Annotated in this window: 53 protein-coding genes, 1 tRNA gene and 1 pseudogene (1 of these 55 cut by a window edge); 41 read left to right on the top strand and 14 right to left on the bottom strand. The window is 44.8% G+C overall.

Annotated elements, in window-relative coordinates; genetic code table 11:
- Positions 1–218: 218 nt before the first annotated feature.
- Positions 219–713, bottom strand: coding sequence for a hypothetical protein (locus G9G54_RS02685; RefSeq protein WP_165175910.1), 495 nt, complete (start codon positions 711–713; stop codon positions 219–221).
- A 288-nt stretch (positions 714–1,001) separates the two neighbouring features.
- Between G9G54_RS02685 and G9G54_RS02680 the strand changes: the two genes are divergently transcribed.
- Both G9G54_RS02680 and G9G54_RS02675 read left to right on the top strand, forming a co-directional pair.
- Entirely contained in the window at positions 1,002–1,517 is a 516-nt protein-coding gene (locus tag G9G54_RS02680; RefSeq protein WP_165175908.1) for a hypothetical protein, read from the top strand.
- A gap of 74 nt (positions 1,518–1,591) precedes the next feature.
- Complete coding sequence (locus tag G9G54_RS02675; protein WP_165175906.1) at positions 1,592–2,101, top strand: GNAT family N-acetyltransferase; 510 nt, start codon at positions 1,592–1,594, stop codon at positions 2,099–2,101.
- Between the two features lie 96 nt (positions 2,102–2,197).
- Here G9G54_RS02675 and G9G54_RS02670 read toward each other — a convergent pair whose 3' ends face one another.
- Positions 2,198–2,638, bottom strand: coding sequence for an N-acetyltransferase (locus tag G9G54_RS02670; RefSeq protein WP_165175904.1), 441 nt, complete (start codon positions 2,636–2,638; stop codon positions 2,198–2,200).
- Between the two features lie 377 nt (positions 2,639–3,015).
- Here G9G54_RS02670 and G9G54_RS02665 point away from each other — a divergent pair.
- Positions 3,016–3,100, top strand: a tRNA-Leu gene (locus G9G54_RS02665).
- A 93-nt stretch (positions 3,101–3,193) separates the two neighbouring features.
- Here G9G54_RS02665 and G9G54_RS02660 read toward each other — a convergent pair.
- Entirely contained in the window at positions 3,194–3,724 is a 531-nt protein-coding gene (locus G9G54_RS02660) for an NAD(P)H-dependent oxidoreductase (RefSeq protein ID WP_165176719.1), read from the bottom strand.
- 197 nt (positions 3,725–3,921) lie between these two features.
- On the opposite strand from G9G54_RS02660, the gene G9G54_RS02655 reads away from it, so the two are divergent.
- Together G9G54_RS02655 and fabV are read left to right on the top strand one after the other, a co-directional pair.
- Positions 3,922–4,278, top strand: a complete 357-nt coding sequence (locus G9G54_RS02655; RefSeq protein WP_069079881.1) for a winged helix-turn-helix transcriptional regulator — start codon at positions 3,922–3,924, stop codon at positions 4,276–4,278.
- 168 nt (positions 4,279–4,446) lie between these two features.
- Positions 4,447–5,610 (top strand): enoyl-ACP reductase FabV, encoded by a 1,164-nt coding sequence (fabV, locus tag G9G54_RS02650; protein ID WP_165175901.1) that lies wholly within the window; start codon positions 4,447–4,449, stop codon positions 5,608–5,610.
- Positions 5,611–5,740: 130 nt separating this feature from the next.
- Here the strand turns inward: fabV and G9G54_RS02645 are convergent, their stop codons facing one another.
- A complete protein-coding gene (locus tag G9G54_RS02645) occupies positions 5,741–5,944 on the bottom strand; it encodes a hypothetical protein (RefSeq protein WP_023987976.1) in 204 nt (67 codons plus the stop codon).
- Positions 5,945–6,113: 169 nt separating this feature from the next.
- Between G9G54_RS02645 and G9G54_RS02640 the strand changes: the two genes are divergently transcribed.
- The 4 genes and pseudogenes from G9G54_RS02640 to G9G54_RS02625 all read left to right on the top strand — a co-directional run bounded on the left by G9G54_RS02640 (position 6,114) and on the right by G9G54_RS02625 (position 10,899).
- A complete protein-coding gene (locus tag G9G54_RS02640) occupies positions 6,114–7,265 on the top strand; it encodes a sn-glycerol-1-phosphate dehydrogenase (protein ID WP_165175899.1) in 1,152 nt (383 codons plus the stop codon).
- A 198-nt stretch (positions 7,266–7,463) separates the two neighbouring features.
- A complete protein-coding gene (locus tag G9G54_RS02635) occupies positions 7,464–8,570 on the top strand; it encodes a GntR family transcriptional regulator (RefSeq protein WP_028542851.1) in 1,107 nt (368 codons plus the stop codon).
- 375 nt (positions 8,571–8,945) lie between these two features.
- Complete coding sequence (locus tag G9G54_RS02630) at positions 8,946–9,137, top strand: hypothetical protein (protein WP_238807649.1); 192 nt, start codon at positions 8,946–8,948, stop codon at positions 9,135–9,137.
- A 65-nt stretch (positions 9,138–9,202) separates the two neighbouring features.
- A pseudogene (locus tag G9G54_RS02625) lies at positions 9,203–10,899 on the top strand (ribulokinase).
- 207 nt (positions 10,900–11,106) lie between these two features.
- Here the strand turns inward: G9G54_RS02625 and G9G54_RS02620 are convergent.
- Complete coding sequence (locus tag G9G54_RS02620; protein WP_013370447.1) at positions 11,107–11,691, bottom strand: helix-turn-helix domain-containing protein; 585 nt, start codon at positions 11,689–11,691, stop codon at positions 11,107–11,109.
- A gap of 297 nt (positions 11,692–11,988) precedes the next feature.
- Between G9G54_RS02620 and G9G54_RS02615 the strand changes: the two genes are divergently transcribed.
- The 16 genes from G9G54_RS02615 (at position 11,989) to G9G54_RS02535 (ending at position 30,707) form a co-directional block, all read left to right on the top strand.
- Positions 11,989–15,231 (top strand): hypothetical protein, encoded by a 3,243-nt coding sequence (locus G9G54_RS02615; RefSeq protein ID WP_165175897.1) that lies wholly within the window; start codon positions 11,989–11,991, stop codon positions 15,229–15,231.
- A 105-nt stretch (positions 15,232–15,336) separates the two neighbouring features.
- Entirely contained in the window at positions 15,337–20,718 is a 5,382-nt protein-coding gene (locus tag G9G54_RS02610; protein WP_238807647.1) for a polymorphic toxin-type HINT domain-containing protein, read from the top strand.
- Between the two features lie 12 nt (positions 20,719–20,730).
- Positions 20,731–21,240 (top strand): hypothetical protein, encoded by a 510-nt coding sequence (locus G9G54_RS25215; protein ID WP_238807645.1) that lies wholly within the window; start codon positions 20,731–20,733, stop codon positions 21,238–21,240.
- A gap of 661 nt (positions 21,241–21,901) precedes the next feature.
- A complete protein-coding gene (locus G9G54_RS02595; RefSeq protein WP_165175895.1) occupies positions 21,902–22,495 on the top strand; it encodes a hypothetical protein in 594 nt (197 codons plus the stop codon).
- 598 nt (positions 22,496–23,093) lie between these two features.
- Entirely contained in the window at positions 23,094–24,230 is a 1,137-nt protein-coding gene (locus tag G9G54_RS02590) for a polysaccharide deacetylase (RefSeq protein ID WP_165175893.1), read from the top strand.
- A gap of 207 nt (positions 24,231–24,437) precedes the next feature.
- A complete protein-coding gene (locus G9G54_RS02585; RefSeq protein WP_023987985.1) occupies positions 24,438–24,863 on the top strand; it encodes a phage holin family protein in 426 nt (141 codons plus the stop codon).
- A gap of 80 nt (positions 24,864–24,943) precedes the next feature.
- The gene (locus G9G54_RS02580; RefSeq protein ID WP_165175891.1) at positions 24,944–25,231 is read left to right on the top strand and encodes a Dabb family protein; all 288 of its coding nucleotides are present in this window, start codon (positions 24,944–24,946) and stop codon (positions 25,229–25,231) included.
- Between the two features lie 24 nt (positions 25,232–25,255).
- The gene (locus tag G9G54_RS02575) at positions 25,256–25,696 is read left to right on the top strand and encodes a DUF86 domain-containing protein (protein WP_023987986.1); all 441 of its coding nucleotides are present in this window, start codon (positions 25,256–25,258) and stop codon (positions 25,694–25,696) included.
- Between the two features lie 8 nt (positions 25,697–25,704).
- Positions 25,705–26,352, top strand: a complete 648-nt coding sequence (locus G9G54_RS02570; RefSeq protein WP_165175889.1) for a helix-turn-helix transcriptional regulator — start codon at positions 25,705–25,707, stop codon at positions 26,350–26,352.
- A gap of 96 nt (positions 26,353–26,448) precedes the next feature.
- Positions 26,449–26,772 (top strand): YtxH domain-containing protein, encoded by a 324-nt coding sequence (locus G9G54_RS02565; protein WP_165175872.1) that lies wholly within the window; start codon positions 26,449–26,451, stop codon positions 26,770–26,772.
- Positions 26,773–26,980: 208 nt separating this feature from the next.
- Positions 26,981–27,790 (top strand): glutamate racemase, encoded by an 810-nt coding sequence (gene racE / locus G9G54_RS02560; RefSeq protein ID WP_023987989.1) that lies wholly within the window; start codon positions 26,981–26,983, stop codon positions 27,788–27,790.
- 120 nt (positions 27,791–27,910) lie between these two features.
- Positions 27,911–29,131, top strand: coding sequence for a M14 family metallopeptidase (locus tag G9G54_RS02555; protein WP_165175870.1), 1,221 nt, complete (start codon positions 27,911–27,913; stop codon positions 29,129–29,131).
- A gap of 136 nt (positions 29,132–29,267) precedes the next feature.
- The gene (locus tag G9G54_RS02550; protein ID WP_165175868.1) at positions 29,268–29,534 is read left to right on the top strand and encodes a hypothetical protein; all 267 of its coding nucleotides are present in this window, start codon (positions 29,268–29,270) and stop codon (positions 29,532–29,534) included.
- 261 nt (positions 29,535–29,795) lie between these two features.
- Positions 29,796–30,098 (top strand): heme biosynthesis protein HemY, encoded by a 303-nt coding sequence (locus G9G54_RS02545; protein ID WP_013309686.1) that lies wholly within the window; start codon positions 29,796–29,798, stop codon positions 30,096–30,098.
- Between the two features lie 23 nt (positions 30,099–30,121).
- Positions 30,122–30,343: a DUF1450 domain-containing protein gene (locus tag G9G54_RS02540; protein ID WP_007429791.1), complete on the top strand. Its 222-nt coding sequence runs from the start codon at positions 30,122–30,124 to the stop codon at positions 30,341–30,343.
- Between the two features lie 94 nt (positions 30,344–30,437).
- Positions 30,438–30,707: a hypothetical protein gene (locus G9G54_RS02535; protein ID WP_061828621.1), complete on the top strand. Its 270-nt coding sequence runs from the start codon at positions 30,438–30,440 to the stop codon at positions 30,705–30,707.
- 194 nt (positions 30,708–30,901) lie between these two features.
- Here the strand turns inward: G9G54_RS02535 and G9G54_RS02530 are convergent, their stop codons facing one another.
- Both G9G54_RS02530 and G9G54_RS02525 read right to left on the bottom strand, forming a co-directional pair.
- Entirely contained in the window at positions 30,902–32,884 is a 1,983-nt protein-coding gene (locus G9G54_RS02530) for an LTA synthase family protein (RefSeq protein ID WP_165175866.1), read from the bottom strand.
- 188 nt (positions 32,885–33,072) lie between these two features.
- On the bottom strand, positions 33,073–34,233 hold the full coding sequence (locus G9G54_RS02525; RefSeq protein ID WP_023987994.1) for a THUMP domain-containing class I SAM-dependent RNA methyltransferase: 1,161 nt from the start codon (positions 34,231–34,233) through the stop codon (positions 33,073–33,075).
- 157 nt (positions 34,234–34,390) lie between these two features.
- Between G9G54_RS02525 and G9G54_RS02520 the strand changes: the two genes are divergently transcribed.
- Positions 34,391–35,035, top strand: coding sequence for an O-methyltransferase (locus tag G9G54_RS02520; protein WP_185156268.1), 645 nt, complete (start codon positions 34,391–34,393; stop codon positions 35,033–35,035).
- A gap of 109 nt (positions 35,036–35,144) precedes the next feature.
- Here G9G54_RS02520 and G9G54_RS02515 read toward each other — a convergent pair whose 3' ends face one another.
- Positions 35,145–36,365: an MFS transporter gene (locus G9G54_RS02515; protein ID WP_061828619.1), complete on the bottom strand. Its 1,221-nt coding sequence runs from the start codon at positions 36,363–36,365 to the stop codon at positions 35,145–35,147.
- 233 nt (positions 36,366–36,598) lie between these two features.
- Between G9G54_RS02515 and hemE the strand changes: the two genes are divergently transcribed.
- The 10 genes from hemE (at position 36,599) to G9G54_RS02465 (ending at position 48,094) form a co-directional block, all read left to right on the top strand.
- Positions 36,599–37,645 (top strand): uroporphyrinogen decarboxylase, encoded by a 1,047-nt coding sequence (gene hemE / locus G9G54_RS02510; protein ID WP_061828618.1) that lies wholly within the window; start codon positions 36,599–36,601, stop codon positions 37,643–37,645.
- A gap of 31 nt (positions 37,646–37,676) precedes the next feature.
- Positions 37,677–38,618 (top strand): ferrochelatase, encoded by a 942-nt coding sequence (hemH, locus tag G9G54_RS02505; RefSeq protein WP_165175864.1) that lies wholly within the window; start codon positions 37,677–37,679, stop codon positions 38,616–38,618.
- Between the two features lie 7 nt (positions 38,619–38,625).
- Positions 38,626–40,071, top strand: coding sequence for a protoporphyrinogen oxidase (gene hemG, locus G9G54_RS02500; protein ID WP_165175862.1), 1,446 nt, complete (start codon positions 38,626–38,628; stop codon positions 40,069–40,071).
- A gap of 136 nt (positions 40,072–40,207) precedes the next feature.
- Positions 40,208–41,686 (top strand): CapA family protein, encoded by a 1,479-nt coding sequence (locus G9G54_RS02495; protein ID WP_165175860.1) that lies wholly within the window; start codon positions 40,208–40,210, stop codon positions 41,684–41,686.
- An 82-nt stretch (positions 41,687–41,768) separates the two neighbouring features.
- Positions 41,769–42,539 carry a glycerophosphodiester phosphodiesterase gene (locus G9G54_RS02490; RefSeq protein ID WP_165175859.1) on the top strand — a complete coding sequence of 257 codons (771 nt, stop codon included), beginning with the start codon at positions 41,769–41,771 and terminating at the stop codon, positions 42,537–42,539.
- 39 nt (positions 42,540–42,578) lie between these two features.
- On the top strand, positions 42,579–43,202 hold the full coding sequence (locus tag G9G54_RS02485; protein ID WP_165176715.1) for a fumarylacetoacetate hydrolase family protein: 624 nt from the start codon (positions 42,579–42,581) through the stop codon (positions 43,200–43,202).
- Between the two features lie 209 nt (positions 43,203–43,411).
- The gene (locus G9G54_RS02480) at positions 43,412–44,218 is read left to right on the top strand and encodes a DUF92 domain-containing protein (RefSeq protein WP_165175857.1); all 807 of its coding nucleotides are present in this window, start codon (positions 43,412–43,414) and stop codon (positions 44,216–44,218) included.
- An 81-nt stretch (positions 44,219–44,299) separates the two neighbouring features.
- Positions 44,300–44,878 (top strand): TetR/AcrR family transcriptional regulator, encoded by a 579-nt coding sequence (locus G9G54_RS02475; protein WP_165175856.1) that lies wholly within the window; start codon positions 44,300–44,302, stop codon positions 44,876–44,878.
- 123 nt (positions 44,879–45,001) lie between these two features.
- Positions 45,002–46,951, top strand: coding sequence for an ABC-F family ATP-binding cassette domain-containing protein (locus G9G54_RS02470; RefSeq protein ID WP_165175854.1), 1,950 nt, complete (start codon positions 45,002–45,004; stop codon positions 46,949–46,951).
- Between the two features lie 153 nt (positions 46,952–47,104).
- Positions 47,105–48,094, top strand: coding sequence for an aldo/keto reductase family protein (locus G9G54_RS02465; protein ID WP_165175853.1), 990 nt, complete (start codon positions 47,105–47,107; stop codon positions 48,092–48,094).
- Positions 48,095–48,113: 19 nt separating this feature from the next.
- Here the strand turns inward: G9G54_RS02465 and G9G54_RS02460 are convergent, their stop codons facing one another.
- From G9G54_RS02460 to G9G54_RS02435, 6 genes are all read right to left on the bottom strand, one after another.
- A complete protein-coding gene (locus G9G54_RS02460; protein WP_165175851.1) occupies positions 48,114–49,013 on the bottom strand; it encodes a LysR substrate-binding domain-containing protein in 900 nt (299 codons plus the stop codon).
- 73 nt (positions 49,014–49,086) lie between these two features.
- On the bottom strand, positions 49,087–50,124 hold the full coding sequence (locus G9G54_RS02455) for a M42 family metallopeptidase (protein ID WP_165175849.1): 1,038 nt from the start codon (positions 50,122–50,124) through the stop codon (positions 49,087–49,089).
- Between the two features lie 13 nt (positions 50,125–50,137).
- Positions 50,138–50,560 (bottom strand): LapA family protein, encoded by a 423-nt coding sequence (locus tag G9G54_RS02450; protein WP_165175848.1) that lies wholly within the window; start codon positions 50,558–50,560, stop codon positions 50,138–50,140.
- 56 nt (positions 50,561–50,616) lie between these two features.
- Positions 50,617–52,413 carry an oligoendopeptidase F gene (gene pepF, locus G9G54_RS02445; RefSeq protein WP_069291632.1) on the bottom strand — a complete coding sequence of 599 codons (1,797 nt, stop codon included), beginning with the start codon at positions 52,411–52,413 and terminating at the stop codon, positions 50,617–50,619.
- 199 nt (positions 52,414–52,612) lie between these two features.
- Positions 52,613–52,801, bottom strand: coding sequence for a hypothetical protein (locus G9G54_RS02440; RefSeq protein WP_025715827.1), 189 nt, complete (start codon positions 52,799–52,801; stop codon positions 52,613–52,615).
- A 7-nt stretch (positions 52,802–52,808) separates the two neighbouring features.
- Positions 52,809–53,042: a hypothetical protein gene (locus tag G9G54_RS02435; protein WP_013309704.1), complete on the bottom strand. Its 234-nt coding sequence runs from the start codon at positions 53,040–53,042 to the stop codon at positions 52,809–52,811.
- A 173-nt stretch (positions 53,043–53,215) separates the two neighbouring features.
- Here G9G54_RS02435 and G9G54_RS02430 point away from each other — a divergent pair, with 173 nt between their 5' ends.
- The 5 genes from G9G54_RS02430 to G9G54_RS02410 form a co-directional block, all read left to right on the top strand.
- The gene (locus tag G9G54_RS02430; RefSeq protein WP_013309706.1) at positions 53,216–53,413 is read left to right on the top strand and encodes a cold shock domain-containing protein; all 198 of its coding nucleotides are present in this window, start codon (positions 53,216–53,218) and stop codon (positions 53,411–53,413) included.
- 208 nt (positions 53,414–53,621) lie between these two features.
- Positions 53,622–55,037 (top strand): MATE family efflux transporter, encoded by a 1,416-nt coding sequence (locus G9G54_RS02425; RefSeq protein WP_165175847.1) that lies wholly within the window; start codon positions 53,622–53,624, stop codon positions 55,035–55,037.
- 237 nt (positions 55,038–55,274) lie between these two features.
- Positions 55,275–56,354 (top strand): tetraprenyl-beta-curcumene synthase family protein, encoded by a 1,080-nt coding sequence (locus G9G54_RS02420; protein ID WP_185156267.1) that lies wholly within the window; start codon positions 55,275–55,277, stop codon positions 56,352–56,354.
- A gap of 22 nt (positions 56,355–56,376) precedes the next feature.
- Positions 56,377–57,348, top strand: a complete 972-nt coding sequence (gene pfkA, locus G9G54_RS02415) for a 6-phosphofructokinase (protein ID WP_165175844.1) — start codon at positions 56,377–56,379, stop codon at positions 57,346–57,348.
- A gap of 117 nt (positions 57,349–57,465) precedes the next feature.
- Positions 57,466–57,671, top strand: the 5' portion of a protein-coding gene (locus G9G54_RS02410) for a DUF3906 family protein (protein WP_023988014.1). 4 nt of this gene lie beyond the right edge of the window; the window shows 206 of its 210 coding nt (coding positions 1–206); it begins with the start codon at positions 57,466–57,468; the stop codon falls past the right edge of the window.

Below are 57,671 nucleotides of genomic sequence, written 5' to 3'. Positions count from 1 at the left end.
CAATACGTGAGTATAATAGAATTCTTGTTATAAGATGGTGATTTTCCATGATGCAGAAGCTTATACGAGCCATAAGCACGGAGAAGGTGTTAGCGTTCATTCGTAGTTCTCCTACGAGGATAGCTGCGTTTGTGGTAAGACAAGAGTTGTTAAAAGTTGTAAAAATGTGGTCCTGAAAAAGGATCGTGTTTTTTGTTAACTTCAATTTATCCTTTGATCTACTTGATCGTAGAAGTAATTTTATAGTCGAATAATTGTCCTAACTCAGCACCGGGTGTTTCTACGACCAGGTAGTACCATTTGCCAGCTTCAAGATTTTTACCTAAAGAGTATTCACGATCATTTGCATATCTAATGAAGTGTCCGTTACTGTCAGCCAAACCAAGTCTCAGCCATGTATTAGGGTATATGTCCCCTTGAATATTAAATTGATACCAACCAGACTGAAAGGCTTTAAACTTATAATAATCGCTATTGTCATAACCTCCATCAATGTGTTTGCCTATTTCCCCATAGATGTCGTCTCCTGCCAGTATTTCACTAGCTTCATCGAACCAGTTATTAGGCTCTCTGTCAGTCCCATTTCCAAAGAGCTGGATAGATTCCTTTTGTAAAGCGGGTGCTCCTTCTTGAGCTTCTTGAGCAGATGCAACAGCGGAGGATGTGCTTAATAGGAGTGCAAGACCTAGTGTAGAAAAAACTGCCTTTTTCATTTAATAATCTCTTCCCTTCTTTTGTTTTGTGGGATTTATATGATATATATTACTAATCTCATCCAGTATTATATAGTACATTCCAATAAATTGGAATAATAAACGAAAGTATATATTTTTTTGTCACAATTATGTGTTTTTACAAATTTATTCACCGAACTTCGACATATAAATTGACCAACTTGCTGTATACTATAAAGTTCCATCTTAATATGCTTTCATGAAAAGGGGCATTCTATTTTAGGGATAACAGAAGCTATGTTATACTCAATAATTGGAGGTGGAAAAATGTTCGACCCGACCGTTTTCGATAATTTAAAAGTGGCTATAGAAAATGCAGTTTACGATCTGGATAATCTGGATTCACGTATTGACATTACACAGCGGATTGACAGATTGGAAATGTCTGTGATGTCACGTGAATTTGCTGTCCAATTCAGACTGAGAGAACACCCGGGTGTGACGGCAGAGCTTCAACTAAAGATGGATTTAAACAACCTGGCTGCAGAAATTTTGGAAATGGAAGATCAAACTCCGGGATGTAGCTTATTGCTGTATTTTAATATGGAGATTCGAGAGATTGAGACACAATGCAGCCGGATTGAAAATATACTGACCGACATTTGGAAGCCCGAACTTCGACCAGTACAGACATTAAGTCAGATTTACGGGGAGAAGACTTCTACATACCAAAACAGGATTGAACTCCGATTTTCCAGGCAAATTAACGAAGATCAGATGGAGGATATTCCAGAGTTGTTGGAGCATATATTGCTGACGCTTATGGAATTAAACAAGGTCTAAACATCCCTCTTCCTCTTAATGAAAGACAGGCTGTTGTCGTTTGGGGGATTTAGAGGTAAAGGAGCTAGGGATATATGATAAATGAACCCGATTTTTCTGAAATATATGCGATTATGGAGTCTTCTTTTCCAGCATCAGAATGCAGGACGTTTGAGGCTCAAAAGGCTTTATTGAAGCGTCCTAGCTATCGTATTATCACTGAAAAAAATGAGCAGGGGAATATAGTCGCTTTTTTGGCGGGCTGGGAATTCGCGTATTTTCGGTTTGTAGAGCACATTGCGGTAGATTCCCGTATACGAGGTGGCGGATTAGGCAAAAAGCTTATGAGTAGATTTATCTCACAGTCTGATCATCCGGTAGTGCTGGAGGTTGAGCCGCCAGTGGATGAATGGTCACGGAGAAGAATTGGCTTTTACGAACGATTGGGGTTCCATTTGAACCATTTTGAATATGTACAGCCCCCTTTAAGAGAAGGACAGGCGGATCTGCGGCTTCAGATTATGAGCTATCCAGGTGCGTTGGCTGAATCGGCGTTTGCTCCGTTTAAAGAGATTTTATATACCGAGGTTTATGGGCTTAAATAAGAGACTAGACAGCTAGTAGATAAAAGTAAAAGGCTCTGCTTATACCGTATGGGTACGGGAGCGGAGCCTTTGTTCTAAAAAGCTAGAGGTGCTTCATTATCGTTCATGTTTTGTCCATACCATTACAAATTCTTTCTCGTCAGTTTCGGCATCAACAGATTCCGCTTGAATGGTAAATCCATTTTTAGTATAGAAGTTAAATGCTTTCGTGTTCGACTGGTATACCTTTAATTGAATCTCATCATGTTGCTTCTTGATCCAATCTAGTAGTAACTTGCCATAGCCTTTTCTTTGAGAATCAACACGTATAAACAGAGCCGCCAAGTATCCATCCAACATGGAGACGAAGCCGCCAATGCTATGATCATCTTGTATGATAACGTAGTTTTGAGCGAGAGGAAGGTACCTGTTTTCCATCTCGGTAACTTGTGATGCCCAATACTGCGGAGCAATAAAATGATGGGCTTCTATGGAAGCATCTAGCCAGATGGCTGCCAACTCGTTGAGCTCTTCCACATTTGCGGGTCTAATCGACATCGTATCTCCTCTTTCACAGTGCAGTATGTAATCTTATAGATGATGCTGAAATAAAAAAGACCGTCCGAGGACGGTCTTTCTACCCGTGGCGCTTATTTAAAGCTTTGATCCGTATCCCGCGCCTCCGTCAACTCTGTAAATTAGAGAATAACGGACCGGGTAAGGGATACGCTCAACATGTGATTATTGATGTTGACGCACCTCCTTTCCTGATGGACCCATTTTACCATATCTGGTTTGTGATATCCAGTGATTTTCTTATATTTACGGAAATGATTCATAGAAAATATAATATAAAAATAGCTTGATTTTATGTTCTATGGAAGATATAATCTAAATTACCGTGATTGAAAAACATCGGTGTGAATACATAATATGCGGTCGTGGCGGAATTGGCAGACGCGCACGGTTCAGGTCCGTGTGGGCTAACCCCCCGTGGAGGTTCGAGTCCTCTCGACCGCATCATATCCTAACATTTACAGGTTCTTGGATTGGCTGGATGCCACCAAGAGCCTGTTTTTATATGGTTAAGATGCGCGTACCATTATAACTATTTTATTTATACTGAAATATATATTTAATATAGTCTTTTGCACTCTGATCAATGTCTTCGTCGCTTGCTTGAAACGAGGCTCCGAAGACAGCGAAATAGGGTAATGTTATGGCGCCAACATGCACTGCGCTTGCCTTAAAAGGTGCTATAACTTCATCTACAGTAAAAGAAACGGAACCAGTAGGTAAGTAATTTTCTTTTTTATCGCCAATGGACATGGCTATCCCTAGCTTCTTTCCTTTTAACTTATCACCTTTTGAACCATAAGCCCATCCATGGGTAAAAACATCATCGAACCACTTTTTTAATAAAGGAGGGTAACTATACCAATACAAAGGGAATTGAAATATGACATTATCGTATGCTTCAAGTAGCTGTTGTTCTTTTAAAACATCAATGCTCCAGTTTGGATACTCTTTATAAATCTCATGAATTGTAATTTCATTGGTATATTGAAGTAATTCTCGTTTCCATCTGTTATTTACTCTGGAATCTTCGATATTGGGATGAGCTAAAATCACAAGAGTTTTCATCATAAATCACCTTTCTTACGTAACATATTTGCCTTTGTAGATGCTCTATTATTATTCTGTATGCTTCAAAAAAAGTAAATACACACAATAAAGTAAGATAGTTACTTGTAAGTATGCATTGGACTTAAAGTGAAGATATGCGATTATAGAATTAATTAGATAAACTTTGTTATTTTTAGCGTTGAAGAGGTGGTACTATGAAACAATATAATTTAGGCATAGAAGCAACACTTGAGATCATCGGAGGTAAATGGAAATCATTAATCATATGTTTATTAATGTCTGGTAGAAAAAGGACAAGTGAATTACAGCGTAGTATTTCAGGCATTTCTCAAAAGGTTCTTATACAGCAACTTCGCGAACTTGAAAAGGATGGTATCATAGGTAGACATGTGTATAATCAAATGCCTCCAAAAGTGGAGTATTATATAACGGAATATGGAATTACAGCAAATGAAATTATTGACTTAATGTGTTCTTGGGGAAGGGCTAATATCCAAATAAGACAACAGCAAGGAGAAGATGTGATGTTGTTAGAAAATGATTCAAAATGAATAGTGGAGTAAAAAAGCGTTGCAGACTATGATGTTTACGGTAGTTTTCTTCGGCTGTCTTCAAGTGTTATGTTATGTGTTGAGCCGCAAGCTGATTTGCTATATAGTTATGACTGGACAACCATTACATCCATATTAAATGAATGCTAAAGTAGGGGGACCCTTGCAATGATTATTAAACCGAAAATCCGTGGTTTTATATGTACGACTGCACATCCTGCAGGATGCGCGGCTCATGTTAACCGTCAGATCAACTACATCAAAGAAAGCACATCAATACAAGGAGCTAAAAAGGTGCTTGTGATCGGAGCATCTACTGGATACGGGCTGGCTTCTCGTATTGCTGCGAGCTTCGGTCTGGGAGCGGACACCATAGGGGTATCCTATGAACGTCCTGCATCAGAGGGGCGCACGGCTTCAGCAGGCTGGTATAATACGGTAGCCTTTGAAAGAGCGGCCAGAGCAGCTGGCTACATAGCAGAAAGCATTAATGGAGATGCTTTTTCTCATGAAATTAAGCAGGAGACGTTGAAGCTGGTAAAGGAAAAGCTGGGCAAGGTAGACCTGATTGTATATAGTGTCGCTTCACCGCGACGGACACATCCCGAAACGGGTGAGACCTTTAATTCCGTTCTCAAGCCTATCGGACAGTCTTTTTCTAATAAAACAGTGAATACGAATACAGGTGTCGTATCAGAAATTACGCTAGAACCGGCTACGCAGGAGGAAACTGAGAACACCATTACGGTAATGGGTGGCGAAGATTGGTCCTTGTGGCTGAAAGCGTTGGAAGAAGCTGATCTGCTGGCTGAAGGGGTAACCACACTGGCTTACTCGTATATTGGTCCCGAAATTACGGAGGCTATCTATCGTAAAGGAACCATTGGCCAAGCTAAAAATGATTTGGAAGCTACAGCACATACTTTAACAAGGCAATTGGAGCGTTATCATGGAAAAGCTTACGTTTCTGTGAATAAAGCTTTGGTTACACAATCCAGTTCGGCTATTCCAGTCGTACCTTTGTATATTTCTTTGCTGTTTAAGGTCATGAAGGAAAAGGGACTGCACGAGGGATGTATTGAGCAGGCACAACGTCTGTTCGAGACGCTATACAGTGGGTCCACTGTGGAAACGGATGAAGAAGGACGCATCCGTCTGGATAACTGGGAAATGAGAGACGATGTGCAGCAGGCTGTCAAAGCGGCTTGGTCCGAAATCACTACAGAAAATGTATCTGAATTGGGTGATCTCGAACAATACCGTCTGGATTTCCTCCAATTATTTGGATTCGGGTTTGATGAAATTGATTATGAATTAGACGTTAATCCATAGGTTGATACACTTTCATAAGTGATATTTGTAAAACAAAAACGGGTACTCTCAAGCGATGCAATTGCTTAAGAGACCCGTTTTTTATGTATATTGGCAAAAAACAAGTTGCACTCGTTTTCACTAACGGCATTTATCGAGAATTAGATGTGGAAAGTGACTTACGGTGCAGTAAGCGAAAAACGGCAATGGTAATGACAATCCCCGCAACGCCAAAGACTGCAACAGAAGTCAGAGCTCGATAGGCTTGCCAGCCGAACAAAAATGCAATACCACTGCCAAACGTTGTACCTGCCAGTAAACCAAGTGCGCAGGCAATATCCGTTCCAAATTTCATAAACATGTTCCTTTCGAATGTATAAATTAAAAAGCAACTTGTACTTTTTTCGCTGGACTTGGACATACACTTGTGCGTACAATTAAATAGTAATCGTTTTCAAACGGAATCTATTAATCATTATGGATCATTCTTGTGCAAATTATTCCTTTTTCAGGAGGTAGATGAAATGAATATGAATGAGCAGATCAAGCTGTGGAACGAAGAGGCGCAGGCTAGTAACGCTGATCATCCTCATCGAAAGGTTGAATTGTTTATTGAGGTACGGGATGGAGCACTGGAGTCTGTTGTTCCTTATCTGAACCAACAGGATTATCGTCATGTAACTCTGATAGAAGATGAGCATACTTCGGCGGCGGCTGGAACAAAAGTGGCTGAGCTGATTCGTGAGGCAGGTTTGACAGTTGATGTCGTCCGCTTACCTCCGAATGCTGTAGGGGATGTCATTGCTGATGAAACCTACATTATGAAGGTGCTGCTGGGTGTGGCGGATAAGAGTCAGGCTGTACTTGCTGTAGGCTCCGGCACGATTCATGATCTGGTTCGCTTCGTATGTTATAAAATGAATCGTCCGTTCTTGTCAGTACCGACGGCTGCTTCGGTGGATGGTTTTACCTCCGCAGGCGCACCACTAATTGTGGATGGCAGCAAGCAGACATTCCAAGCAGTTCCGCCAGAGGCGATCTTTGCTGATTTGTCCGTGCTGGCAAATGCGCCACAGACGATGACTGCGGCCGGTTTTGGCGATATGCTTGGTAAGTTCACCTCACTAGCGGACTGGCATGTTTCCAGAGATTTGGGAAACGAGCCATTTTCACCTGTGGCTAATCGCATTACTGAGGAGGCTCTGCGTGACTGTGTAGAACATGTCGATGAGATTGCGGCAGGTAGCAAGGCTGGGGTCGAGGTATTGATGAATGCGCTGATTGCATCCGGTATTTCGATGCTGATGATAGATCATTCTCGTCCAGCGTCAGGGGGAGAGCACCATATTTCCCACCGAATTGAAATGGATTTTATCGCAGAGGGACGCAAGCAAGTTTTGCATGGTGCCAAAGTGGGCGTAGCATCCGCATTGCTGTCTGACCTGTACAGGGATTTAGCAGCCAGTCAGGATGAAGAGGCATTTAAGGTGTATCGGGAATTGCCTACGTCGGAGCAGATGCGCGCATGGCTGGCTCAGGTCGGAGGCCCATCTACCATTGCCGAGCTCGGGGTTACGGAGGAACAGCTCGCTCGTGCATTGCGCACGGCTCATACCTTGCGTGATCGCTATACTGGACTCAAGTATATGAATGAACATCAATTGCTTCGTTCGTAATGTGTAACATCTACACAAATTGTCCTTAGATATTCGGCCAGTTAATGTGTGGCAAGGAAGGGATAAGCGAATGGGTTTACACCTCCGGCAGCAATACGACGATATCCTGTTCCTGTAACATTTGTATGTACAAATGAACGGTATGCTATAATCGTGGAATATGAACAGGTACACGATATTGCAAGTACGGAGGAAATTATGGCGCCCAAATATATACAAGTTAAACAGGAAATTTTGTCATGGATTCATTCATCTAAACTGGAACCACAAAGCCAGCTTCCATCTGAGCATGAAATGTCTGAACAATTTGCCGTTAGTCGGCAAACGGTGCGTCAGGCGCTGGGTGAGCTGGTGCAGGAAGGCTGGCTGTTTCGGATGCAGGGCAAGGGAACCTTTGTCGCGACACGGGACAGCAAGCAGCCCGAAGATCCAAAGACGATTGGAGTCGTTACAACCTATATATCGGATTATATTTTCCCATCCATTGTACAGGGAATTGAATCTAAATTGAGTCGTCAGGGCTATAAGATGCTGCTGTCAAGCACAGGTAATGACCCTGAGCAAGAAAGTCAGTGCCTGGAAATGCTATTGAGTCAACCGCTGAGCGGAATTATTATCGAACCGACCAAAAGTGGAGAGCGTAACCCCAATCTGAACTATTATTTAACCGTGGAAAATCGCCAAATCCCTTATTTGATGATCAATGCGCGTTATGAGGAAATGGATGCGCCATGTCTGCGGGTAGATGATGAAAAGGGTGGTTTTTTGGCGGCCGAGCATCTGATTAAGCTGGGACATCGACGCTTGGCTGGGTTTTTCAAAACCGATGATATGCAGGGGATTCTTCGTATGAAGGGATTTGTGGCCGCTCACCGCAAATATGGAGTGACATTACACCCGAACGCAGTAACGACTTACCGGACAGAAGAAAAAAATGAGATTCCGCTACAACGTGCGTCTAGGCTGCTGGCGATGGAGGCGGGTGAGCGTCCTACTGGCTGGGTGACCTATAATGATGAGTTGGCTGTTCGACTCCTGGATATTGTACGTTCGGCGGGCCTGAACATTCCCAATGATCTATCGCTGGTTGGATTTGATGATTCATTTTTGGCGACAGCAACGGAAATCAAGCTAACGACAATTCGGCATCCAAAGGAAGAATTGGGGTTACGTGCTGCCGATACCATGCTGTCGATGATTGAAGAGAAGGGGTACCATGAAGAAGATCGTCAGTTAATTCTACCTCCTGAGCTCATCGTTCGTGAATCTACTGGGCCTGTCCAGGTCATGCCTGGAGAACACTAGGCTGGAAGATCAGTCGGTTTTATTTCTTAACATGTAAGGACAAGTTAGTAAGTATACAGCTTTAACGCTTAATATTTGATGGCATGTTCCTCGTCATACCGAACAGTCTGTTTTCTGGATTGCAGAAATAGGCTGTTTTTGTTATATTTTTTCTGAAAATGAGTACATAAATCTATCGAGAAAATACATAAAAAAAGACTAGCTAAGTTGTACGTACAATCATATAATGAAAGCGGAACCAAGGATAAAGGGTCGTTAAGACCTTCCTGTAATTTTCCATTTGAAGTTAGTTTCAGTCACCTCCTCCATTGCAGATTTCAGAAATGATAGTAAAAGGTGTGTCTTATACATATTAGAACAATTGAAAAAGGAAGTATGGGAGGCCAATTTGGCTCTTCCAAGGGCGTGGACTATGAAAAACTGAAAGCGGAGCAACTGATTGTGCTGAATCTACAAGGCGTTTATTTGCGTTCGCTCTTCGTCAGATACGCATACACATCTGGCATTGTACTGTTCTTTCGTTCGGAATCCAGAATTCACCTCAATGGATCTGGCACTGCTGGGTAAGCATTTTCTGCGCAAGCATGGGGCGAACGCTTATGATGGTCAACGATAAAGGAGGAGGCACACAAATGAGCAAGTATACAATTGGTGTCGATTATGGAACGGAGTCCGGCCGTGCGGTTATTGTTGACCTGTCTGACGGAGCTGAATTGCTACACATGTAACACCTTACCGTCATGGAGTTATGGATGAAGTGCTGCCTGGTAGCGGACGCAAATTGGAAATGGATTGGGCGCTGGAACATCCGGCTGATTATATTGAAGTGCTGACTATTTCTATACCTGCCGTTATGAAGGAGACTGGCATTTCTCCAGACGATATCATCGGGATCGGAATTGATTTTACAGCATGCACGATGCTGCCGATTGACGCGCAGGGACAACCGTTGTGCTTTGACGAGAACCTGAAAGATAACCCGCATAGTTGGGTGAAACTGTGGAAGCATCATGCAGCACAGGATGAAGCGGACCGTTTAAATGCCATTGCCTCGCAGCGAGGAGAGGTGTTTCTGCCCCGCTATGGAGGGAAAATTTCTTCCGAATGGATGATCGCAAAAATTTGGCAAACTCTGAACGAGGCACCGGACATTTATAATCAAACAGACCTCTTTGTAGAAGCGACCGACTGGGTAATTTCCCAGCTTAGTGGGGAACTGAAACGGAATCAGTGTACAGCTGGGTACAAGTCTATTTACCATCATCGCGAGGGTTATCCGGATCGTGAATTTTTCAAAGCGCTCGATCCGCGTTTAGAAAATTTAACGGATACAAAGCTGCGCGGTGAGATTTATGATTTGGGTGCCCGTGCGGGTGGATTAACAGAGGATATGGCTGCAAAACTCGGACTGAATCCGGGAACGGCAGTAGCGGTAGGCAATGTGGATGCACATGCGGCTGTTCCGGCAGTAGGCGTCGTCACACCAGGCAAGCTGGTGATGGCGATGGGAACTTCCATTTGCCATATGCTCCTCGGTGAGGAAGAAAAAGAAGTAGAGGGTATGTGTGGCGTTGTAGAGAACGGAATTATTCCGGGCTATTACGGGTATGAGGCTGGACAATCGGCGGTAGGAGACATTTTCGCATGGTTTGTGGATCATGCTGTTCCGGGCGAAGTGAAGGAGCAGGCAGCTACGGAAGGTGTGAACGTCCATGTATGGCTGGAGCGTAAAGCGGCTGAATATAAACCGGGCGAAACCGGATTGCTGGCCCTGGATTGGTGGAACGGTAACCGTTCTCTGTTGGTCGACACCAACCTGACGGGGCTGATTGTCGGGTATACGTTGCTGACGAAGCCAGAGGAAGTGTATCGTACATTGCTGGAAGCAACTGCGTTCGGAACACGTAAAATTATCGATGCGTTCCATCATAACGGCGTGCCAGTAGACGTATTGTATGCGTGCGGTGGATTGCCGCAGAAAAATCGTCTTTTGATGCAAATTTATGCGGATGTAACCGGACGTGAGATTAAGGTGGCGGCTTCCACCCAAACTCCTGCATTGGGTGCGGCCATGTTCGCAGCAGTGGCTGCGGGAGTTGAAGCTGGAGGGTACAACGATATCGTCGAAGCAGCGCTTCATATGGCTCGTGTACGGGACGAGAGCTTCAAGCCGATCCCTAAGAACGCGGCCGTGTATGATAAGCTGTACGAGGAATACAGCCGTCTTCACGACTACTTTGGACGTGGAGGCAACCCGGTGATGAAAAAGCTAAAGACCATCAAGGAAGAAGCCAGATGTTCAACTGAAACGGCAAGCATTTATTTTTAAGAAGCTGACAAAATATAAGCAAGAAGTATTTAAAACTCTGTTATCTAAAAAGCACAGTACACCGAGGAATCGGCAGACTGTGCTTTTTTTTGCATTTTATATTCTGTGAATTACATGATGTGAAAGTCTCAGTGGATGAAAGATGGTAATGCGTTCCTTTCAAAGACTTTCATGAAAATTACAATCGTTTCGTTTTTACGGACATTTTTACTTTTTCAGCATGGCATCAGCAAACAAAATGGATTTTGGAATACGGAAAAACTGTTCCGCCTGATCCTGGAAGGTTTGCGAAGGAACGGTACCCTGATGCAACCATTTCCGAAATGTACCGGGGTGAACGCCAATCCAATGACTCACATCGGTCACCGAAATATCATGTACCATGCATAGACCCGCCAAAATCCGATTTTTAACCGGAGAACGAGTCACAGTCCGTTTCATAAAACGGGACGGCGATGGTTGACAGATGAGTGGTGAACGCCGGACAACCTCTTCATTAAATAGAATATGGTGCGGATAACCAAGTGTATTACACGTCTTTTCCAGATTAGTGTTGCCGGGAATGCGTCCTTCATATACCCACGCACTGACACTACGGGAGGAAATGGAAAGCTCCTCGGCAAGTTGGGACAGTTTAATGTCATTAGCCATCAAAACGGCAAGCAAAACGCGATTGCGCACTTGACAGCGTGTTGGTTTACGAAAACGTTTGACACGCACGCCTTTTCCCAAATATTTGCGATTGATCAGAGACCACGCCTGAATGGAATGTTTATCTTGTTGTTTAGGCATATACCCTCCGATTTTTTTTAACCACATACTACTATACCCGAAGGGGGCTTTGCAAGTGACTCCTCTCCTGATTTTCTTTTAATCCCATGGGCTTAACCGGTTTATGGAAAATAAGGTCCATTTGGCCTATAAAAATGGAAGTTTAAGGTGCCGATATATTAAATTGTGACATTTTTTATGGAAATGGAGGTAATATGTTCTTCTCTTATGATTGTAAGGATGTACAGAGAGAAAAGTGGGTTTTTGCAGCCCAACATGCAATTTTTTTGACGAGAGAAAGGGAGGTTATACAGTTAGATGATTTGTAAAAAGGTAATGGTATGGTTTCTGACGGCACTTTTGGCAACGAACACTTTGCTGTGCTTGCCTAGTGTGGCAGGAGCGGAAAAACAAGATTTAAAGGACGGAATGCAACTGGACCAAGCAGGTTTGGTACAGGAGGAACAGGAGCTTTCTGATGGAACAGTTTCTTTCAATCCGCCCACTTCTGCGACAAACAGCGTTTATAATGCACTCATGATGAGCTTGGCGGCAACGGTGGAGTATACGTCAATCGTTATCGAACCTGGGGAAACCTATGAATTCGAGAATACAGATACGATCAGTAAGTCCATATATAGCAACGCTTCTCAATCAAAAGGCATTTTGTACGATAGTGTAAGTTACAAAGAGGACGGAGACATCAGCACTGTCCATATGGACTATGGCATTAGCCCCATTGGTGTTCCTGGAGGAGGCACAGCGTTTATTACGAATACAGGAACAGCAGCATTAACCGTAAAAGTAACGGACGTCTTCACCTACAGTACATCGGAGGACCCGGCACTAGAGCGAGTTACGGTCTCTAAAAATGAAAGCTATCGGATTGTGAATGAAGGATGGACTGCCCGTTCGATTCAGCATGATGGGTCAAATGCAGACAATCGCCGTTTTGATTACGCAAAATACAAGGCAGACGGAACTTTATCCGCATCTGATCTTAATAGCATTGCTCATCCCTCTTTGGGTGATGGCGAGGAACTGATTATTACAGGTTCCACTGCCAATGTGGTGACCTTCGGATTTCCATACGGCAAATACAGTATAGAAAGCACCGGCGAGCCGGCTTATGCGCGGGTTACCCTAAATCAGGGGGAAAGCTACCAATTTATCAATGTGGGAACCCGATTGGATACGGTGGAAAGTGACGGTACATCTAAAGATAAACTTGACTATGTTGTTTATCTGGCAAACGGAACAGAGGCTTCACGTGGCAGTGGCACTACGGCGAAGCCGCAGATTGCTGTGGACAGATACGCGGTAATTACCCAGGTCACTGCAAATCCGGTTACATATGGGGCTCCATATCGCAATTTTATTGCTCGTCCTGTGGGTGGTGATGCAATCAGCCGTGTGGAGCTTGAGGTGGGCAAGAGCTACATTTTCCACAATAATGGTACGCTAATGAATCCGATCTACAATAACTCCAAAAAGGTAGGAAGCTTGTTCGACTATGCTATTTACAAGCCGGATGGAACGGTAAATTCCTCTGGTTTTAACAGCCAGTCTGGTCCCATGATCCCGCCTTCGGGATATGCCATTGTGACTGTGATCGGTCCGAGTCCTATTATCTTTGATTATACAGATGATTTTTCCTGGGAAACTAGCAATGATCCTGCCTTTTTACGCGTAACACTGTCTAAAGGCGAAAGTTATGCTTTTACTAATATTAGTGATCATTTGAGGAATCTGCATAGCACAGCCAGTACCGTTAAAGGAAAATATGATGTGGTTCTGTACAAAGCAGATGGTACAGAGCAATCCAGGCGCAATACCGGAAACTCAACCTTTTTGGTTGGTGCAGGTAAAAAGGCCAGTGTGACGGTAACCAGTGACACGCCAATCACGTTTGGTGGTATCTATCGGAGCTTTAAGGCGAGCGAAGATGATAATGGTATCGGGCAAACGACGCTGGAGCCAGGGGATTCGTACATTTTCCGCAATCATGATAGCAAATCGAATTCATTGCGGCATGACAAAAGTAGTGGAAGTGCACGCTTTGATTCGGCAAGCTATCGAGGGCTTCGTTTACTGACATCAGATCATTTCAACAATACAGTGGACCCAGAGATTGTTGCAGGCGGTGAAGCCATTGTCACCAATGTATCCGATCGGCCAATCACCTTTAGTTACAGCAGTAAGGTAGAGGCTATGCTTAACGCACAGGCAGCCTTCCATCGAATTACATTGAAACGCGGTGAAAGCCGGAAATTTATCAATGTAAGCACTTTGGACAAGGCTCTGGATGTCATTTCAGTCAGCGGTATGAAGTGGAATTACATGAATTACAAGGCAGACGGTACGGTGTACAGTCAGGCCAGTGATACGACTCAATTGCCGTTGGTACAGGCTGGTGGATATGCCATTGTAACGACGGTTTCGGATGTGCCAGTGACTTATGGAGCTGTGTTAGGAATATTCGACGTTGAGGATGCTCAGGTGCCGACAGGCAATCAAGTCACTGTCAAGCAGGGAGAAAGCTATGTATTCCATAATACTGGTTCACAGGCTTCCTCATTAACGACAGATGCTTCAAACGAAAGCCGCCTCTACGACTATGCCATATATGAAGAAGGTAGCGGTGTAAATTCCAAGGTGGATAGAGCAGGTATGGATGCTTCTCTACCTGAAATCTCACTTGGAGCCGGAGATACGCTTGTTGTGACTGTCACTTCGCCGCAAGCCGTGACCTTTCATTTCAAGAATGAAATTAAAGCGGAGCCAAGCACAGAACCGGCGTTGTTAAAAACGTCTTTGTCTGGCGGCAAGCAGGAGATATGGATCAATCGCGGAAGTCAGGAGGCCCCTATCGTGACGAATGCGAAGGCGGCTGGTGGAACGTATCAATATACCGTTACGGATCAGGCTGGAAAAGTGATTCGTGAACATAAAGAGGCGATAGATAATCAACAGCAAGTGCTAGCTAATGCCAATATTCATCTTGCCGTAGCTGCAGCTGCTCCTGCTGTTAACTTTGGAGCGCCTTATCGTGTGTTTGCCGTAAAAAATAACGATGACAGCAAGCTGGACGAGCTAATTGAGCTCATAGATAAAGAAGCTGACTTTACGGCAGGCCAACAAGGGAAATATCGGTTTACACCCAAAGAAGACGGGATTTACCGTTTTGCTGTGAAGGAGAAATCCAACTTTGCTGCGCAGCAACCCATTGTAAGCTTGTTTACGGACCCTGATTTTAGTAACCAGCTTGTCTCTTCAACAGAGCAAGCACAAATATATGGTTGGGATTACACGGTCTTAGAGTATGAGATGAAGGCAGGCCAAACGATTTATGTGAAGTTGACAGAAACCAATAGCGGCGCATTACAAACCGTAATTAAGGCAGCACATATGGCGCTTGGTAAGGATACTTCATATGAATATGGAAAAGGGAACCGACTGAATAAAGTTATTTTGTTCACCAGTGATCAAATTCAACTGGATTATGACTTAAACGGAAACGTCATTAGACGGACGAAGAAGGTATTTCCTTTTACAGATTAAAAGGATGTCTTTGCTTCGAAAAAACATAACAGATAGTTGGATGTACAGGCATTATTAAATAGGGGTGAGCGAGTGTTTAAACGTTATATTTGTAGTCTACTATGTATGGCAATGTTGCTGGGTCCATGGAGCACATGGGCATATGGAGAAGAAGGGAACGGAGATGCAGTAGCTTCTCAGTCTTCTACTCCACAGATTATTACCAGAGCATGGCTTGCACAGCAAACAGGTAAGGATCAGGCTTGGGTCAATGCACAGTTATCCAAAGGCTATACTTTATATGATATTTATAAAGCTTGGCAAAAAGATGGTGGAGAAAATTCATTACCGGAACAAAGTCCAAGCTTGTGGGTACAGCAGAATGGGCTGACATTGAGCACAAATGCAAAGGCGGAACCGTCTGATGAGTCGGCTGAGCTGAAGGAAGGTGAAAAGCCCACTCAGACCGCCCAGGATGAAAAGGCAACTCAACAACCGCTAGATAAGGAAGAGGGTAAAGCACCGGCTCCAGACACGACTGAGATGGATATACCATCCATCCCCCGTGTAATTGATTCCGTATATGCTCCGACTCCAGGAGAAAACGGACTGATCGGGAAGGATTTACTTAAACAAAGTTTGTTGCAGGTATCTGCTACAACAGATGTGTATGCTCCTTTTGATCAGGCGGCGCTTGCACAAAGCAGGTTGAGTGATGATACATCGCGTTATGGAATGGATTATGGTGACAACAGTGTGTCCACCGCTTCAGGACAGCTCGTTGTTCAAAATACGGACTTGGTACTGCCGGGGTCATTGCCCTTTGCATTGGCTCGTGTGTATAACAGTTCATTGGCAAATAATCAGGTTGGTGTGCAGCAAAATGAAGGGTTGTATACAAACATAAGTGCCATCCGCGAGGAAGAAGCAGCTTCTGGTCTAGGGAGAGGCTGGAAATGGGATCTTCCTCATATGCAGAAACAGGATGGTAAACGGTATTTGTATATTCCGGGAACAGGCTCCTATGAACTGAGAGATGATTTGCAGCTTGAAGGATATGCATACAAAGATCTGAAGATCAGTACAGATCAAAGCGCAAGTGTGCAGGGAGTAAGCAGTGCATACAAAATAGCAGTGTTGAATGGAAATGACTATTATCTCGATCAGGACGGTTATTTGATTTTAATCCAGGATGCGTATAAGAATCGAGTGGAATTTGATTATGCAAGTTCTGGCGGAGCAAAGCTTATTCGTTCGATTAGAAACAATGATGGCAAAGAACTTGATTTCACTTACAATGCTGGACAGCTTGTTGTTAAAGAGCAAGGCACGGACCATCAGTATACCTATCGTCAAAGTAGTGAGGGAAGCAGCAAGGTGCTGTCAGAAGTACTGGATTCTCTTTCCCGAAGCACAAGCTATACGTATACATTCATGGATGCTCCTTTTAATGTGGTCGTAGATGGTGAAAGAAAGACTGGAGCCCTGCAGCCCAATGAAACCGCGTTGCTTACACGAATTGTACGACCTACTTCATCGATCACAGACATTCGTTATGAAGCCTATAACAAGCAGATAGGCGTGTACGGTACACAAGGCGTGTTCAAGGTGGCTTCACGCGCTGATATGTACAGTACAACTGCCGGCGATCGTTTTTTAAATAAAATTGATTTCGCGTATTCCGGAGAAGATCTAGCCAGTTATGGCAAAAATGCTGAGTGGACGGTGGTTGCCAAAGGGACGCCTACAACAGAAACCTTCCATTTTGGTAAAGTCTTTAGAGGAGATAACACACCAGACAAGCTTGTTCTTAACCGCTATGATCAAGAGGGTGATTCTACCGGCTATCATATAAACTACACCTATAATGAGGCCATGGATTGGAATTTGCCTGTGCAAATGGAAGAGTCCTATACGGAAGGAGGTTCTTCGTCAGAACCTGTAACCACCTCCTATGACTACAATGAATATGGTCTTCCACTAAAAGTATCCCAAAGTACTGGATTGGAGACTGCTCATACGTATAAAACCTCTAGTGAGCCTTTTTTCTGGGTTCAACCTACCCAGACGGTTACTAAAATAAGTGAAGGAAAAACTGGAACGACAGTTCGAACTTATAAAGCAGAGGGCGCATTGTATGAACTGAAAAACTATGAAGGTACAGAGCAAGGGAAGCTTTTATCACATACCTATACTTTTTACAATGCAAAAGGGAATGTAAGTGGTCAGAAAGTTCTTATTGATGACAGAAACTATACGGATGTTTCTATTGATTATAAGTCTCCCTATGGTTCTCAGCTCCCAACAAGGCAGCTTTTGCCTAAAGGTGTTGAGTACACGTATGACTACTATCCGACTGGAGAAATCAAGTCCCAAACAGATGCCAAGCGCAAAACAGAGTCCTATGTATATGATTCTTTGGGACGTGTAACAAAGGTTACTTATCCAGATGGAACTCAAACCGTCGTGGTGTACAAGGATGATACGAATGATGTCACTGTCACCGGACCCGATGGTATCAGCGCCGAAAGATTGTATAATCCGTTCGGGCAAATGCTCCAGCAGCAAGTGGGTGATGCAATCTATGGTTATAGTTATGATGAGAATGGGGATTTGGTAGAAAGCACGGATGCCGAACAAGCAACCACTCGCTATGCCTATGATGCCTTTGGACGACCTGTGAAGACGACCTATGCGGATGGCACAACAGATACCGTGACGTATAACGCGGTGGATCGTACTGTCACTCAGACGGATGTGTCCGGTTATCGTGTGCGTGAAGTATCAGATGCTTTAGGTCGTGTGACTTCCACACAAGAAGCTAAAAATGGATCATTTCAGCCGCTGGAATCGTTAGCTTATAATTATGCGGGTATGGTCACTAGCCGTACAGACGGTAATGGTCAACGCACGCTCTATGATTACGATGCTTTGGGACAAATGACCTCGGTCACTGATCCATCCGGACAGCAGGTCAGCTATGTGTATGATCTAGCCGGAAATTTGAAGACCGTTCAGTTTCCAGATGGGCAAAAAAATGTGTATTCATATGATGAGTTGGGCAGACGTACGTTACTTGAAAAATCAAGCGGAGGAACTACGTTAAATATTTACGATACGGATGGAACTATCTCCCGTATGTTGACAGGAAAATCGGATGCCATTACCTTTCAATATAACACTGACGGATTAGTTACCGAAGCGGCAGGTCCCGATTTTAAAACCAATTATACCTATGACAGCGCAGGACGAAGAAAAAGCATGACAGATGGTCAGGGAACGACCACCTATGCCTATAATCCATCAGATGGGTCGTTGACTGGGCTGAAGTACCCTGATGGTACGCACATCAGCTATGAATACAACAAGCAGTCTCGTACAGGCTATGTGCTAACAGATGCTGCTGGCACGTCTATGCATGTTCAATCCAAGCTGGACAGTGTGGGCCGAGTTACCCAAATGGACATTAGCGCTGGGACCGGTGTGGCAAATGTACAGAGTTTGGGAGAAGCGAGTGCTGCTGCGGGTGGATCACTAGATAGCATGACGTTTGATTATGCTCCTAATGGTTTGCTAAAAGGTCAGTCTTCGAGCAGAGGACTGAGTACACGATTCAGCTATAACGGACTGGATTTATCCGGGGTTACGGTGGAGCAAGGCGGTACGGCGCTACACCAATTTGGTTATGAACGGGATGGGAATAAAAACATCATCGGACGTACACAAAACGGAACAACAGACCAGTTTGGATATGACCCGTCAAATCGGATTGCCAGCGAAGCCGCTGGTGAGAAGAATAAGACCTATGGCTACGATCCGAATGGAAACCGAAGCGCCGAAGGCAGTGGCAAAGTGTTCGGCATGAAAAACGCTGAATATACGTATGATTCTGTCAGCCGTCTGACAAAGGTGAGCGGTGAAGGCAAAGAGGTCGGGTATAGCTATAACGGAGACGGGCTACTGTACGAGCGTACAGAGGGCGGCAAAACGACTCGGTATTACTATGACGAAGAAGCGAAGCTGATTGCGGAAGCTGAGGTCGAAGGTGGAGCAGCGAAGATCACGTATGCTTACGTGTATGACTTGTCTGGTCAACTGTGGGCGAGACAAGACAAGGCAAGCGGGCAGTTGCAATATTATCAGCTGAACGGTCACGGCGATGTGGTGGGCCTAAGTGATAGCTCGGGCAAGGAACTGAATAGCTACAGCTACGATATCTGGGGCGGCCCGGAGAAGGTCAAAGAGACCGTACCGAACGTGCTGCGCTACGCTGGCGAGTATTGGGATGACACGACTGGGCTTCAGTACCTGCGGGCTCGCTGGTACGATCCGGGCACAGCCCGTTTTATGGGCGAGGATACGTATCAGGGCGAGATCAGCAATCCGCAGAGCTTGAACTGGTATGCGTATGTAGCTAATAATCCGCTATTCTATGTGGATCCGAGTGGACATTTTTTTGAAACTAGAGATTATCAAGAGCTTAGAATATTACTAAATGAAGCCAGACTTAAATCGAATTCCAGCAAGAAGAATCAGAATTATCAGGTATACAAGGATTTCATACGAAAACGCTACGATTTTGTGTCCATTTATGGAGGAGCAAACCAGTACAATTACTTATACGACCTGCTAACGGGAACAAGTGACTATAAGAATAGTTCTGGCAAGTCTGATTGGGCTAAAGATCAGTTATTAAGTGCATACCAAAAGTGGACAGATGCCGAAGTTCTTGGCATGGCCGCAATGGGTATGATTGGCAATTTTGGTGGGAAGTCTGCTGGTAGAGGGAAGTATAGTGGTAAAATAAAATCAGGGGAATGTAATTGCTTTACCGCAGGCACTAAGGTTCAAACAGACGAAGGGGAGAAACCTATCGAAGACATTGAAGTCGGAGATGAGGTTCTTTCCAAGAATGAAGAGACTGGCGAGCAAGCATATAAGGAAGTTACCGCCCTTCATCGCAACGAGAAGGATACTACTTATAAGTTGTCGGTGGGCAATCAAATCATTGAGACAACTGACAATCATCCGTTTTGGGTTGAAGGTAAAGGTTGGGTACTAGCGACGGACTTGCAGGCGGGGGATAAACTACAGCAGAGCAACGGAAATAACTTGACGATTGATAAGATCAATATTGTAAAGCACGATGAAAAAGTTAAGGTGTATAACTTTACTGTTGCCGATTTCCACACGTATTTTGTAAGCGATTTGGGTATATGGGTTCATAATATTGGTGGATGTAATTTTGCTGATGTGAGTAAATATAAAAAATGGACTAGTGTAGGTTTACAAAAAAACTGGTTAAGGGAAAATGGCTTTAAGGAAGGTTCACAATATAGAACGGATATTTTGAAGACAAACGTGTTCGATAAAAATGGTAAAAAAGTAGGAGAGGTTCATTACTTCCAAAAAGATGTGAATGATCCTGAGAAATATGTTCCTAATCATTTTCAATATATTGACCCTAAGACTGGAAAAACTACATCGCAACATTATTATTTTGATTAAGGGTGATTAAATTTGGAGATTATTTTTAAACCCACTTATGGGATGATTAAGCACCAAGAGCCTAGTGAGAATGTGGCTCTGTTGTTAAGTACATTCATAGAGGAAGATTCAATACTGCTATTTTCCTTTTATGAGAGAAACATGCATATGTTAGATATCGATACACAAAAATTCATTTCTGATAGATGTGTATTTGTGAACTCGGAATGGGTTTTACCATGGAATGAATCGATTCCACACTGGGATAAACTAAATACACCACCAAAAATAATATGGTTTTTAGCAACAGAAATAGAAGAAATTATAAGAGCGATCGAAATTGATAATTTTTTTAGATGTATTATTCTTAAGCAAGGTGAAGAATTTAAACATTATTCGAACGTTCTATTTCATCAAGAGTACTATTCTTCTGTTGATGAAGAAGACTATCAGTATTATTTAGGATTTACTAATAAACGTGCTTTTTATAATTATTCTTTTGAAAAAGCCAAAAAGCGATTCAATATATCAATTATAGATTAGAATCATTACAATAAGCCTTGAGGTGACAATCCTCAAGGTCTTTCTTTTATCCCCATCCAGTGCCGATTGACATAACTGTCATCCTAAAACGAACTCCAAAAAAATCACAGAATCAACTTACAAAAATGAACATATATAAGACTGGAGTAAAGGAGGTGGGAAATGGGGATGCTCATTTGGTTTAAAATCGTATGGATGATCTCGATTCTAATTCAACATAGTTATGATATTTTAGAAACAGCTGCATTGGTCATATTTGGAGTCCCTTCCACACGATAATTGTATTAATATCATTAACGTATATAGCGCAAGACGGGTACCATTTAATGGGATGAAATATATAGTATCAACAATATTGACGACGTCGTTACTACTTTGTGATTTTTATTTAGTGGATGAAATGCCTAACGGGGATGGCTGTGTAATAATGTTGATAGTGATCCTGTACGATTAACGTCAGGACCAAAAATATGAATTAACTAACCTTACCAGAGAGAGAACAGGAAAACAATTGCCCTTGAAAAGAAGGGGGTAAAATATTGCTATATCAACTGTATGTTCAGAAGGATTAAAAAGAGGGGTATTTTAGAAACAAAAAAGGCACGATGGAATACGTGCTGATTAACAAAGGTACTAGCTTATAGGGAGACGCGGGGGATAAATGAAAGTGAAAAAAACATTGTTATATCTAAGCATTCCGTTGTTGTTGATATTTGCAATCATATTGTTAATTGCTTTACCTTGGCTTCTAATATTCATAGGGAATCAATTAGAACCTAATCCTTCACACCCTGAAATCACATATGGGAAATTTCCATTTCGTTTGGAATATGAAATTAACGGGCAACGAAAGGTTATTCAAGATACTTTAATATGCGAATATGATGGCATCGGTTCAAATGAAGCTCGCGGCAAATATCGTAAGTGGAAGGAAAGATTAGCCGGTGGAGATAGATTACTACCGGTGCTAGAAGTCAATAGCAGAATAGAAATATCCTATCATCCAGGGATTGCAGAGTACTATATGGGTGATTTGAATAGTACTGACGAGTATAAGCAAACTGCTGCTGACTCTATATTTATTGAACAAGAAGGCTTTATCATTAAAAAAGATGGAAGAGTTTTTGAAAATGATGGAAGGACTATTAACACTCAATTTTCCAATTCAAATGAATTACTTGATAAATACCATATTAAACTGATAAGCTGGGACTCTACCCCACCAATCAAGGATAATTTTCCTGAAGCCAAATAATGAGGAAGATGAAAAATTCCTTTTTTTGAGAAGGGGCTTTCTTAGACTACAAACGAGACTAATCCTCGCTTGTTTAGCAATAACCAGTTTTCAACGCGTGTATATTATGTCATTATCAAAGCTGCAAAGGACGACTATACGAGTAACTTAAAACTAAATTATAAAGCACTTGAAATTCCTTATGGTGATTTCAGGTGCTTTTTTTTGCGTCTCCGTATAATTCTATAAATCTAGTAACATAACTATGACATTTGGGGGATATAGCTTCTTCATAGGAGAAGGCATACAATCCATTTCATTTTTATCCTTCTAAACACAGTCGATTTATTCACAACTTTGTTACTTATTTGGTAAGATGGATTGCGAGATTGTTTTCAAATTGTTTTACTATATTTACCTACTATAGTCTGGTAATCTATTAATATATATAGGGGGAACGAAAAGACGTCCGGTTCAGTCGGTTCATATGCGTTTATGTTCTATATGTTGAGTGAATGTCTATATTGCCATGTCTATATCGTCATGTCTGTATAACTTCATAGACAAGCTAGAGATAGCTCCCGCACATTATAAAATACAGCACAGGATGGTGTAATGAATGAAGCTTTTAAATGCAAAATGGATGGCTGTATGCTTGATGGCAATCTGTTGTTTGGGTTTGCTAGGTATACATACGAATACGGCGAGTGCACAAGCGAAGGCTCCTTTGCTGGGGGTCAATGATGTGTTGCTAGATTCGAATACCATTCAGCCCGTAATGAAAAATGATAAGTTGTATGTTCCTATCGTTACATTAGGGCAAAAGATGGGGATTTCTACTTCGGCCAACGGAAATACATTGGTACTGACTGGACATAATCGCAGCTTTACGCTGGATTTGAACAAGGGGGATGTGTTCGAGCGTGGAGATCGTACAATGGTGCCCATTCGCACTTTGACCGATGCGTTTGGCTTCACTATTACGCTTCCAACAAGTAATCTGTATCGAATTCAGAACGCAAATGCTAGTTTGTCTGATGCTCAGTTTTTGAATACATTCGCAACAGAAATTAAACAGTATGCAGCTGTCAAACCGGACAAAGCCAGCAATACAGGCAACAAGGGAACTGCCTCATCATCCAGCCGTACGATTTATTTGAGCTTCGATGATGGCCCAACGGCGCATACGTCGCAACTGTTGGATATTTTGGATAAATATAATGCGAAGGCTACGTTCTTCATGCTGGGACCTGAAATTCGTCAACATAGCGCAGTGATGAAAAGAATGGTAGAGGCAGGTCATGGTTTGGGCTTGCATGGGATGACGCATCAGGTGAAGAAAATCTATGCATCCCCTGCAGCAGCACTCGCAGAGATGAATCAGGATAACGAAATTTTATTTAAGGCTACAGGAAAACGCACTTCTTTGATTCGTACACCTTATGGCAGCAAACCATATTTGAAGAAAGCATACCGCGATCAACTGACGGGCGCAGGCTATCATATTTGGGACTGGAACATTGATTCCAATGATTGGCGTTATACTAAAAATCCAGAGCATTTTGTACAGACTGTCCTAAGTGATATTAAGAGATTGAAAAAGCAAGGCAGAACACCAGTCGTTCTTATGCATGATAAGCCATCTACGATCAAGGTGCTTCCACAAATCATGGCTGCTTTGCAGAAAGAAGGCTATTCGTTCGAGCCGTTGAATGATAACATGACTCCGCTTAATTTTTGGAATGATCATCGTTAATTGAATAGCATGAAAGAAAAGACACCTTTCTAACCATTTATATAGTGGTTTTGAAGGTGTCTTTTTGTTGTATTTGCTCGGAGTTGTGAAGTTTGCAGCACGCTTTATATGAATCTATGAATTCATGTCTATGCACAGGTCATATGACTTTACGGGTTACCACGTCACTGCATATATTACAGTAACCGCCCCGAGAGGAGGAGAGGTATGAATATTAATCCGAGTATGTTTAGTATGATTTGTGCTACCGCAGGAGCCCTTATTACGTTTGCCTTTGGCGGCTGGAATCAGCTAATGGTGCTATTCACGGTTGCAATGGCTGTTGATTATGTGACTGGAGTCGCCGCAGCAATTAAGACTGGGCAAGGTTTGAGCAGTAAAGCCGGTTTTTGGGGGTTGGCGAGAAAGGCTTTAATGCTTATGGTAATTTCTTTGGCGCATCACGTGGATCTCCTGATGGGTACCGAAATCATGAAAGGGGCGACAACGTATTTTTATTTATCCAATGAATTGATCTCTATTACGGAAAACTGTTCACGAATGGGTCTGCCGCTCCCACCGAAGCTCAAGAATTTTTTTGCCCTATTAAAGGACAAGGAGTCTGATGGTAAAAATGGTGGAAAAGATCGCTAGAATTACAAAGTTTCTTTCCGTATGTGGGGCGTTATGATAAAATTTTCAAGAGAACATTTTAAGATAAGGAGCCTATACGCATGATTAAACATATTGTTTTGTTCAAATTGAAAGACCGCTCCCCTGAAAGCATTGAGCACACAGCATCCATTTTGCGCAGTATGAACGGCAAAATCAAAGAGCTGCTGTCACTCGAAGTAGGTATTGATGTGATTCGTTCGGAACGTTCTTATGATATTTCCCTTACCGCTGTTGTCGAAACACTGGAGGATTTGCAAACGTATCAGGTACACCCTGTGCATCAGGAAATTATTGTACACATGAATGAAGTGAAGGATGTATCTATCGCAGTTGATTATGAAATCTAAAGCGATTACTGGAGGTGCAGGACCTTGTATTATGTCAACCGGGAACAAATTGAGCTTCGACTAGGGGCTGTTCCCGACATTGTCGCCGGACTTCGCCAGACTTCTGCTGCCTGGAACGGCGATCTGTTGCAGGGACTAGTGCAGGAGCGCTGCCTTCATCTGGCGATTGAGACGGTAACGGACGTAGGAAGCTATATCATCGACGGATTTATTATGCGTGACGCCAGTAGCTATGAGGATATTATCGGTATCATTCATGAGGAAGGTGTACTGGATGATACCGTATTTCATTCGCTAGTAGAGCTGGTAGGCTTACGTAAACCCCTAGTACAGGAGTACTTTCATTGGGACCGGACAAGCCTTCACCCGCTTACACCTAAGCTGCCTGGGTTGCTGGAGCTTTTTGCATCTAACGTGCATGATTATTTAAATAAGGAATTGGGTCCCCAGCCCGAGGGAGTGTAAAGGCAAAAGTGACGGATAAGTATATCGTACCCGAAATGCCCACTAGGCGCATGATCATGACATTATTGAAAACCCAGGGACCTGTGGGCGTCGGAAGCTTGGCAGCTCAATTGGGCATTACCGAAATGGGAGTGCGCAGGCATCTCAAATTGATGGAGCAGGATGGTCTGATCGTGGCTACGATCGTGAGACAGGCGATGGGACGCCCGACGTTTTTATACAGTCTGAGCGAGCAGGGAAGCGAGCAGTTTCCTCGTAATTATGATCATCTGTTACTGGAACTGTTAGAGGAGCTGGATGAAGAACAGGGAATGGAAGCTGTTTACTCGCTGTTTGATGGTAGAAAACGTAAAATGATGAAGCGCTACGCCCCTCACATGGAGGGGGAGACTACACTGGCTTCACGTGTGGAAAAGCTTTCGGGCATCCAAAATGCTTCCGGATATATGGCAGAGTGGCGCGAGGAAGAGGATGGTAGCTACTCTATTGTGGAATACAATTGTCCTATCTCTCAAATTGCAGGCCGTTACCGCAAGGCTTGTGAATGCGAGCAGCAAATGTTTGAGGAGCTGCTTGATGCCGAGGTTATTCGTGAGGATTGTTTAGCGGATGGGGGCCGTTGTTGCCTGTATCGTATCCGCTCTAAAAAAAAGTAAAACTTTTCAGGCTTGTTTTCTGTATCATGACAAGCTCTCCATGCTTATAATGCACTAACAGATGGGCATTCGCCCGGGCACAAGGGAGAGATGATGATGAAGGAGAACTGCAAAAGTTTTATCCGAGGCGCGTTGGCAGGCAGCATTGTTGGTTCGGTTGCTGCTTTGTTATTTGCCCCTAAGTCAGGTCGTGAGCTGCGTCAGAATATTACAGATCAGGCGCGCAACGTAAGTGATAAGGGACAGGAGCTAGCGGAGAAAATTTCAGACACCTCAATTGAGTATACTGACAAAATTAAGGAGACAGCCTCAGCCGTCATTCATGAAATCGGGCAATGGCGTAAAAAGGGTGAAATTATTCCTGAGGTTAGTATTTCATCAGCGACTGTTCAAGAAGATACGGAAAAAGATGCTCTGTAACGGTCTGTAAAACGTAGGTGAAACACAGAATACAGTTTGAATTCGTGGCTTCCCCCGTTGGGGTGGAGCCTTTTTATTGATCACTTCCTCGTTTTAGGGTAATCTTTTGGGGTACCTTTTACACGAATACGACATAAGGTATGTAGCAACGGATAGCTTTCCGAGATGAAACAACTCATATTTGAACAAAAAAGGAAGCGGTGTGTACGTGCAGCAAGCGATTGCAATATTGGATTCCGGTGTAGGAGGTTTGACGGTTGTAAAAGAAGTTATGCGTCAGCTTCCACGGGAAAAAATCATTTATTTTGGAGACACTGCGCGCACTCCGTATGGCCCCCGACCATCGGAAGAGGTTAAAAAATTTACAGAGCAAATGGTTGATTTTCTGATTCAATTTGATCCGAAAGTCATTATTATTGCTTGTAACACGGCTACTGCCGCGGCATTGGACTATATAAGCCAAAAGGTATCCATTCCGGTGATCGGAGTCATTCACCCCGGGGCTCGTGCTGCGATCAGCGCGACTGCTACCGGGCATGTCGGGGTGATTGGGACTGTCGGTACGATTCGAAGCGGAGCGTATACAGCTGCGCTCAAGCAATTGTCTCCTTATGTAGACGTGGTGAGCCATGCTTGTCCTGCGCTTGTTCCATTAGTGGAACAAGGGTTATTCCGCTCCAAGACGACATCGCAGGTTGTGGAGGAGACATTGAGACCTATTCAAACGTATCCGATTGATTGTCTGATTCTTGGTTGTACGCATTATCCTTTTTTGAAGGAAACGATTCAAGAAGTCATGGGACCTGCAGTGAAGCTCATTAGCTCAGCAGATGAAACGGCGCGTGAGACGAGCACCATTTTGTATAACAAAGGCAAGTTGGAAGCTGGGGACGAAACGCCGGTACATCAGCTTTTTTGTTCCGGCGATCCTGAATTGTTTCAGCGCATTGCCGCACAGTGGCTCGGGGAGCAAATTCGCCAAACGCCTGTCGTCTGGCAAGTCACCAATTTGGATTAACGAGACAACCGACTTTTTTTGTCATTGGACAAATGAAGTCGGTTGTTTTGCTTTTCGCTACATCAAGACACGCCGCGTCTGCATAACATGCAGTAAGGCAGATGGAAGGGGCGTAGTAAGATGAGGGAATATATCGTTCAAAAAGGAGATACATTGCACCGGGTCGCCTCGGCTTTTAAACTATCGGCGGATACTTTAATCGTAGATAATCCGTGGGCCGCCACGCAACCCTATCTGATTAGTGGTCAAGTGTTATATATTCGTCCGTCTACGGATCGTAAATACGTTATTCAGCCTGGTGAATATGCAAGCCAGATTGCCAAGCAGTTTGGTGTGGAGCTTGATGAGTTACGGCTAGCGAATCCAGGACTTGCGGAGCATGATTTTACGGAAGGGAAAACAATTGTTATTCCTGAAGACCATCAGGATCAGATTGTACGATTACGTGGAGAGTATGGATATGAAGATTTAAAGGAAGACCTAGCGGCCTTGGCCCACAGATATCCATTTATTGAAGTTGGCAGCATTGGCACCAGTGTCATGGGGAAGGATATTCCTTATGTACGTATTGGGCAGGGAACGCGTAAAATTCATGCCAATGCTTCTGTTCATGCTAATGAATGGCTGACGACGCCTTGTTTGCTGCGTTTTATAGAGCAATATGCACAAGGGATCGATGGGACTGGAGAACATGCAGGGGCCTCTCAATGGGTGTATGGAGGTTCTCCGCGGGATCTGCTGGAGCATACATCCTTATGGGTGGTCCCGATGGTCAACCCGGATGGGGTAGAACTGGTGCAACAAGGTGTACTCCCAACTCATCCGTTGTATCATGACCTCGAAAAGTGGAATGAAGGACGTGCTGATTATCGCGGTTGGAAGGCCAATATTCGTGGTGTTGACCTCAACGATCAATTTCCGGCATATTGGGAAGAAGAGGTACGCAGACGCGGTAAAACAGGTCCGTCTCGACGAGACTATGCAGGACCTGCACCTTTGTCTGAACCAGAGTCCAAGGCGCTTGCCGATCTGACGGAGCGCGAACAGTTCGACATGGTGTTATCCATACACAGTCAGGGACAGGAGATCTATTGGAATTACCGGGATCTAGAGCCTAAGGAGAGCCGAGATTGGGCCTTACGGCTAGCTGCCGCAACAGGGTACCGGGCAGTAAAACTGGGTGGTAGCGATGCAGGGTACAAGGATTGGTTTATACAGCGATTTGGTAAACCAGGGTTTACCGTTGAAGTCGGTCTAGGTGTAAATCCGCTGCCCATGCGTGATTACGATGATATTGCAGCAGAAGTGGGCATGTTAATGGCAACAGTGCTGTCATGGTAAAAAATTCGGCCTACTGAAACGTATCGAATCATTTGCGCGTATTAGGAGGAACACGTTTTTTATAAGTGTTCCTCTTTACATGTCCCTTCAATGGGGTATATTTACTTAGGAGCATTGGAAATGGAGTGAACAACCTATGAAGTGGAAAAGACTACTATCTCTCCGTCAATGGTCACATGTATTTCGTCGTATGCCCCGATTGATTACTTCATCAAGGATTCCGCTGGGAGAAAAATTACTCTTTGCGGTGCCTGTGTTGCTCTATTGGGTATTACCTGATGTCATGCCGTTTATGCCCATCGACGATATTGGTGTGACGCTATTGCTTATGAATTGGTTTGTCACCCGTGCCGAACGAAAATATCCAGATGTGCTTGAAAAACAGCGTGTACGTGTTCGGTAGATAAGCTTATGAATTTCGTGATTGCGATTTTTCACGATTTTCTTTACAATAGGAATATTGCCTTTTGCTATGCTGAACATAATTGTGATCTATTGGCTCATAATGATGTTTCAGGCGCAGCTGTGCCGCCGTAGTACCTCTTTCCCTCTGGGATGGAGGCTAATTATTTGAGTTGTTGATTTTACCCGCTAGGTTGTGTGGTGTGGATATGTATCCAATGAACCACATTACATTTTATGAATATGAAGGAGATGAAGTTTGATGAACTGCAAAATTACTCGTAACGCAGCTAAAGTATTGAAACTTGAACTGGATAAGGAAGAGAACCAAGGGAAGAGCCTGCGCGTTGTTATTACTCATGCTCATGGAGATCATGCTCATTACGGGCTGGATTTGGACACGCCTAAAGAAACAGATACTGTCGTATCTACAGATAAAGGCATTGACGTCATTTTGGAAAACGGCCAGCCGCTGCTGGATGGTGTAAAAATTGATTACTTGTACTTCCCCGAAGAAGGATTTGTCATTACTAACCCTTCCCAAGGTAATCACGGCGACCACTAAGCCGGAGCTCGGAGGGATGACAGATGGCCAATGATATTCGCGTATGTGATGAATGCAATCATATCCGCTTGAAAACGATCTTGCCCAAGTTGCAAAAGATGGCACCAGATGCCGAGATCAAAATCGGCTGCAAATCGTATTGCGGTCCTTGTGGAAAACGGGCGTTTGTGTATGTGAACGGACGTTATGTGAGTGCGGCCACAGAGGATGAAGTATTGGAGAAGGCTGCGCGCTTTATCAAATAGTTCCAGTACGCAGCATTTGCAATTTTTGAATAGTTCCCCTTCTTCTGATCCATGCTAATGGATGTAGAACACTGCCCAGAAGGAGGTGTGACTCATGGCCCAATATGATTCCAATCTCGACAATCACAGCGTTGAGGCTCAAACACAAAACTCGGTGGACAGGCTGCACAATGCCGTCTCTCAAGCATTGTCACATCCGGCTGAGCAACTGATTGAACAGGCGGAGCAATCTCGCACTCATGCGGAACATGCCATACAGCAGGCGAAGGATAGCCTTGGTGACGATGCAGTAGAAGTTGCGGAGGACATGCTTGGTGAAGAGGTACAACGGCTTGAACAGGCTAAAAAAACGTTGCGTTCCTAAGCATTTGTGAATGGTAACGAGCGCAGTCGAGTGACAATCCATATAAAAAAGCACGATCCACAGCACCTACAAGCTGATGGATCGTGCTTTTTTGTTATATGCAGGGCGGTTATGCGATCGGCATCCTTAAAAGAGTTCGGGGAGGATGCTATGTCAGCAACCTCCCACAGAAAGTCTATTAGATACAGAAGGAGTTACTTCTTTGTTTGTGGTTCCCATTCGCGAATAAGATCGTATGTGATAACCTGATCAGATATGTTCAACCGATTGAGAGCTTCGGTATAGCCCGGTCCGCAGGCGTTGACATCTGTAGGCTGGCCTGTACTCAGGTTGTAACAGGTTCCTTTGGAGAATGTACCGTCCTCCGATGGAATGTAGTACACTCGTCCATCGGTGAAAGCACCAGTACGCAGTACAACCATACGAGGCTTCCCGCTAAACAGATCGTTTCCCATAAAATGATATGGTTTTGTAGAAATCCCAAGTAGGTGCATGACGGAAGGCGTCAGATCCAACTGACCTGCCGGTTCCGAATACGTGCCCGCCTGACTTCCATCAGGAAGATGCACAAGCAATGGTACCTGATTCATGATTTTCTGCATGTCGAGATCCGTAAGTGGCTTGTCTAAAAACTTCTCATACAGTGCTTTGTCTTTAATAGAATTGTCATGATCCCCATAAAACATCAGGATCGTATCATCCCACAGTCCGTCTTTCTTCATCTGATCTACCAATTCGCCCAGTGCTTCATCTACATAATGGACAGATTTCAGATAGTCTCCGAACATGGTACCTTCAAACTCGCCAACGTCCAAATCTACCGCGTCAGGTGACAGGTTGTACGGATGATGGCTGGAGATACCGACCATATAGGCGTAGAACGGCTGCTTAACTTCGGTGGTGAGATCATTGAGCGTTTGACGGAAAAAGGATTTATCTCCCAAGGACCAACCGAGTGGCTCATCTATTTTAAAATCTTTTTTACTGTAGAACTTGTCATAGTTCATTGCCTTATACATGGTGTAACGGTTCCAGAAGCTGCTATCGTACACGTGAAACGCATTGGGACTATACCCAGTATCCTTCAAAATGGAAGGTAACGTATCGAATTTATGGTCCGCATAACGGATAAATACCGAGCCAGTAGGGAGCGGATGCAGCGAAGCATGTGTAGAGAAGTCCGCGTCCGAAGTACGACCCTGCGCAGTCTGGTGAAAATAATTGTTGAAATACATGCTTTCCTTCGTCAGTTTGTCAAAGTTAGGCGTAATCGCTTGACCGTTGATCTGTTTGCCGATAAAAAAGTTCATGAACGCTTCAGCTTGAATGACCATCACGTTTTTTCCCTTATACTTGCCAGATAGATCATTTTTAACCTGAAGCAACTTTTGGTGCTGATTAAACCATTCCTTATCCTTATCAGATTCCGCTTGAGCCAATGTTGGCTGGGGACCAAGGTGATCTTGACCATAACGGTAGATGTCATATCCATGAAATCCGATCAATCCGGTTACGTTGTACAAGGCCATTGACCACCAGTTGCCGACAAATATGCCAGTTGCCCACGTGGAGGTATAATATTTGATCGGCCCAAATGTCAATACATAGCCAATCAGGAAGGCCAATGCCCCTTTGGAGAAGCGAAGCAGGAACCTCCTTGTGAACGAGCTTCGGGATGCTTCTAAATAAGTATCATTCGTTGTAAGTCGACGTCGTAACGAAGCCACAAATATGACATACGGAATGAACAGAATCCAGTCTGCAAAAAAGAAAATATCCCACCAGTACATAAGGGATGCGATACTCCCGCCCAGAGAATCAACTTGTCCGGCTTGAAGTAAGACGGGAATCGTAATGAAATCCTGGAAATACCGATAATAAACCATGTCGGAATAAATGAGCGCGGTGAGCAAAATATCGAGCACCACAAGAGCAATCAAACGTCCGCGACGTGGTAGCCATAAGGTCCAGAAGCTCACAAGTAAAAGAGAACCCATAGCGATGACATAATCCAGCGGATTCATGTCAATATTTTGGGCATGCAAGTTATAGTGAATCAGTACGAGCTTGCCGATCATAAGTACAAAAAACAGACCTAATCCAAAATATCGAGACAGCAGCACTCTGCTGAACGTGTTACCAGTGCGACTTGCACTGGACGTGCGAATAACCAACACTTTACCCCCTCCGGCAGAAATGTTCGGCTAGTATAAACTACATATTAACGTAATGTTAAAACCGAAATGCCTTTAATTATTATAGCGCTCATCTCGCGCATTTCAATGATTAAGTAAAGAAAATACAGCACAAATCAGGCCAGAAGAACGAACAGAGAGTTCGTTTCCTGGCCTAGGCTTCATCATATTTAAGGCTGCAACGGCGAAGTATCTTTGCGGCGCGGAGGCAGAGGGCCTAGATACTGATAGTATTGGCATTCGATCCGGCCGTTAAACAACTTCCGGCGTTTGTCTGCTTTACGGCCCCAATAATGCTCAAATTGCTTGGTGGAGCTGATGGCAAAGAAGGACCAAGTCTTCATTTCGGCTGCCGTGCGAGCGAGCGAACGGATCAGCTTTTCCACCTCGGATTGCTCGCTCAGTCTCTCGCCATAAGGTGGGTTTGTAATCATCACACCATATTGTCCTTCGAGTCTGACTTTAGTTACAGGCATCACTTTAAGAGGGATGTCTTTAGCAAAGCCTGCTGCTTTTACAGCTGCCTCAGCAACTTGTATGGCATTTGGGTCGATATCGCTACCTGCAATTTCAAAAGGGATGTCATCGCGGGTCAAATCCATCGCCTCGTCGCGAGCCTGATCCCATAATTCTCTGCCAATGACAGGCCAGTCTTCCGAGTTAAAGGTACGTCTCAGGCCTGGCGCAATGTTCCAGGCTTGCATGGCAGCTTCGACCAACAAAGTACCGGAACCGCAGCATGGGTCATAGAATGGTCGGTCAGGGCTCCAGCGACTAAGCTGAATAAGAGCAGAAGCCATCGTTTCTTTGAGAGGCGCCTCTGTAACGAGCTTACGATAGCCGCGTTTGTGCAGTCCTGGACCTGTCGTATCAAGTGTCAGCAACGCACGATCATTCAATAGAATGACCTCAATGACGTAACGAGGGCCATCTTCAGCAAACCAATCTGTGTGGTAGGTTTCCTTGAGCTTCTCTACAATCGCCTTCTTGACGATTCCCTGACTGGCTGGTACGCTACTAAGCTGTGATTTGTGCGAACGTCCCTCTACGGGAAATTCACCATCTACAGGAATCCAATCCTGCCAAGGCAATGCTTTGGTACCCTCGAACAGCTCGTCGAAGGTAGTTGCAGCAAATTCACCCATTTTTATAAGCACGCGGTCTGATGTGCGAAGCCACAGGTTACACCGGCATATATCCATATAATCTCCGGTAAAAACGACGCGGCCATTTTCAACGGTCAGATCTTCGTACCCGAGTTCTCTGAGTTCCCGGGCCACGACGGCTTCAAGTCCCATTGGCGCAGTTGCAATTAGTTGCAGTTGAGTCATTAAACGTATTCACTCCGTCCCCATAATCATGTAAGCTTGGTTCAATCCCTATAGTATAGGTCATTGTACTCGAAGAGACAAATCATTAAGGTGAAAAATTTACGAAGGACACCACGTCCAACCTACGTTATGATTAAGCAAGAAGGAGAGATGAACCGTGGAAATTACACCAAATATGACGCCTGAACAATATGTAGACCAGCTGGTACAAGAGGATGAAGCACTGCGCAGTATCAGGGAGGCTATCGTTAAAGAAGGTATGCCGGAAGTATCCGTTGCCCATCCTTACGGAAAACTGTTGACCTTTCTAATTGAAGTATCTGGCGCACAGCATGTACTGGAAATCGGCGCATTAGGCGGCTACAGTGGATTATGTCTGGCTCGTGGGCTGGGAGAAAAGGGCCGCATTGTGTCACTGGAGCTGAAAGAAGCGTACGCAGCGCTGGCATATCGACATATGGAAAACAACGGATACGGTGACCGTGTCGAATATCGTATCGGACCCGCAGCGGACAGCTTGAAGGAACTTCAGGAAGAGGGAAGAACTTTCGATTTTTTCTTCATTGATGCAGATAAGGAAAATTACCCAGTGTATCTGGAATATGCGATTGCTCTGGCGAATCCGGGTGCCATTATTGCGGGAGACAACTGTTTCCTTCGCGGACGGACGCTGAATACGGATAAGAACGGCCCTGCCGTCCAGGCCGTGAGACGTTTTAATGAAACGATAGCAACAGATCCACGGCTGGTCAGCACGCTTTTGCCAGCTTATGATGGATTGGCGCTAGCTCGAGTTAAATAGCATGCATTCCATATGTATAGCTATGAAAAAAAGAACCTCCTTGTCCACGGCAGCGTGAACAAGGAGGTTCTTGTCTGTTAAGGCAAGCTTGTCTTACCCTAAGATTTTCTTACCTGAAATCAGGCGCAGCCTTACGATCAAAGAGCTTCATGCGTACCCAGAATATGTTGACGATTAACAGGACGCCTGACATGATAAACAGTCCTTCGATGCCGATAAAACCGGATAGTACCCCGCCAATGACAGCACCCAGCATATTGCCGAGCGCCAGCGAACTGGTATTGAAGCCGAAAGAACGGCTTTCCATTCCTTCCGGTGTATACGTGCGAATCAGCGCATTTACGCTTGGCAGCAGACCGCCCATAAATACACCCATGAAAAAACGGATAATGACAAGTTGCCATACTTCATTGACAAAAGCCTGCGGAATAAGCATAACCGCCGTTCCAAGCAGTGCAATGGTCAAGATCTTGTGTGCTCCTATCTTGTCACTCAGTCTTCCAAGGAGCGGTGCAGCAACCATATTGGATACACCTGTAATAGCCGTAACAAACCCGGCAATCAGCGCAATTCCTTCTGCCGATCCATACAGCTTTTGCACATACAACGGCAGCAGAGACACCGTACTGATCATGGCAAACTGGAGCAAAAACGTTACGGTGAACAAAGCCGGAAGCTGGGGCGTATGGCTTAACTCCTTTAATCCGGCAAGAACCGAAATTTGTGGTATGCGTGCAGCTTCCGTTTTGCTGAAATTTTCTTTAACCAGAAACATTGCGATAAGCGAGGCTATAAAAATTAGAGTGCCTGTAATATAAAAGATCGGTCTGAATCCGACCCAGTCAGCCAAAAATCCGCCTAGCAGAGGGCCGAGAATCGTGCCAGCCATCTGACCGGATTGCATAATTCCCATAGCGAATCCGGTTCGCTCTTTGGGAGTGGTACCCGACACTAAGGAAATCGATGCCGGATTGAAACCCGAAATCGTACCGTTCAGCAGGCGAAGCGCCAGCAGTTGCCACGGGTGGGTGACCAAACCCATACATCCGATGACCAAAGCCATACCAAAGCCTGAGCGAAGCAGCATGACTTTACGTCCATATCGGTCAGCCAGCTTCCCCCACAAAGGCTGGAACATAAATGAGGTCAAAAAGTTAGCGGCAAAAATAACTCCGGCCCATAGACCAATATCGTGCTCTCCCTTCACATGAAGGTCCTGAGCCAGATACAGGGCGAGGAACGGAGTAATCATCGTAATACCCGCATTGACCAGAAACTGACCGAACCAAAGCACAATGAGATTGATTTTCCATGTCTCCCACGTTTTCAATGTGCTTTCACTTCCTTTCTGCCCATTCTCATCCTGTTGTAAATCCTACTTATCAAAGCATAACTTCTCCCGAGCTTTAAAAAAGCCATTTCTCTAGTATAGCACACTTCATTGAAACTTTATCCAAATGTCATGGGTTTGTCATGGTTTGTTCGAGAGCTGCGGTTGTTACGACTCTTGAAAAAGGGCATAATAAAATATAGTATTTATGATTCGAACTGGAGGCTGAAGTCATGACCTACAATGATACTTTTATCCGCGCTTGCCGCAAGCAAGCTGTGGATCATATTCCCGTATGGTACATGCGGCAGGCCGGAAGGTATGACCCTGAGTATCGCAAAATTAAAGAAAAATACACGTTGCTTGAAATATGCCGCCAGCCCGAGCTGGCCGCAGAAGTGACTTTAATGCCCGTGCGCAAGCTTGGGGTAGACGCTGCAATTTTATATTCTGATATTATGAATCCGGTAGCCTCGCTAGGGGTTGATTTTGATATTGTCAAAAATATTGGTCCGGTTATTGATAATCCGATCCGGTCAGCTGCAGACGTAGACAAGTTGCGTCCGATTGATGTGGAACGCGATTTGGGTCATATTTTGGAAACGATTCGTATTTTGGACCGTGAACTGAACGTGCCATTAATTACATTCGCTGGAGCGCCTTTTACCATTGCAAGCTATTTAATAGAAGGAAGACCCTCCAAAGGATATATTCGCACCAAAGCGATGATGTATGGAGAGCCTGAGTTGTGGCATCGCCTGATGGATAAGCTAGGGGACATGGTTATTACATACGTGCGAGCTCATATCGCTAATGGCGGTAAGGCTTTTCAATTGTTTGATAGCTGGGTAGGTGCGCTTTCGCCTTATGATTTTCAAACTTTTGTGCTGCCGACTATCACACGTATTTTCCATGAATTATCTGATCTGGATGTACCTAAAATTTATTTCCCGGGCGTAAGCTCTGGTGAATTGCTTCCACACTTGAATGGGTTAAAAGCCGATGTGATTGGACTGGACTGGCGGGTAAGTATACCTGAAGGACGTCGTCGCTTGGGCAACGGTTTTGGTGTACAGGGAAATCTAGATCCTTATGTGCTTACTGCGCCAATCGATGTTATCAAGCAGTATGCGAAAACCATTGTAGATGAAGGCATCTTGGAGCCGGGTTACATTTTCAATCTCGGTCACGGTTTATTTCCTGAAGCCTCGCTAGATAAGCTAAGAGAGCTTACTAATTATGTGCATGAGTATTCCCGTTCGGTTTTGTCAAAAAATTAATACATTAGAAATGTTAAGAGGTGGTCTACTAATGAAAACCAAAGTGGGTGTACTGGTCATGTCCTACGGGACGCCGGAGAGTCTGGATCAGGTGGAAGCCTATTATACACATATTCGTCGTGGTAATGCTCCTTCGCCGGAGCAATTAAAGGAATTAAAGGATCGTTATGAAGCTATTGTGGGCGGTGTGTTTCCGCTGCGTCAGAATACGGATCGGCAGGTTCAAAACCTGCAGGAAACCTTAAATCGGGAAAATCGCAACCCGGACATTGAATTTGTCTGTTATCAGGGACTCAAACATGCCAAACCGTTTATTGAGGACGGTGTGGAAGCCATGGTGCAAGATGGCATCCGTGCAGCGGTAGGTGTCGTGCTGGCTCCGCATTATTCCGTTATGAGTGTAGGCACTTATATTAAGCGCGCACAGGCTAAGGCACAGGAACTGGATCTGGCCATATCATTTGTGGAGAGCTATTATCTTCATCCTAAGTTGATTAAGACGCTGACTGAGCGTGTGAACGCCAAACTGGCGCTTTTTGAAGAAGCTGGAGCCAAGCGGGATGAGGTTCGTGTTCTGTTTAGTGCGCACAGCTTGCCTGAACGGATTTTGGCTATCGGTGATCCCTATGTGGAGCAATTAATGGCTACTTCGCAGGCTGTTGCGGACAAGGCGGGAATTACCAACTGGCAGTTTACGTGGCAAAGTGCCGGTCGTACAGCAGAACCATGGCTGGGGCCAGACATTTTGGATACCATGCACAGTCTTAAGGAAGAGCAAGTGGAGTATGTGCTGGCTGCGCCAGTTGGCTTTGTTTCTGATCACTTAGAGGTGTTATACGATCTGGATATTGAAGCACAGGCGTTGGCGAAGGAATTGGATATGCGTTTTCAGCGTATTGATTCACTCAACAGTGATCCACTGTATATGGAGACGCTTAGTGATGTCATCATAGACCAATGGAAAAAGGGATGAGGGCATAATGGAGCAAAAGTTACGTAATATTGTAATTGTAGGCGGAGGCTTGACCGGGCTTAGCACTGCTTTTTATACACGAAAAATGTACAAAGAAGCTGGCTACACACCTCGAATCACGCTGGTGGAGAAAGCTTCCGTGCTGGGCGGGAAGATTGAAACGCTGCATAAAGATGGTTTTGTAATTGAAAAGGGACCAGATTCTTTTCTGGCCCGTAAAACGGCCATGATAGACCTAGCAAAAGAGCTGGAGCTGGATCATGAGCTAGTGAGCACAAATCCTGAGGCTAAAAAGACATACATTTTGCATGAAGGACAGCTTCATCCGATGCCTCCTGGCCTGGTGCTGGGGATTCCAACGGAGCTGAAACCCTTTTTGCGCAGTGGATTGATCTCTTTAGGCGGGAAAATGCGGGCTATGATGGATTTTGTCCTTCCGCCTCGCCGTGTACCGGGAGATGAGGCGTTGGGTGATTTTATTGAACGCCGACTGGGCAAAGAAGTGCTAGAGAATGTAACCGAGCCACTGTTGGCGGGGATTTATGCTGCCAACATGAAGACGCTAAGTTTGCAGGCGACCTTCCCACAATTTGCTGAGGTAGAGCAGCAATACGGAAGTCTCATTCACGGGATGATGACAGGTCGAAAACCAGCTGAAACACATACGGGTACGAAAAAAAGCGTCTTTCTGACCTTCCGTCAAGGCTTGCAAAGTTTGGTGCATGCGTTGCTGAATGATTTGTACGACTGTGATTTACGCACCGGAATTGCTGTTACAGAATTCACAAAGACAACGGAAAGTGAAGACAGCCCATATCGAGTTATGCTGGACAATGGAGAGACGCTGGAGGCAGATGATATTTTTGTAACGACTCCCAACTTTGCTGCTGCGCCGCTATTGCGAGATCATGTCAATGTGGCTGCACTGGAAGCCGTTAATTACGTCTCCGTAGCAAACGTGGTCATGGCCTTCGATAAAACAGATATTGAGAATGTCTTTGACGGTTCTGGTTTTCTGGTACCTCGCAAAGAAGGACGCAGCGTGACCGCTTGTACATGGACGTCTGCCAAGTGGCTACATACTAGCCCGGATGATAAGGTGTTGTTGCGCTGTTATGTAGGGCGAGCAGGGGCTGAAGACACTGTAGAGTTACCGGATGATGAGTTGATTGCACTGGTACGTAAGGATTTGAAAGATATGATGGGAGTTACAGCAACTCCGCTGTTCACGGAAATTACACGTCTTCGCAATTCCATGCCTCAATATCCGGTAGGGCACCCGCAGGCTATAGCTGATTTGCGGGAAGAGTTACGCACTGCCATGCCAGGAGTGTATGTTTTGGGCGCTGGCTATGATGCGATTGGTTTACCGGATTGCATCCGTCAGGCTAAGGAATGGGCCTCCCATGCCGTCCAAACGACACAGCAGGAAGCGGTCAAGGTACAGGTGTAAATGTTCAATGATGAACCCTTCGCGATCCAGGCGAGGGGTTCTATTTATATTGAAATTTGATATATAATGGAGAAGGTGTAAATTCGCCAGCTAATAAAGAAGTTATGCAAATGCAATAGCATAGAAGGAGTGAAGAATGTACCCTCCCAGATCACAGCGAAATGAAGGTCGCAAGAAAGCAAGAAAACCAAAAATAGGCAAGGCTTGGATCTTTACGAATCTGGTACTACTGCTTATGATCGTAGGTCTTTTCGGTTATTATTACATACTTGAACACGACAACAGTGGCTCTCTTGCGGAAAATGGCGGGTATTCGCAAACGGAGAAGAAAATCCAAACGGGATCTGCTAGTGAAGAGAGGTCTACTCCCTCGGTCAGTGAAAATGATACAGCCTTGTCAAATAAACAGCTGGACGAAGGCCCCCATGCAGATAAGCAATTTGCTGACAATGAAACGAAGCAATCTGCTGCTTCAGACACAAGCCATCGTCCCGCGACAACGTCTGACACAAATGCTCCCGAAGGCAGCTCTTCAGGAGCAAAATTATCCTCGGGGAAAGACGGGCAGGCAGGGAACGATATGTCCAAGGATGTATACGACGGTAATCCATCCGCCGATAAGGGAGGAACGGAGGATGTAAAAAAATCAAAAACAGACGATGCAGATTCTCCGACAGTCACGCTTCACTTTGTAGGGGATGTGCAATTTTCCGGTAAAGTTGAGCAGCGATTGGAGCAGAATGGGTTTGATTTTCCATATCAATATCTCGGAAACTTGTTTCATAAAGACGATCTGACGATGGCCAATCTGGAAACGCCCGTGACAACGAATGGTGTGGGTGCGTTAAATAAAACGTATGTGTATAAATCTTCGCCCAAGGCGTTAACTGCGTTGGCTGCGGCAGGGATAGACGCAGTCAATTTGGCCAACAATCACATTTTGGATCAGGGCACAGGCGGATTACTGGATACACTGAAATATCTGGATGAAAAAGGTATTGCCCATGCTGGAGCCGGACGTAATGCAAAAGAAGCGTATGCGCCACATTATTTTGAACGTAAAGGGATCAAAATTGCGTTGTTGGGGGCTACACGTGTCATGCCTGAAGCCAACTGGAATGCGGGCGCCAAACTGCCTGGTGTAGCAGGAGCCTATGATTCGACCGCTATCGTAAAGTCCATCCGTGAGGCACGAATGCAGGCTGATCTGGTGATCGTCATTGCCCATTGGGGGAAGGAGCGCGCTACTGCACTTGAGCCTCATCAAACCGAGTTATCGCACGCTTTTATTGATGCTGGAGCTGATCTTGTCATTGGCGGTCATCCACATGTGCTTCAAGGGATGGAACAATATAAAGGTAAATGGATTGCATACAGCACAGGCAATTTTATTTTTTCTAAATCAACGGTGCCGGCCACTTGGGATACAGCGATATTTCAGGCAACCTGTACCCGAAAAGGGGCTTGCGAAATGAAACTGACCCCTTACCGGGCGGAGCTAGGTCAACCGATCCCATTGAAGGATACGGAGGCCAGCAAAATTTTGCAGAGAGTGGCGGCACTGTCACCGGGAAATGTCTCGATAGGGACGGATGGTACAGTAAGCGCTCAATAGAAGTTCGAAAAGAAATTTTTTATATGGGAATTGACGGAACGATCGTATGAGGAACTCCTTTGTGGATGGAGGTCATAACAAGATGAATCATTTGTGCGTGGCTCACCGCGGTTTTTCGGGGATTGCTCCCGAGAACACGATGGCTGCCTTTCAGCTTGCGTTGGAGCAGCCGTTTGTACACTGGGTTGAGCTGGATGTACAGCTGTCAAAGGACGGTGTTCCGGTGGTAATTCATGATTTTACGCTGGAGCGAACGACGAATGGTACAGGGCGAGTAAAGGATTCGGACTGGAAAGCATTGCAACAACTTGATGCTGGTAGCTGGAAAAGTGCAGAATACCGTGGAGAAAAGATCCCCTCCCTCGCACAGGTACTGGATTTATGTCGTGGCCGCGTATCGCTCAATATTGAGATTAAAACAGCGGGAGATATGTATCCAGGACTGGAGAAAGCCGTACTCCGTGAAATTGTGGTGAGAGGGATGCAGGGAGAGGTGGTATTAACTTCTTTTGAGCGTGCCGCATTACGCCGGGCTAAGGAGCTGTCTCCTGAGATCCGTACCGGATTGATTATCGATGCGCGTCCAGATGATTTGGCAATGCAACTGGAGCAGCTACAATGCACTTTTTTATCCATGGGCTATCCGCGTTTGGATCGAAACCTGATGAAAGATCTCACCGGACGCGGTATTACTGTTATGGCGTGGACGGTGGATGACCGCCGCATAATGCGGAGATTGTCCTCATTGCATCCTGAATTGATGATTTGCACCAATTGGCCGGATCGCTGGGAGCAGGTTTTTTTGCTTTCCAAGCACCGAATATGGCACTATATACGTAAACTTATTCGTTAATCAATTGAACTACATACGCGGGAAGGGTGACGGATCGTGATGAACGTGGATATTCGTAATGTTTACTGTGTCGGACGCAATTATAAGCTGCATGCGGAGGAGCTGGGTAATGAGGTTCCCGCAGAACCGATGATATTTTTGAAGCCGTCTCATGCAGTCGTGCCGCTGGATGGCGCCACGCTGGAGCTTCCTCAGGGGCAAGGAGATATTCATTTTGAGACTGAGCTGGTTGTGGCTGTAGGACGTAAATACGAACCAGGCATGTCCGCAGATACATGTCTGAACGCATTTGCGTTCGGCATTGATTTTACCCTGCGTGATGTACAAAGTGTTCTCAAGAAAAAAGGCCATCCATGGACCGCCGCCAAAGGCTTCAAATCGTCTGCTCCCGTGACACCATTCCTGCCTTTAGAAAAATTGGACATGCTGGAGCAGCAGGATTTTTCCTTGCTCAAAAATGGACAGGAAGTGCAACGTGGACATGTTAAGAATATGATTTTTTCTATCCAGCATATCGTTGAATATATAGCGACTCATTATGGGCTGGGTGAGGGTGATATTATTTTCACAGGTACTCCGGCAGGTGTTGGGCCTACAACAAGCGGGGATCGCTTTGAACTCTTCTGGGGGAGTGATCGTCAGGGAAGCTTCACCATCGCATAAATTTGTGAACGGCATCTATGAAGAGGATTAAAAAGGGAATGTTCTTGGTGGTTGGGAAGTAAAGAGCGATTCCCGTCTATAAGCATCGTGAAGGCCGTGTCCTGTGCCAAAGCATGGGACACGGCTTTTATATAAGCGTAGAGCGTTGTACAATAATATAGAGAACGAAAAAGAAAAACGGAGATTCATTTCAAAAGCGGAGGTATATCATGGACTGGATCATCGGATTGCTTTGTGCTGCTGTGGTGGCCGGAGCTGCATTTTATAAAAAATCCTTAACCTTATCTGGCTTTGCCGCGGCTGTACTGATGGGAACTGTATATTATGGGGCGGGTAACCTGTTCTGGTTCGGCACATTGCTCTTGTTCTTTATCACGTCGACCCTTCTGTCGAGGTTCAAAAAGGAGCGCAAGGCTGAACTGGAAAAATCGTATGCCAAAACCGGAAACCGGGATGCAGGCCAAGTATGGGCCAATGGTGGATTAGGTATGCTGTTATGCCTGTGTTATGCGATATGGCCCCATGTTACGTGGCAGCTGGCTTTTGTCGGTGTCATGGCTACGGTCACATCCGATACGTGGGCAACGGAATTTGGCAGCCTGAGTCGTAGGCCACCCCGTTCGGTGCTTAACGGGAAGGTGCTAGCACCCGGAACCTCAGGAGGAGTCTCTGTATTGGGAACGGCTGCGGCCTTGGCTGGGGGTGTACTGATCGGCATAGGTGCATGGGGCTTTGGACACGTCATAGGAACCCCGAGCTTGCCGTTATGGCTGTGGGCACTGGTTGGAGGTATATCCGGTAGCGCCGGGGCCTTTGCTGATTCCTATCTAGGTGCTACAGTGCAAATGATGCGTTCCTGCACGGTTTGCGGACGAGAAGTAGAAGTAGACTCACATTGTGGACAAACGACGGTCTATGTACGAGGCTGGCGTTGGATGAGCAATGATCGGGTGAATAGTATTAGTTCTATTTTCGGAGGATTGGTCGCTCTTGCAGGTATTTTTTTTATACTCTGAACACAGGGTTGGAGATCGTTACAAGGAATTAACTGTTATAAGAATTGACCGTGTTCAATCCTTGTATAAGGAGGTGCTAAGATGGGCGATATCCACGGAGATAAATATGAAGCTATTTTGGACGCAGCTTACGCCGTCTTTGGCACCAAAGGCTTCTATGAAAGCAAAATTTCCGAGATTGCAGAACAAGCGGGAGTTGCCAAAGGCACAGTATACTTGTACTTTAAAAGCAAAGAGCAGCTATTTACAGCAGTCACACGTAGAGATTGTGAGCAATACCTAGCCGAAATGCAAGGTGCATTAATTAATCGTACTTTGGGAGAAGGACTGCTGCGGATGGCGAATTTGCATCTGCACTACTATTACAAGCGTAAGCAGCATACTAAATTATTTTTTATGACCCCCAACAGTGATCCCGATCTAATGGAGTTTATGCGGGGATTTATTCAGGACTATACTGATTTGGTCAAAAATAAACTGTCGTCAGAGGGTGTACAGCAGTCTGAGTTTCATGCGAAGGCATTCATTGGTATGTTGGAACGCCTAAAAATGGATATTTTATTGAATCAAGATTTCCGCGAATGTGACGTGGATCAGACGGCTGAATTAGTGGCGAACTTATTTATGCATGGCTGTAAAGCCGGAATAGAAAAATCCTGACACATCTTGTTGCTAAAAAACCGTACTGACTTCGTTCAGGTAACGGTTTTTTTAATCATTGGCTGTGTCTGTGTTAAAATAAACAGGATGCATCACAAAATTGGGGAAGAGTAGGGAATCCGTATGAATATTATGACCGTTGAACATATAACGAAAAGCTATGGCGAGAAAATGTTGTTCGAGGATGCTTCCTTTGGTATGGATGAACGTGACAAAATAGGGGTCGTCGGTGTAAATGGCACCGGTAAATCAACGTTTTTACGGGTAATTTCCGGATTAGAGCCGCCAGATGATGGCAATATTGCAGTGAACAACGATGTGCGAATTCAGTATCTAGCACAAAATCCGGAGTTTGATCCCGAAATGAAGGTACTCCAGCATATTTTTCATGGCAACCAGCCTGAGATGAAAGCGGTCCGTGAATATACGGAAACCATGGAGTCGTTGGAGTTAAACCCGGGTAGCGAGGAGCTTCAAAACCATCTATTGCGAGCAAGTCAGCAAATGGATACGTTCCAGGCATGGCAGCTCGAGAGTGAGGCCAAAAATATACTTACCCGACTGGGGATCACCCAGTTTGAGTCTCGTATGGGCGTTCTATCCGGCGGACAGCGCAAGCGGGTGGCTTTGGCAGCGGCTTTGATCCAACCCTGCGAGTTGCTCATTCTAGACGAGCCTACAAACCATATTGATAATGAGTCGGTTGAATGGTTGGAGCAATATTTGCAAAAAAGACGTGGTGCGTTGTTAATGATCACGCATGATCGCTATTTTCTGGATAGAGTTGCAAATGTCATGTTGGAGCTGGATCATGGCCGCCTTTTCCGTTATGAGGCTAACTATACCCGTTTTCTGGAGCTGAAGGCAGAACGTGAGGAGCGGGAAGCGTCTACGGAACAAAAAAGGAAGAACCTGCTGCGTAATGAACTGGCATGGATTCGCCGTGGAGCAAAGGCTCGTTCCACCAAGCAGAAAGCGCGTATTGACCGATATGAGCAGCTTAGGGATCAGCAACCGGAAGCTCGTTCTGGATCTGTAGATATGTCCGTCGCCTCCACACGTCTGGGTAAAAAGATATTGGAGATCGAGCATCTGTCCAAATCGGTAGATTCTCGTAAGCTGATACAGGATTTGAGCTACATTGCGGTTCCTGGTGATCGTGTTGGTATCCTAGGTCCTAACGGTAGTGGGAAATCCACTCTGCTCCAAATGATTGCGCAGCATATAGAACCGGATTCCGGCAACGTTGTGCTGGGACCGACGGTGAAGCTTGGCTATTTTACTCAGGAACATCAGGAAATGAACGAATCATTACGTGTCATTGAATATATTAAGGAAGAAGCCGAAGTGATTCGTACAGCAGACGGTTCGACGATTACAGCTGCACAAATGCTGGAACGTTTCCTGTTCGCACCAAGCGCGCAATGGACGGTTATTTCCAGGCTGTCTGGAGGCGAAAAACGGCGCTTGTATCTGCTTCGTGTTCTGATGTCGGCACCGAATGTGCTATTGCTGGATGAACCAACAAATGATCTGGATATTCAGACCCTTTCCGTTTTGGAAGATTATCTGGATGAATTCCCAGGCGTGGTTTTTATTGTTTCTCATGATCGCTATTTCCTGGATCGGACAGTGGACAAAATACTGGCGTTTGAAGGGGATGGACAGGTACGAGTACATGTAGGGGACTATAGCGAGTATGCAGAATGGATCAGTAAAAATGCTCAATCTTCTGTGAATACGTCTGTCTCGACGAGTACGGCTTCCTCGAATCGCTCTTCCGCGCCTAAGTCTGCGGGTCCTTCTGATTCAGTCAAGGAGACAAGTAAAACCAAGCTCAAATTCACCTTCAAGGAACAGCGGGAATATGAGCAAATTGATGAGCTGATTGAACAAGCCGAACAGAAGTTGGCCGACATTCAGCGACAGATGGAAGAGTCTTTCAGTGATTCAGCACGACTACAGGAGCTCATGGCTGAGCAAGTGAAGGCCGAACAGCATCTGGAGCACCAAATGGAACGCTGGACCTACCTGAATGAGCTGGCCGAGCAGATTGAACAAAGTAAATCTTAAAAATACAGAAGCAAGTCACCATTCAGAGTGGAGGCTTGCTTTTTTTATCGAATTATTAATATGTTTTTCATATTAAAAGTGCGTGAATTATATATTTCTAATATTAAATTACGGTGGGTATAATGGATTGCATATGGGAGGGAGGAATTGAAAATGGAATATCGTAAACTTGGAAAAAGTGGATTAATGGTAAGTGAGATCGCATTGGGAAACTGGATTACCCACGGTGCTCAAGTGGATGATACTATAGCGCAAGCCTGTGTAAACGCTGCACTAGACTCAGGGATTACCACGTTTGATACTGCTGATGTGTATTCGGATACCATGGCGGAAACGGTTTTAGGTCATTCTTTAAAGGGAATACGCCGTGAAAGTATTGAATTATGTACTAAGGTTTTTCATCCCACAGGTACCGGACAGAATGATAAAGGGCTGTCTCGCAAACATATCATGGAGGCCTGTCATGCTTCTCTTCGACGCCTGCAAACGGATTATATTGATGTATATTATGCACACCGTTTTGATCCAACCGTATCGCTTGAAGAAACTTTTTTGGCCTTATCCGACTTGGTGCGGCAAGGGAAGGTTTTGTATGTAGGAGTAAGCGAGTGGACAGCAGAGCAGATAAAGCAAGGAGCCGTTCTGGCTAAGGAATTAAAGGTCCCTTTCGTGGCAAGTCAGCCCCAATATTCCATGCTGTGGCGTGTCATTGAATCTGAAGTGATTCCCGCTTGTGAGCAGGAAGGGATTGGGCAGGTGGTTTGGTCACCTCTGGCACAAGGTATTCTTTCTGGTAAATATGCAGCAGACAAGCCGTTACCCGAGGGATCAAGAGCTTCTACGACAGCAGGGTCATCATTTTTCGAACGTTTGGCTGGACAATGGTTAGGTAAAGAAGTCCTTTTGGCAGTAAAGAAAATTCAGCCGATTGCAGAAGAATGCGGACTGACGCTACCCCAGCTTGCAGTCGCATGGGTTTTACAAAACCCGCAAGTGTCCTCAGCTATTATCGGTGCTTCCAAGCCCGAGCAGGTTAAAGAGAACGTAAAAGCGGCGGGTGTCCGTCTAGATGAGCAGGTCATGAGACAATTGGATAGCATTTTAAATGGTATTGTTGAACATGATCCGAGAAAAACAGGTTAAGATATACGATCAAGGAGATTTACATGTCTAACTCCTCGTTACAAGCTGTTTCTTCAACCACTTCCAGAAAATGAGTCAGAACAGTTTCGTGTGTACCTGTTTTCCATGCAGCATAAAGTGGGATGGACGGAGACTCTTCTTGAAAGGAACGAAATACGACATCACTGCGTTGAAAGACAGAAACGGAAGAGGGGACAATGGAGATACCTATACCGGCCGCTACCAAGTTAACGATCGTATACATTTGAACGGCTTCCTGTACGATTTGAGGCTGAAATCCGTGTTGTCCGCAAAAGTCCAGTATGAGGTTATGAAAAGAAGCTCCCATATGAGGCGGAGACAGGATAAAAGATTCGTCCGCTAAAGAACGTAAAGACAAGGTTGAATGGTGGGCTAACGGATGTGTTTGAGGAAGAACGGCCATGAGTGATTCGTTGGTGTAAAGACGAGAATTGATATGTATAGATGGATCTGCACAGCGCAGGAAGCCCACGTGAACTTTGCCATCGTGTATAGCTTTCAGTTGTTGGACAGATGTCATTTCAAATAACGTAAGCTTCACATCTGGAAAACGCTCTCGGAATTTCTTCAAGGCATTAACCATCAGACTGCCAGAGGCTGAATCTACAAAAGCGATGGATAATTGTCTGAATTTCCCCTGACTTGCAAGCTGTGTGATCTTGATGGATCTTTCCAATTGAGCAACCACGTTTCTGGATTCTTCTAAAAATATCGCTCCTGCTGATGTAAGTCGAACTTGCCTCTTGGTTCGTTCCAAAAGCTTCACGCCAAGTTCTTCTTCAAGGCTTTGAATTTGTTGGCTCAAGGGAGGTTGGGTAATATTCAGTTTTTTCGCAGCACGGTTAAAATGCAGTTCTTCCGCTACTGCGATAAAGTAACGTAGTTTTTTCAGATCCATAGCTGTGATTTCCTTTCACTAAGCCTTCACCGACCTATTCTCCAGTGGAACAGGTCGGTTTTTATCGTTCGAATTAAACCATCACATAAGCTGCAAGCAGACGTGCAGTGTTCACCACGGCCTGCTTGTGCGTGCGCTCCATGGCATGGGAGGCGTGTACGCCAGGGCCGATCAACGCAGCACGGATGTTATTACCGGCTCTTAGTGCAGCCGAAGCGTCTGAACCGTAGTGCGGATAAATATCTACCGCATACGGAATATTCAGCTCTTTGGCCAGCTCAATCAGACGGGTCGTCATAGTATAGTCATAAGGTCCGGAGGAATCCTTGGCACAGATAGAAACATCCGTTTCCTTGCAGCTCAGATCTTCACCCATACAGCCCATGTCGACAGCTATCATCTCACTGATTTCTTCAGGTATGTAAGCTGCTCCGTGCCCCACTTCCTCGTAATTGGAAATGAGCAATTTAACGGTATATCGAGGCTTCCAGTTTCCATGTACAGCAGATTCCAGTAAACCAAACAGTGCAGCTACACTAGCTTTATCATCCAGATGGCGTGACTTGATAAATCCACTGGGTGTTACGACTGGACGCGCATCGAACGAAATAAAATCGCCCACCGCAATACCGAGCTGAAGCACGTCTTCTTTTGACCCGACAAGCTCGTCAATCCGTACCTCCATATGGCTCTCTTTGCGCTCAAAGCTCCGTGCATCATCATAGACGTGCACGGATGGATGGCTGGACAGAATAGTGCCTGTATACGTTTGTCCGCTTCGGGTATGAATAAGGCAGTATTCGTTCTCAATGCTGTTCATCATGAAGCCGCCGACGGATGTCAGACGTAGGGTGCCTTGTGCTGTAATGGAACGCACCATTGCGCCCAATGTATCCACATGTGCGCTCAGCGCCACCGTATGGTCCGTTTCCTGACCTTTCAGAGTCAAGATGGCACCGCCTTTTGCATTCCATTCGATTTGTACCCCGAGGCTTTCCGCTTCTTTACGAATCAGCTCCATCACATGGTGTGTATACCCACTGGGACTGGGTGTGTTCAGTAGCTGATTTAAAAAGTTCATCATATAATCTTCATTTAATTGAATCGTCATTTGTTGCTCCTCCTCATTTGGACAACCGATCAGGGTTAGAGGACGGTTGCTCTATATCTTGGTCGAATGTAGACCCTGTGCTGGAAGAACCCGTCGAGTTATAGGTCACATCCGCGTTTGCTTCCACCGTGGATGTGTGCTCTTCTTGTAGTGTATGAAGCTGAGTAGTCAGACGTTTAATCTCTCTCTGAAGCCTATATTGGCGGAAAATACCGAAAGAACCGACAATAAGTCCACCTAGAAGAGTGCAACCAAGAATAAGCAAAATCAAAGGAATGCTAACCATACTGAATAGAAGGTTCACTTGAACCGAATTCACATTAATAACAGCAAATACAGCTGTTAACAAAGCAATAACAAGAGCTGCGATCAAAGACCATTGTGTTTTCAAAATGCCACCTCCTCCCGTTACATTATAAAATCCCTTGCCCGCCATGGACAAGGGATTTATCCGTGCATCATTTCAATGCTGGATTTTAAGTGCGCACGGTTTTACTTTCCTTCAGTTAGCTTTTCCATTTCTGTAATGACTTCTTCGAATACGCTCATCGCTTCGCGGATCGGCTGCGGAGAGGACATGTCAACGCCAGCTTTTTTCAAAATATTGATTGAATAATCGCTGCCACCGCTCTTCAAGAAGCCCAAGTAACGGTCAACGGCTGGCTGGCCTTCCTCCAGAATCTGTTTCGAGAAACTGGTTGCTGCCGAGAAGCCAGTAGCATACTTGTAGACGTAAAAACTGTTATAAAAATGAGGGATCCGTGCCCATTCCATTTCAATGTCTTTGTCTACCTTCATACCAGGCCCGTGATATTTCACATTCAGATCATAGTAAATCTCTGATAAAAGCTGCGGTGTAAGGGATTCTCCCTGTTCAGCGCGTTCATGTACAATTTTCTCAAATTCCGCAAACATGGTTTGACGGAATACCGTTGTGCGGAATTGATCTGCATAGTAGGTGAGAAGGTACATTTTCTCTTTCGGATCGGTTGATTTGTTCAGCAGGTAGTCCATTAGCAACGCTTCATTGGTTGTGGATGCCACTTCAGCCAGGAAAATGGTGTACTGTGCATCTCTATACTTCAATGCGTTGTCTGAATAGTACGAATGCAACGCATGCCCCATTTCATGAGCAAGTGTGAACATGCTGTTCAGGTTATCTTTATGGTTCAGCAGCACATATGGGTGGGTACCATAAGCTCCCCAACTGTATGCACCAGTACGTTTGTTTTCGTTTTCGTATACATCAATCCAGCGCTCATCATAGCCTTTTTGCAACGAAGCCAGATAGTCCGCGCCCAGTGGCTTAAGGCCTTCCTTTGTTTGCTTTTTGGCGTCTTCATACGTAATGTCCATCTTGTATTCGTCCACAAGTGGAGCGAACAAATCATACATATGGAGCTCATCCACACCTAACAACTTTTTACGCAGCTTGATGTAGCGATGGAGCAGGGGCAAGCTTTCATGAATGGTATCAATGAGATTCGTATACACTTCCTTCGGAATATTGTCACCGTACAGTGACATTTCCAGTACAGAAGGGTATTTGCGAACACGAGAATAAAAAATATTTTTGTTTACATTGGCACTTAGTGTAGAAGCAATTGTATTTTTATTTTTGGCATATGTGTCATATACCGCTTTAAAAGCACGTTCGCGAACTTCGCGATGCGGACTTTCGAGGAATTGAATGTAGCTGCCATGAGTCAGCTCAACCTCTTTGCCGTTTTCATCCTTAATTTTTGGAAACTTCAGATCGGCATTGTTGAGCATGCCAAAAATCGTTTGCGGGGCTTGAGCCAGATTGCCAACCTGAGCGAGCAACGCTTCTTCTGTCTTGCCCAGAATATGTGCTTTTTCCCGCTTCATTTCTTGAAGTGTAAACCGATAATCTGCAAGCTTCGGATCTTCAATGAAGGCATCGAGCTGATGATCCGGCAATGCCAAAATTTCAGGCGTCACGAAAGAAAGAGACTCGCTAACCTCAACGCCTAATTTTTTGGCTTTTTGCGAAAGACCCTGGTATGTAGGTTCTGCTGTATCCTCATCATGATGCAGATGTGCGTACACATATACACGCTCGGTTTTAAGCGACAATTCATCTTCCAATTTAAAGCAGCTGCCAATCGACTCTGCTGAATTGAGCTTGCCTTGGAATTGTTCAGCCTTTTTGGCTAGTTGTTTGACTTCTTCGTATTCTTGATCCCATGCTTTGCGGTTGGGAAACAAATCTTCCAGTTTCCATGTATTTTCCACTGGCGCATTAGCGCGTTTTACAATTTCACTCATGGAGAGCCTCCTCTGATCGAACGTAATGTGGGGTAGGGCTGCGGCAGTAAGGGACGGATGCCAAAACGAAGAAACCGCCACGCTTACCGTAAGCAGCAGGGCAAGAGGTTTTACAGGATGCATGTAACGGCAGATCCTCCTTATACCATGGCTTATTATGCCATAGTATGACCTCTTACGCCCGAAAGTATAATTTTCCTTACTGTGGGTTGGAACCTATATTTAATAAGCTGTATACAATGAGATAAAAGGCAAGGCAAACCATGATTACAGCAGTGAGGGCCATCCACTTTTTGAGAGGAGTCGGTATCGTATCACGCTTCATGATCAGCACTCCGCCCAGCGTAAAGGCCAGAATAATGAAGATGAGATAGCTGTTGGACACCATGAATAGGCTAGACCTGTTTGAAAGCGTTCATGATCCGCTGCCACTCTTCCTCATTATCTTGAAAGGACTGCTTGGGAAACCGATTTTGAGCCCAATGCATTAGCGCCGGACGGCTTAAAAACGTGTGGGCTTCCTCGCCCCAATCATCGGATATTTCCCGTAGAACGATGTAACGGCCCTGCACCTCGACAGTCATCATGTTCCAATTGTCTTTTTTGTATATTTCGTGTTTTTTCATCATATGCATGTCTCCGATTTTATAGATGTTTTGGTTCATGATACCGCAGTTTCCGCCGCAAAAGCAAATCATTCCAGCCCGAAAAACCCGGAAAAACATCAATTGCATTGTGAAAAAGCATGAAGTATAATATGGATATTCGCCATAGATGGCGGTATTTTTAGGAGGTTGTTCACTTGAAAGGTACAGTTAAATGGTTTAACGCAGAAAAAGGTTATGGCTTCATTCAAATGGATGGTGGCGAGGACGTATTCGTACATTTCTCCGCAATCCAAGGCGACGGCTTTAAAACTTTGGAAGAAGGTCAAGCGGTTGAATTCGAAATTACTGAAGGTAACCGTGGACCCCAAGCAGCTAACGTAATCAAACTGTAAGTGTAACTGAATTGTAAGAATGGTTCCGTTTCTACGGATGTCTTATATATTACGGTTAAACTATGAATTGAGAGCGCAGTTCCTTTAATTTAAGGGACTGCGCTTTTTTGCGTAAATACGTTTATGATATGAGAAGATTGAGCAGGAATAGGGTATTATACGTAATAAAACTAGGCAGAAGACATTTCAAATTGAAGGAGTTGAGAAAATGAGTGCAGCAGAGGCTAGTCGTAAGCCTTCCCTGATTGAAGGTCCTATTGCCAAAACGCTGTTTATGTTCTCTTTGCCGATGCTGTTCGGAAACATTCTGCAATCCCTGAATGGAACGATCAATTCGATCTGGGTTGGGAAGTTTCTGGGAGAAGCCGCATTGACTGCCGCTTCCAACGGAAATATTATAATGTTTTTTCTTATCAGTTCGATTTTTGGCGTTACCATGGCTGCCACTATTATGATCGGACAAAATATCGGAGCAGGAGACGTAGCTGAAACCAAGCGTATAGTAGGTACAAGTGCAGTCTTTTTTCTGGTGCTCGCTTTTGCTATAGGTATTATCGGATTTTTGAGTGCGCCTTGGATTCTTCATGTACTCAATACACCTGCCGAATCAGTGGATATGGCGATCACGTATACGCGTATTATTTTCGCAGGCATGCCCTTTTTGTACGGCTATAACTACATAATGACTGTAATGAGAGGGGCTGGAGATTCCAAAACACCATTTTATTTTCTGATCGTTTCCGTCGTACTGGATGTACTACTCAACCCGCTGTTAATATTCGGATGGGGACCGATTCCTGCTATGGGCATTGGAGGTTCCGCTACTGCTACCCTGATCGCTCAAGGGATCAGCTTTGTTTTGATCCTCATTTACCTATATCGAGTAAAATATTTTTTGCGCATTACATCTTCAGAGCTTCATTTACTCAGATTTGATTGGAAGATTATTTGGACCCTAATCCGTAAGGGAGTGCCGATGGGGTTGCAAATGATTGCTGTCTCCACCAGCGCGATTGCTTTAATGAATCTGATTAACGGCTACGGGACAGTGGCAGCAGCAGCTTATACAGCAGCCAATAATTTGTCGAGCTATGTGCAGATGCCAGCAATGGCGTTAGGTGCAGCTGTATCTTCCTTTGCCGCTCAAAATATCGGAGCCGGACGTTGGGATCGAGTGCGCATGACAACCTGGATTGGGATTGTGTATAATTTTGTGTTGACTGGTGGAGCTGTGGTATTAATTTACGTGTTTAATCATCAGGCCTTGCTCATGTTCCTTCCATCTACGGGGGGTGCATTGGAATTGGGTATGCGGATTAATCTGATCACCTTGTGGTCTTTTGTTATATTCGGTGTTACCAATGTCATTACAGGTGTTGTTCGATCGACGGGTTCCGTCATGATACCGCTTTTAATTACCATTATTTCATTATGGGGCATTCGTATACCTTTGGCCTATGTATTTGTCGATGAGTATGGTCTAGATGCTGTATGGTGGAGCTTTCCTGTTGGTTTTGCTATCTCTGCCGTAGCAGTCATTTACTATTATGCTTTCGGGAAATGGAAGCAGGCAAGCATGGGAGAGGGAATCCAAGCCATGAAGTCCGCAGAGGACAAGGGATAGGTAGGCCATTTATACTATTTGCGATTAGACTCTTATAAGGATAGATTTTGTGTAACTCCTATTTTTGACTAATAAAACATTACAGGTATAAAATTCTTTTTGTAAGAATAGCTCATTTTCTTGAATTTTAAAGAAAAAAGTGAGGTTGTTCATTTGTGCTAAAAGGACGATCATATTATAATGGATATGGTTTGGATAGGTATAATTACGTAGACAACAATGTGGAGGCACCGTCATTTGAGTTATGTTGAGCAAGGACGTTATCAAGTACCGAGAGGCCCCATAGGTCTAATGAGCCGAATGTACAAGCACATTCTCCCTGAAACGAAACTAGAATTGAGTAACTGGAAGAGCAAGGCCGAACAAATTCCGGACCCTGAGCTGCGAAGCCAGGCGCTTGCAAGCATAGCGGATAAGACATTTCACTGCGTGGGTGGAGCGGTTTATGCCGCTGCCAATATGTCTGCCCGGCAGACGCTAATTCCGCTGATCGTAGCGTATCAGACCATTAGTGATTATCTGGACAACCTGTGTGATCGCAGTACGTCCATGGACCCGGATGATTTCAGGCTACTGCATCAGGCTATGCTGGATGCAGTTAATCCGACGGCTAGGCCAGTGAATTATTATGAGTTGCGTCGTGAGCAGGAGGATGGCGGTTATTTGACCAGGCTGGTGACAACCTGTCAGTCTTGTGTAAGCAGGCTTCCGGGCTATGAGGCGGCTATGCCTTACGTTCAGGATTTGGCTCGATTATACACGGATTTGCAAGTATACAAGCATATTAAACCCGAGCTGCGGGAACAAGCGCTTTTGGATTGGTGGTCGCTTCATAAAGACCGTACACCAGAGTTGCGCTGGAATGAGTTTGCTGCGGCTACCGGTTCAACTCTGGGGGTCTTTATGCTGTTTCTTGCTGCCAGCGACCAGCATCTGACAGATGCAGGGGCTGCCTCAATACATGCATCGTATTTTCCACATGTGTGCAGTCTTCATATTTTGCTGGATTATCTAATCGATCAAGACGAAGACCGGAAGGGCGGAGATCTTAACTTTTGCAATTATTATGAAGATACCGACATGATGCTGAACCGGATCGCCTACGTTGTGAATCGGGCGCGGGCTGATATTGCAGATGTCCCTGCCAGCTCCTTTCACCGGATGATTATCGAGGGATTGCTGGCTTTATATTTATCCGACCCTAAAGTTAGCGAGCAGCAGGACGTTCGCGCTGTTTCGAAACGTTTAATGAAAAATAGTCCGCTCATGCGGTTGTTTTTCTTATTAAACAGTCGATGGATAAGAAGGCTTATATGATTAATTTGAGGAGGTCATAAAAATGACAGCAGTTAAGAAAATTGCAGTATTAACAAGTGGTGGAGATTCACAAGGGATGAACGCTGCAGTTCGCGCCGTCGTGCGCAGCGGATTGTATTTTGGACTGGAAGTATTCGGGATTCAACGCGGTTATCAAGGCCTTTTGAACGACGATATTTTTCCAATGGATCTGAGAAGCGTAGGAGATATCATCCAACGTGGGGGTACTGTACTTCAATCTGCAAGATGTCTGGAATTTACGACCGAGGAAGGGCAGAAGCGAGGCGCTGAAATTTTGCGTAACCGCGGAATTGATGGCGTAGTCGTGATCGGTGGCGACGGTTCTTACCAAGGAGCTAACAAGCTGACCAAGCAAGGAATTAAAACCATGTGCCTCCCGGGTACGATTGACAATGATATTTCCTTCACCGACTATACGATTGGTTTTGATACGGCGGTTAGTATCGTAGTGGACGCTATTAATAAGCTGCGTGATACGATGTCATCCCATGAACGTTCTTCCATCGTAGAAGTTATGGGACGTCATTGTGGAGATATTGCTTTGCATGCGGGTCTGGCTTCCGGCGCGGAAACGATTTTGGTACCTGAGGTAGAGTTTGACCTGAAAGAAGTATCCGATCGGATGAAGCTAAACTTTAAGCATGGCAAACGCCACAGTATCATTATTGTTGCTGAAGGTGTAGGCAAAGGCGAAACAGTAGCGCAGGTAATCCAAGAAAATTGTCCGGATTATGAGCCGCGTGTTACGGTGCTTGGACACATTCAACGTGGCGGCACACCAACCGCATTTGACCGCAACCTTGCGAGCCGTTTGGGTGACTTTGCTGTTCGCCAATTGATCGAGGGCATATCTGACAAAGCTTGCGGAACGATCGACGGTAAGCTGGTAGCTACAGATATTGACAAGGTTGTAAATACCAAAAAAGATTTCAACATGGAGCTTTATGAGCTTGCCTTGCGTTTGTCCCAATAATAAGAGCCACTATGTATAATAGATCGGCTCTGATATTGGAAAAGATCAAAATTATGCGGATGACCCGAGTCATCCGCTATTTTTTTAGCTTTGAATCCTATCAGGAGGTAGTCATACATGTACCTATTCAAAATCGAAGTGGACAGTTCGGAAGGAGCGCTGACCGTCATTCTTGCTGCTGAAAATGAAGAACAGGCATTTGAGGAGATTGAACAACATGTGGAGAGACACTTTCTATTTCCTCCCAAGCTGAACGAAGTGGCGATTGTGGAGAAAAAACGAATAACTTTAGGCGCAGCATATGTAATCGAGACACGCAAAGG

This window comes from Paenibacillus sp. EKM212P (genome assembly GCF_011066115.1).
Lineage (GTDB): Bacteria > Bacillota > Bacilli > Paenibacillales > Paenibacillaceae > Paenibacillus > Paenibacillus polymyxa_B.
The sequence above is the reverse complement of the archived record's forward strand: the minus strand, read 5'-3'. Positions and strand labels throughout refer to the sequence as shown.

Excerpts from the sequence above, each read along its gene's own strand:
- G9G54_RS02535 (WP_061828621.1), top strand. The coding sequence starts at position 30,438 with ATGGCCCAATATGATTCCAATCTCGACAATCACAGCGTTGAGGCTCAA.
- G9G54_RS02610 (WP_238807647.1), top strand. The coding sequence starts at position 15,337 with ATGGCAATGTTGCTGGGTCCATGGAGCACATGGGCATATGGAGAAGAA.
- G9G54_RS02555 (WP_165175870.1), top strand. The coding sequence starts at position 27,911 with ATGAGGGAATATATCGTTCAAAAAGGAGATACATTGCACCGGGTCGCC.
- G9G54_RS02435 (WP_013309704.1), bottom strand. The coding sequence starts at position 53,042 with ATGATGAAAAAACACGAAATATACAAAAAAGACAATTGGAACATGATG.
- G9G54_RS02580 (WP_165175891.1), top strand. The coding sequence starts at position 24,944 with ATGATTAAACATATTGTTTTGTTCAAATTGAAAGACCGCTCCCCTGAA.
- hemH (WP_165175864.1), top strand. The coding sequence starts at position 37,677 with ATGAAAACCAAAGTGGGTGTACTGGTCATGTCCTACGGGACGCCGGAG.
- G9G54_RS02670 (WP_165175904.1), bottom strand. The coding sequence starts at position 2,638 with ATGTCGATTAGACCCGCAAATGTGGAAGAGCTCAACGAGTTGGCAGCC.
- hemE (WP_061828618.1), top strand. The coding sequence starts at position 36,599 with ATGACCTACAATGATACTTTTATCCGCGCTTGCCGCAAGCAAGCTGTG.
- G9G54_RS02550 (WP_165175868.1), top strand. The coding sequence starts at position 29,268 with ATGAAGTGGAAAAGACTACTATCTCTCCGTCAATGGTCACATGTATTT.
- G9G54_RS02455 (WP_165175849.1), bottom strand. The coding sequence starts at position 50,124 with ATGACGATTCAATTAAATGAAGATTATATGATGAACTTTTTAAATCAG.
- G9G54_RS02590 (WP_165175893.1), top strand. The coding sequence starts at position 23,094 with ATGAAGCTTTTAAATGCAAAATGGATGGCTGTATGCTTGATGGCAATC.
- G9G54_RS02540 (WP_007429791.1), top strand. The coding sequence starts at position 30,122 with ATGGCCAATGATATTCGCGTATGTGATGAATGCAATCATATCCGCTTG.
- pfkA (WP_165175844.1), top strand. The coding sequence starts at position 56,377 with ATGACAGCAGTTAAGAAAATTGCAGTATTAACAAGTGGTGGAGATTCA.
- pepF (WP_069291632.1), bottom strand. The coding sequence starts at position 52,413 with ATGAGTGAAATTGTAAAACGCGCTAATGCGCCAGTGGAAAATACATGG.
- G9G54_RS02655 (WP_069079881.1), top strand. The coding sequence starts at position 3,922 with ATGAAACAATATAATTTAGGCATAGAAGCAACACTTGAGATCATCGGA.
- G9G54_RS02425 (WP_165175847.1), top strand. The coding sequence starts at position 53,622 with ATGAGTGCAGCAGAGGCTAGTCGTAAGCCTTCCCTGATTGAAGGTCCT.
- G9G54_RS02450 (WP_165175848.1), bottom strand. The coding sequence starts at position 50,560 with ATGGCGGGCAAGGGATTTTATAATGTAACGGGAGGAGGTGGCATTTTG.
- G9G54_RS02675 (WP_165175906.1), top strand. The coding sequence starts at position 1,592 with ATGATAAATGAACCCGATTTTTCTGAAATATATGCGATTATGGAGTCT.
- G9G54_RS02440 (WP_025715827.1), bottom strand. The coding sequence starts at position 52,801 with ATGGTGTCCAACAGCTATCTCATCTTCATTATTCTGGCCTTTACGCTG.
- G9G54_RS02640 (WP_165175899.1), top strand. The coding sequence starts at position 6,114 with ATGAATATGAATGAGCAGATCAAGCTGTGGAACGAAGAGGCGCAGGCT.
- G9G54_RS02460 (WP_165175851.1), bottom strand. The coding sequence starts at position 49,013 with ATGGATCTGAAAAAACTACGTTACTTTATCGCAGTAGCGGAAGAACTG.
- G9G54_RS02615 (WP_165175897.1), top strand. The coding sequence starts at position 11,989 with ATGATTTGTAAAAAGGTAATGGTATGGTTTCTGACGGCACTTTTGGCA.
- G9G54_RS02680 (WP_165175908.1), top strand. The coding sequence starts at position 1,002 with ATGTTCGACCCGACCGTTTTCGATAATTTAAAAGTGGCTATAGAAAAT.
- G9G54_RS02545 (WP_013309686.1), top strand. The coding sequence starts at position 29,796 with ATGAACTGCAAAATTACTCGTAACGCAGCTAAAGTATTGAAACTTGAA.
- G9G54_RS02565 (WP_165175872.1), top strand. The coding sequence starts at position 26,449 with ATGAAGGAGAACTGCAAAAGTTTTATCCGAGGCGCGTTGGCAGGCAGC.
- G9G54_RS02685 (WP_165175910.1), bottom strand. The coding sequence starts at position 713 with ATGAAAAAGGCAGTTTTTTCTACACTAGGTCTTGCACTCCTATTAAGC.
- G9G54_RS02595 (WP_165175895.1), top strand. The coding sequence starts at position 21,902 with ATGAAAGTGAAAAAAACATTGTTATATCTAAGCATTCCGTTGTTGTTG.
- G9G54_RS02645 (WP_023987976.1), bottom strand. The coding sequence starts at position 5,944 with ATGAAATTTGGAACGGATATTGCCTGCGCACTTGGTTTACTGGCAGGT.
- hemG (WP_165175862.1), top strand. The coding sequence starts at position 38,626 with ATGGAGCAAAAGTTACGTAATATTGTAATTGTAGGCGGAGGCTTGACC.
- G9G54_RS02485 (WP_165176715.1), top strand. The coding sequence starts at position 42,579 with ATGAACGTGGATATTCGTAATGTTTACTGTGTCGGACGCAATTATAAG.
- fabV (WP_165175901.1), top strand. The coding sequence starts at position 4,447 with ATGATTATTAAACCGAAAATCCGTGGTTTTATATGTACGACTGCACAT.
- G9G54_RS02475 (WP_165175856.1), top strand. The coding sequence starts at position 44,300 with ATGGGCGATATCCACGGAGATAAATATGAAGCTATTTTGGACGCAGCT.
- G9G54_RS02660 (WP_165176719.1), bottom strand. The coding sequence starts at position 3,724 with ATGAAAACTCTTGTGATTTTAGCTCATCCCAATATCGAAGATTCCAGA.
- G9G54_RS02525 (WP_023987994.1), bottom strand. The coding sequence starts at position 34,233 with ATGACTCAACTGCAACTAATTGCAACTGCGCCAATGGGACTTGAAGCC.
- G9G54_RS02490 (WP_165175859.1), top strand. The coding sequence starts at position 41,769 with ATGAATCATTTGTGCGTGGCTCACCGCGGTTTTTCGGGGATTGCTCCC.
- G9G54_RS02630 (WP_238807649.1), top strand. The coding sequence starts at position 8,946 with ATGGGAGGCCAATTTGGCTCTTCCAAGGGCGTGGACTATGAAAAACTG.
- G9G54_RS02585 (WP_023987985.1), top strand. The coding sequence starts at position 24,438 with ATGAATATTAATCCGAGTATGTTTAGTATGATTTGTGCTACCGCAGGA.
- G9G54_RS02480 (WP_165175857.1), top strand. The coding sequence starts at position 43,412 with ATGGACTGGATCATCGGATTGCTTTGTGCTGCTGTGGTGGCCGGAGCT.
- G9G54_RS02635 (WP_028542851.1), top strand. The coding sequence starts at position 7,464 with ATGGCGCCCAAATATATACAAGTTAAACAGGAAATTTTGTCATGGATT.
- G9G54_RS02620 (WP_013370447.1), bottom strand. The coding sequence starts at position 11,691 with ATGCCTAAACAACAAGATAAACATTCCATTCAGGCGTGGTCTCTGATC.
- G9G54_RS02465 (WP_165175853.1), top strand. The coding sequence starts at position 47,105 with ATGGAATATCGTAAACTTGGAAAAAGTGGATTAATGGTAAGTGAGATC.
- G9G54_RS02470 (WP_165175854.1), top strand. The coding sequence starts at position 45,002 with ATGAATATTATGACCGTTGAACATATAACGAAAAGCTATGGCGAGAAA.
- G9G54_RS02495 (WP_165175860.1), top strand. The coding sequence starts at position 40,208 with ATGTACCCTCCCAGATCACAGCGAAATGAAGGTCGCAAGAAAGCAAGA.